We start from the raw sequence: 57,671 nt of genomic DNA, 5'->3' as shown, positions 1-57,671 counted from the left end.
GCAGAAATCACCATCACTTTCTGAGTCAAGGGGCTTTGTACAAGAAGGACAGAAGGGGACGAAAAACAAAGAAATATTTCTATATGAATATGAGGCAGGATCATTCTGTGCAGCATCAATTAAGGTCGATCATAGCACCAAAAATAGGATCGGAGCTTGAGCAAATTAATGAAAATATAGGCATTAATCCTATAGGTAGTGGTGGTGTTAGTGAGTGCCAAAGATATGAAGTTAAGTGGGCTGTATATCATTTCAAATACCAGTACCGAGATTGGAAGAATATTTGTACCGCGTGGAGTGAAGTATGGTATGAGCATTGCAGGTTAAAGAATTAGGTAATGATGAAATATAGCATAATGATTAAACAATTACTTTATATCTTTTTTGCTGGATATTTAATTACATCTACGGCATGTGTGGCTAATGACAGCTTTAAATCAAATTACCCATGTCGAGACATCCAAAAAGAATGCATATCAAGTGGTACAAGGACAATTGATGGATATGAAGTATATAGGGATTGCTGGGAGTATTCAGTTGAGAAAGTGTGTGATTATCCAAGCAAGGATGATTGTAGTAAATATTCGCATTGCTATTTCGTCTCTACTTTGGAGTGTTTACTTACTGATTCTCTAGGTAATTGCGTTAATAGGAAAGAGGAATATTCCTGTAAAAGATGGACCCCGATAGTTAAAGAAAGCACAAAAGCAAGAGTAAGACTGCAGGAGAAAGAAAGGCAGGAAGGGATAATTTGCGAAGGGATTCCGTGTATTGACGGTAACTGCGTAGATCATAGGTTCTTAACCAATGGCGAGATGATGGATTCTATATCTAAATTATATGCGGTAAGTCAGATGAAAGCAGGGGATGGTGTAAATATTAGTCTTTTTAAAGGAAGTAGTGATCATTGCAGTAAAAAAGCGACAAGTTACACCAATTGCTGCTCGGCTAGTTTAAAAGGTTGGGGCAGTAATGTCGGGGCAAAATGCAGTAAAAACGAGCTGCTACTTATAGAGAAGCGAAAAAAGAATTTATGTGTTTATGTAGGCAAGGAAAGCAATAAAAAGGTCGGCGTCACAACTCTTGTAAAACACCATTATTGTTGCTTTGGCAATCTGCTTGACAAGGTGGTGCAAGTGCAAGCAAGAAAGCAGTTAGGTCTTAGTTTTGGTAGCGGGAAAAATCCGGATTGTCGGGGGTTAACGCTTGAAGAGATAGAAAGAATTAACTGGGATGAGATTGATTTTACGGAATTCATTGAGGATTTAAAGGTTAAATTCTTTAGCAAATATAAAATGCCAGGAGGCGATGATTTAAAAGAGAGAATTAATAATAGTTTACCTGATATCAGGGAATTTGATGGCAATACACAAAATCAAGATAACAATGCAAGCGGGTGGAGAGTAGGAGAAGAGTAATGAAATGCAGCATAATTAAGAATTTAGTAGTTGTTTTTCTCATTTGCACGCAGGCGAGCGTTGCTGCAGCTAATGGATTTTTTCATCAAAGATATAGAGGCTGGTTATGGTTCGAAGAACGTGAACAACAAAGAATAAATGAGGAACAACAGCAAGAATTAGAGAAAATACAAAAACAAGAACAAGAAAGAGCTAAAGCAAGGTCGGAGGTAGAGGCGTTTAGCAAAGAGTTAGATGACCTAAAATATATGATGATTAGATATCCTGAAAATCTTGATCATGTATATGCCTATAAAAAGAAAGAAGCTGAGATGTTAGATAGTGCATTAAAATTAGATCATTCATATAGGCTTGTGAATTTACTACATCCAAACGACGTAAATCACAAAGAAAATCCAGTAAATTTATACGGTCGCAAAATCCATCAGCAAGAAGAGCAAAAGGCAAAAGAAGAGAAAATAGCTGTGCTTGCACACAATATAGAATTGTTTTTTGTCTTTAGTAGCGATTGTCCTTATAGCACGCAGGCAGCACCTGTTGTTCACGGGTTTGCACAAAAATACAAAATAGAGACAGAGGCACTTAGTACTAATGGTGAGAAATCACAATATTTTAAAACACATTTTAATCAGGAGCTAATAAATATGCTTGGAATAGAGTCAGTACCTAGTTTGATTTTGGTCACCAAAGACGGCAAGACTAGATTTGAGATCGCAAGAGGAGCGGTATCTTTCAGTGAGCTTGAAGAAAAAATGCTTCTTGCTCATGAAATATTAGAAGATCAAGAGCTAAAGTCGCAGCGTGCAGTAGAGCAAGAAGAAAATAGCAGAGTGAGGTTTAAGAATGATTAGCAATAGTTCATACAAAATGAATCTAATACGTAAAACAGTAAGGAAAGCAAATATCTTACTACATGCTTTACTGATTCTTGCACTGCTGCAGTCAACTTCAGCATATGCCGGCATTGAAACCTTAATGAAAAGCGTAATGCCATCAGGGACATTATCAAATAATAGTAGAGCTGCTCTAATTAAGGATCAGTTGGGAGGGCATCTAGTAGGCGGCTCTATGATTGTAAAAACGCCCGGTATTGATGATATATCACTAGGGCACTTTACTCCGCCAACTTGCAAATTAGGAGGTCTTCCTTGTAATGCTCATTTTGACTTAAGAATGGGAGCATTCTCATATATCAGTAGCAAGGAGATGATGGAGAGTATGAAGCAAATGGCACAGAATGCTTCAGTATATGGCGGTATTATGCTCGTTAAAACTATGTGTCTGCAATGTGAGAATTTAATGACATGGATGGAAGGGGTAGGACACAATGTTAGTGACATATTAAATGTAAATTGCGAGCGTATGATGGCACCAATCACCGGTACTATGGATAAGCTTGCTAAATCTGCTGAGGCAAAGCGTCAGGCAGATTTATACTTAAGCGGCAACTCTAAAGATTCTGCAGAAATAGTACAAAGAGCCAAAAAAGATAGCGATACTGACCCAGCAGAAAATAACCCGGAGCTTAGAACTCAGTTAGGCGAGAATTTCAATTTAGTTTGGAAGGCTTTGAGCAAAACGACATCTCAAACTGGCACTACTGAGCTTAAAGAGTTGCTGATGAGTATATCCGGCACAATCGTCATCCAAAAAAAGGCTTGCCGCCCAAAGTATATAGCTCTCTTGCCGAGCAAGAACTGATAGAGCAATATATGGGAGTAAGTGGCAAGAGCTCAGGTCAGATTACTTTATACGCCTGCGATGAGACAAAATACTGCTTAAATCCAACTAAGCAGCAAAAAACCTTTGCAAGTAGTGATACGCTGCATTCCAAATTATCCAAACTAATCGAATCAATCACGATAAAAATCGAGCAAGATAAAGAAAATCCAGGTCTCACTGAAGAAGAAATGGATTTAATCGATCTCTCGAGTTTGCCGCTGATCTCTAAAATAGAGATGGATCTAGCGATCTATAAGTCTAGTCAGAATATCAGTGTTAAGAGTCATGATTTCATAACGCATTTATGCTACGACGTTGTGACCTCACATCTTGCTAAATTACTAAAAAAAACCTCGGACGCAGTAGAGGAATTATCATATGTACAAATCTCTGATACGGGGATATTTGAGCAATTTGCAAATAATACAAGGGAGATTATGCGAAGTATTTCGCGTGCCAAATCAGACGCTTATAAGCGATATGATTTAATTGGTCAAATGAAAGCACGACTTCGTCAAGATGAGAGTTATTTTCAAACTCAGTTTGAAGAATATGACCAAGATAGCAAATTAGCGGAATAATAAAATAAATAAAGATTAATTATTGAGATAAGAGGCAGTCATGAATTTAACTATCCATACATACGGCTATATTGATGCGATGTATAACACATTACAAGCTATCGCAATGTTTCATCAAAGTGATGCTTACCTATATTTGGTGCAAGGAGTGTGGTTTTGCATGGGATGTTTTTACGCTGTGCATCTTGTGCAGGAAGTACGCATCTTGGGCAATTCAAGTCTCATATTTATAGAGTGCTTGGTATTTGCATCATTGTTAACGGATTGTTACTGCCATCAACGCATATGGTTATTAAAGATCATATTTCCAAAGATACCGCAAAAGTAGATCATATACCTCTTGCTTTTGCTGTCCCTGTTGGAATTCTAGAAGAGTTTGGCTACATCATAACAAGAGGCTTTGAGCAAGCTTTTAGACCATTTAGTAATCAAAAATTTGATTATTTTAATTATGGTCTGCTTTTTGGGCAGAGATTAAAGCAGGAAGTTAAAAACGTACGGATTAAAGATCCAGTAAACGTCAATAACATGCGTAGTGCTACCTGCAATGATTGGCTACAGCTTCACGAAAGAAGAATTATTTGCAACAGATAATATTTGGAAGTTATTGAAAGAAAAAGCAGGTGGCTTAAGAAGAGTCAAGTTATTCGAGCCAAAAACGCGTCAATATGAATCGATGACCTGCAAAGAGGCGGTAGCATATCTCAAGCGACATTTATTTCCGCAAGAGGAGGAAAGAATATTAGTAAAATTCGCAAGTAGAAGCTTTAATCAAGCAAATGACAGTGGAACGTATTTCAATTATGACGGGAAAGGACATTTAAAAAAACCTAATTTAGAAGCAAGTTTATACTTGAAACATTATTTTAAAAATAACATTAAGAAAGCTTATGGGGTCGGTAGTGCCGAAGATTTGTTAAAGCAGCAAATGATGATTAATACAATATCAAACTTCAGAAGTGGCTCATATGCAGTTGCAAGAGCTCGCATGCAGCATGAGAGCAGCAGCTTAATCGGGAGTGATATGGCAAGTATTTATCTGCCATTAATGCTTGTGGTATTTAAATGCATTGTCTATGGGGCGTTCATCTTTGTTGTTCCGATGATTTTAATGAGCGGCGGATTTACTAAATATATGACATATCTGGTAATTATTGTATCGCTGCAGCTATGGCCGGCGTTAAATGCAATCCTTAATATGATTATGGAAACTTATAGTGACTTTTCTGAAGGATCAAGGCAGGTAATGAGTTACGCAGCTGTTTCTACAATGTACAAAAAAATAGATACGATAGTTACTATTGCCGCGTCACTGTAGATGTTAGTACCATTTTTATCGTTTTGGTTAACAAAGCTTGGAGGTGACGGCATCATGCATTTAGCAGGTAATATAGTTGGAGGCGTGCAATCTGTATCAGGAGGCGTTGGATCAGAAGTCGCAACTAACAACAAAAACTTTGATAATTACAGTAGTGGTAATCAGCAATACGGCAACACAAGTGCCAATAAAGTAGATACCAGCATGCAGTACTTTGATGGTACTAATAGAGCTCAATATGCAGATGGCACAGGTGAGTTTATTACGCAATCAGGTGAGCAAGTATTCTCAGGTGGTAGTGGTCAACCTTCCTCTACTGGTGAAGCACGTTATATCGCGGGTGAAGGTATAATTGCAAGTCATGAGGCAGGCATCAGAAATGAGCAGCAATTAATGTCAGGAGAGCAAGCAAGCTTGTCGACAGTACAAGAACAATTGGTTGCTCAAGAAGCTTCGGCATTGCACTCTATTATGCAAAATACAAAAACTGATACTGGTTATAACATCGATACTTCTACTGACTACGGTAAGGAATTACAGAAAACATTACAAGAGATCGATAAGTTAGACAGCTCTAATAATTATGGTTGGGAGCAGAATGCTAAAGCCTACACACAAGCACAAGCAAGTGCTGGAATACCAAGTGCGTTAACAGCAGGGATACTTTCTGCTCAAGTAACAGCTGGTGGGGAACTATCAGCTAGCAACACCAGTTCTCAATCCGATATGCAATCTAGAAGTCTTTCGGAAGAAAATGCAACTCATGCAAAGCAAGGTATTTCCGAGCGTACTAATAATGCTGAGAGTTTCTTAGAAAGTTTAGGGGTTGATAAAAATACGCAAGATTCAATAAGAGAATCTTATCAACAAGCAGAAAGACTAGAAAATTCAATTAGCACTCATAAGAACAATATAGATAGTCATAATCAAGGTATTAATCATACACGCAGTAACTCTGCGAATTTTGATAAAGATATGTATCAAGATGTATTAAATGCTTATCAAAATAGGTATGGGGGAACAGCAATAGAAGCACAAAGAGAGGTAGCAGCAGGAACGTATAGGGCAAGAGCAGTCTTTAGAGATATAAGCGGTTCTGCAGCACAAAGAAATTTACAAGAGATACAAGGAGTAGGCAGTAATATAGCAAGTTCTAATAATGTAGATAATTTTGTTCAAAATCACCAGCTAGATAATAATATTGGCAGCAAAAGAGATGAATTTGCAAGAGATCATGGTATTAGAACAGATGCAGAAGTGATAAGCGGAGAAATCACAACTAAAGGAGATAATCTTAAAGCCCAACATGATACAAGATACAATGATAACCTTAGTCAATATGACGATTCTCATCAACACATAAGTGATCAACAATATGCAAAACAGCTACAAATTAATCAATATAAAGAGGATAGAATTGGTAAAGGAAAATTTGGAACTGTTTTTGGTGCTACGGATGGAGTAGGTAGACCATCAAGTCATAATCCAGACAGTCATAATAAAAAGCAGCATGAACCTAAGAAACAACAAGTAGTCGCTCAATATACGGATCCACATAAACCATTTGATAAAGATGAAGCACAAGCTTTGATGGATTCCGTTAGTAAGAACAAGGATCAAGGGTGAGGACGTCGAGTGAGTGCAACATTAACGATCGCGATAATAAATATTACCGGGACGGTAAGAATATAATGTGCTGTTACGCCAACCAATATCAGTGTTGTTCAACGTAGAACTATGTAAATGGTTAAAGTTATTAGCACTTTCTTTAACATTTGCCATGACAGACCAAACTTTACGGTTAAATAAAATAGAAATAGGACAGTTTTTAAATATGAAGAATAAAGTAGGAATAGCGAACAATGATGGAATAGCAATAAGAGCTGAAATAGGATCAGACACCTTATATTTATCTAACAGAAGACATATTAAAGCAAATGATCCGATGGTACTAACAATAACAAAAAAAGCCATAGGTAGATCTTTTGGTACCTTTAACTCCCGACCTTCACTATTTACAAAAATATTTTCCTTAACAAAGGTAACCTTGGAACGGGACCATACTACTAGTGGAACTCCAATTAATGTAATTAAGAACACTGCAAGTGCCAAGTATGAGAAACCTTGTTCTGAGTTAGCTTTAGGAGCAAGTAAGAAAGATACTAAAGTGCCAGCAGACATACCAAACCAAAAGATAAGATTCCAAAAATTATCCTTGCTGATAGGTTTTTTAAAAATACTATATTGTTTTTTACTACTGCTCATATCATACCTAAAAGTTAAACATCATACATATATCTTACCTTGTTTAGTGCGACCGTGCAAATTAATACGGTACTTTTTAGCATATTTTTTAATTACTTTAGGCACTCATGCTTGTTTTGCATCTGATATGCCACAGCTAATACAGAAAATAGAAAAGGAGCATGAAATTCCAAGTGGTTTACTTGCTGCTATTGCAAGCGTTGAGTCAGGTTTAAAACCTTATGCAATCGGTGTGTCCGGTAAATCTGTTAAAGCGAGTTCTAAAGAAGAAGCAAAACAAATCATCAAGCAGTATTTAGCCAAAGGCATCACTAATATTGATATAGGCATCATGCAGATTAACTGGCGATGGCATGCTAAAGAGTTTGATCAAGATTTAGATGATATGCTCAATCCCTTGCAAAATATCATGTACGCAGCACAACTACTTAAATCATTACACGAAAAGCATCAAAGTTGGCAGAAGGCAGTAAGATACTATCATTCTGCAAAGGATGAACATCACCGTAAATACTCAAAAGCGGTATTAGTATCATGGTTAAAACAAAATTAAAAATAAATTAGTAACATATAAATTGCTTTTTTCATAAAAAAGTGTAATAAATAAATTACACTAAAAGTAAGGTTAATATGAAATGGAAATGGTCATTTAGAAAATTAATGTGTGAGCAACTAAAACAACAACTAAAACCTTTTGATAATATCACCATACCGGCGGAAGGGTGGATTAAAACAATAAGGCAAGCAATGGGGATGACAGCGTTACAATTAGCAAAAAGAAGTAATCTTAGCAGACCAAGAATTTTACGTATAGAAAAAGATGAAACGTTAAAACATGTGACATTAAGCACTTTAGAGAAGGTAGCAGAAGGGCTCGGTTGTAGAGTAGTATATGCTTTAGTCCCGCAAAAAGACTTATTAACTGCAATAGATCAGCAAGCAGAACAATATATTACAAATCAATTGCACTCTATATCTCATTCTATGTTACTCGAAGATCAGAAAGTACTTGATAATATGCAGAAAAAGCAAAAAGAAATTCTTAAAGAAGAAGTACTAAAAAATAATATAAAAGACATTTGGCAATGAAATTTGATTACCCAGAGGGGGCGACTCCTTTAAATGCTGATGAGGTTCATAACCTAATACCTAGACATTTAACAACTCAACATGAATTAAATGAATGGGAACAATTTAATATTGTACAGGCAGAACAGTGGCTTTTTAGACGAAAAAGGAAGGATATATATTCATTAGAATTTGCCCAAAAGCTTCATCACAAGATGTTTGATCAAACTTGGAAATGGGCAGGTGAATTCAGGAAAACACAGACAAATATAGGTGTACATAGTGTATATATCGCACAGGAATTAAAAAAGCTGTTTGGAGATGTTTGTTATTGGAAAGATCACAATGTGTATTCCATACGCGAGATCGCTGTAAGATTACATCATAGGTTAGTGTTCATTCATCCTTTTCCCAATGGTAACGGAAGGTTCTCGAGGTTATTTGCAGATTTTGTAGCAATTAGCAATAATCAACCGCGATTTGGTTGGGGTAAGGGTTCACTAACGCAAGATGGTGTAGTTAGAAAACTATATATAGAAGCACTAAAAGAAGCTGATAATTTTGATTATAAAAAACTTATAGAATTTGCAGATAGTTAGGAAAATAGGTACTAAAATGTTAGATGATTACACCAGAGGCGGACAAATATTCATCCATAAAGTAAGGATGTTTAGGCAGGTTATTGGAGTGTCAACATTTTGGTCTTTTGTCATTGCAGCTTTGTTAGTCGTTTTCTTAACTCTGCCACAATATAAAGCAATTAATATATTTGCTGCTAAAACATATATGCGAGCATCTTTTGTAGATTTTATTTGGGATATTACACCTAAAATATCTGAAGATTCAAAGAGACGTAAGCCAAGGATCGATATATATGATCTATCTATAGATAAGGCATCAAGGAGTGTTAAAGTCACAACTATCTTAAATACGCCAAAATACAAGCAAGCCTATATGATGCTTAAAGATTATATAGCAAGTATCCTTTTCCTTGCTGCAGGTAGTACAGTCTTTTTAGTGTTTCTAGTGTTTATGATATGGAGCAAGTTTGGTAAGACTGCAAGGGCAACAAAGCATATCAGCGGCAGCACAATTAAAACCGCCTCAGAAGTAAGAAAATATCTCAAAAAACATAATTTAATAGGTAAGTTTCACATCGGTGACATGCCTTTAATCAAGAACACAGAAACTAGACATTTCTTAGTTACAGGTAGTACTGGTAGCGGTAAAACGAATCTCATTAATACATTACTGCCCCAAGTAAGAGATGCAAAACATCCAGCTATCGTAGTAGATCAGACCGGCGAGATGATAGAGCAATATTATGATCCAAATAGAGGCGATATCATATTTAATCCATTAGATGCTCGTTCTCATTCATGGGACTTTTGGCAAGATGCAACATCTAATAACGTAGCAATAGGCGAGGTAGATCCAAGACTTGAGAAATTTGCTAAAGTTCTTTTTTCTTTCGATAAACGGAGTACTGGAGGTGGCAATGATCAGTTTTGGCAAAATAGTAGTGAGATACTATTTACCTCATGTGTTGAGAGTTTAATCAAGAAAGATTGCCGTACTATTACTGCTCTTAAAAAGATACTTACTAAAGTAAATAGGCAGGATTTAGCAAATTTACTACAAGGGACAAGAGCAGCTAGATATTTTTCCAAAAATAATACTACTACTGCAGAATCTATTTTGTCTGTCATGACTACCTCGGTAAGACCAATTTGTCTGCTGCAAGATAGCAAGCAGCAATTTTCTTTAAAGCAGTATTTTCAAAATATTGAAAAAGGTAGTAATAGCTGGCTTTTCTTATCGAGTAGTCCGTCGCAACGGGAAGTGACTTTACCGCTGCTTGCCTGCATCTTAGAACTTGCAGTCTCTTATTTAATCGAGTCAGGCATTAACGAGCAAAGACGTATATGGTTTGTAATAGATGAGCTGGCAAGTCTTGGTCGGCTTAATTCTCTTTCAACATTACTTGCAGAATCACGTAAATATGGTGGTTGCGTGATGGCAGCCACCCAGTCTTTAAACCAACTCTTTGACAAATATGGTCATTATGCAGGCAGTACTTTGTTTGATCAGTTTGCTACTAAATTCATGTTTAGAAGTACCGATCCAAGTACTGCTCGTTTAATTACTGATATATTTGGCAATATGGAGTATGCATCGCAGCAAAAAAAATACCTCATATGGAGCTCACGAACATAGAGACGGCGTCTCATATACAGAGCAAGAAAAAAGAAAATCCTTAATCACAACAAATGATATAGCAAGCCTTAAGGATCTAGAATGTTTTGTAGGTCTTCCTGAACCCCAAATACGGATAACAAAGCTACAACTTACACCAGCACAAGTAGAACGCAAAAACAAAGGCTATATTCCTTTGTCGTTGTCTGAAGAAGCGGCATTAGAGCAAGCATTAAAAGAAAAAGTACCAAGCCATGATAGCGATACTGAAAATACCCCACTAGGTTCTATGGCAAGTACAGATCACGATATTAATGATGATATTAATGAAATATCTGATGCAGAGTCAGAAGCAGAACTAGAGGATACACGCCCAAGAAAAATCGTTTTCAAATTAACCTGAAACTTCAATATTAACACTAAAAATGAGGAATCAATATGAAAAAAGAATCAAATAATCAAAACCAAGATTTAGAAGAAAAACAAAATATATTAGAGATATCGGAAAATACTAGCAATGCAACCAATAGTGCAGAATCATCACAATTAGCCACTCCTCTCAATGTAGAACCGAGTATTGATGACGACGCAGTGAACAAATTAAAGAATCAATTGAGTTTTTCTACTAAAGCACTGGAAAAGCAGCAGCAAGAATTGAGCAAAGTGTTATCTAGTAGCGCAGAACAACTTAATGATGCAGTCAAAACGTTTGACAAAACTATTACTGCCCAAAAAAATCAGTATGAGATACTACAAAATGAAGTTGGAGTTTTAACTGTATTACCGGAAAAAACAAAAGAAGCAGTAACAAATATCATACCGGATGTTGCAAAAGAACTGGATAAAATCCAAAAAGAATATACAAAATCATTGCATGACTCATATAGTACTATCATCAGTGGCTACGCAGAGGAAATACAGAAATACAAAACAGAAATAGATCAAGTAAGTCACGGTTTAACATCTCATATCACAAAACATATAAGTTCAGTAGATCAAAAACTAGATGAATATAGTAAAAAACTATCTGCTAGTGCTGCTTATGTTGTCGAGTGCAGTAATTATTCTTTTTTAAAGAATATGTGCCTAGTGGTGTTATTTTCGGCAATAGTAGCAGGAGGTACTGCATATTTAGTAACTACTAAATTTCCAAGATATTTGACTGTCACAGGAGCAAATAACGTTACAATACAAGATTGTGATGTCAGTGTTTTGGGAAAAGCTAAAGATCCTGACAATCTGATGGATAAAATGACAAAAAAGAAATAGATTTAAAAGACTCGCAAAACTGATATAATGGTTATTAATTTAGGATTAAAATATATTATGAAACATAAATTATATAAAACTTTTCTTACGGTAGCATTTGTATTATTTTCATTCCAAACAATTGCTGGTAAGAATCAAGCTGCTCTAGAAAAGCAGGGTGATTCCTCATACATTAATATATCTGTTACTGAACAAATGGATGTACAGGAAGATTTACTAATATCCAGTATACGTATAGAAGAGGAGGGCGTAGATCCAAAATCTGTACAAAATGCGGTTAATCTTTCAATGGCGGCAGCAATAAAAATAGCCAAACAACCGGATATTAACGTCTCTACAGGACAATATAATATATATCAATATGATGAAGAACAAAATACCAGTAATAAAGAGAAACGGTTAAAGAAAAAGAAGTGGCGTGGCAGTCAAGTATTATCATTACAAAGTAGAACACCTGAAGCATTATTATCAGTAATCGGACAATTACAAAATGAAGGCTTATTAATACAAAATCTGAATTATACATTATCTAATGATAAGAGAGATGCTATAAGAAACTCTATGATTGAATCTGCTATTGCAAAACTAAAGCAACAAGCTACGAGAGTTGCAAAAGCTCTTGGTCAAGAATATAGTAGATTTACTATGATAAATATTGATACTAGATTAGGTGCGCGACCTCCAATAGCGATGTACAGAAATGCAGCACCTGCTTTAGGTATGATGTCTGACGCCGCTGTGATACCATCTGCAGAGCCGGGTACAAGCACAGTATCGATCACTGTATCCGCAACTGCATTGCTTAAATAGAGTAATGCAATTTATCTAATACTAAATTAGAATACATTGTAGAATATTAAATAAATCAAGAAGAACATGCGTCAAATTAGTTTCATTTTGCTCACAAGCATTTTATGCATATCATGCAATACCACAAGAATTGTTAAAATCCTTGAAATTAATAAATCTGCATTTCAATATGAATCTATAGATTATCAATGTGAAAATGGCAGAAATTTAAATGTACAGTATTTGAATAATGATATTAATAATATTGCATTAATAAACTTAGATAATAATGTCATTATATTCAGCAATGTTGTTGCAGGTAGTGGCGTACGTTATGCTGCACAACAATATATATGGCATACAAAAATTGATTATGGTATTCTAAGTGATGAGATATCTAATACTAATTTAGTATGTCATCAACAGAAGTTAAAAACTAATAAGTAGATATAACCATTAGTGAAACAGCGATAATAGTGCATTAATACACCATTGCATATATCTTGCAATAATATTATCTCCTGTTAAAGGTAAAAACACTATAATATACAATAATATACCAGAACAAAACCAAGTGAGTTTCTGTGCAAACTCTTGATTCTTATGAATAATACTGCTCATATAGAGGATGCTACCATCTAATGGAGGTATAGGGATTAAGTTAAAGAAACACAGTACTAAGTTCACTACTAATATATATCCCAGTATATTATTGAAATAAGTTATAGAGTAAACCTGAAATATTCTAAGAATCAAAAAGATTAATGCAGCTAATAAGAAATTAGATAAAGGTCCAGCAAGACCTACAAGTATCATATCGCGTTTAGGTTTTTTGAAATATACAGGATTGTAAAGGACTGGTTTTGCAAATCCGAACATCGGCATACCAGTCAGGTATAGTCCTATTGGTAGTAATATACCGATTAATGAGATGTGTTTTAATGGGTTAGGAGAGAATCTACCCATATTTTTAGCTGTTGGATCACCAAGGTAATAAGCAGTGTGTGCATGAGCTATTTCATGTATTACCAACGAAAACACAAAAATAGCAACATAAACAAAAAAATTTAAGATATTCATAGTTATATAGTAGTTCAGACTTGCTTAAGTCATTCTGAAGTCTCGAATGTAAAAGCAAGTAGTAATATTAGTTACAAGAAAAGACGTGAGGAATTAAATGAGCTAGTAAAGCGTCATATAGAAGTGAAGAAGCAAGCTCACAAGAACAAAGGATAACGTTTATAGGATCTAAACGGATTATTGAGAGCCTGAAAGCTTATTAATTTCCTGAATCGATATCCCTGTAACTTTAGAGATAAAAGCGATATCGGAGCCAGCATTAAGCATATTTTTAGCTACTTCATATTTCCCTTTAGCTTCTCCAATCTGCATGCCTTGAGCAATACCTTCATCAATATATTTATCAGCAATAGTTCTCATAAGTCCCTCTTGTTCTTCCTTTTTTAAGTGTTTTGCTATGATCTTAGCTAACTCTACTTGTTTATCTTCAGATACCTTAGCATCACTATACCATAATAACCACTTAATGTAAATGTAGCCATTTTCCTTATCTATTTCAATACTACTTTCAAACTTCTCAAGTAGACTTTGCCATAGATTTAAGATATCACGAGCCTTGATATGTTTAAGCATATACTCCATCATACCAAGATGCTTATTTTGTTCTATCTCATTATCACTTTGTTTTTGTAAGTCTACAAGTAAATACTCGCCGCCCATCATTTCCTTAGCAGTCTTGCAATCTTCAAATAACTCCCAAAAGCTCCTTGGAGCATTATAAGGCTTATCATTTGCATATACTACTATAGGACATATTAGCGGGAGCTTATTATCTTTTTCTTCTGCACTATTACTTTTATTTTTATTGGTGTCCTTATGCCTTTCGCATAACAGCAGCATATATTGCCAAAGTCTAAAGGCAATCCAGTAATCGCTACTAGATTGATGCTCTATAAGCACGTATACGTACGCTTTGTCATTATTAGCGCTTTCAGCAGTACTATCTTTAATATTATCATTTTTTAAAGAAACAGAGTACACGACATCGCTGAGTCTCTTTCTTAAAGTCTTCAGTAACAAAACTTTCCTTTTCTATTTTGACACTATTTAAGTTAATTTTATTCTTAAATGTCACTGGCAAATAATGCTCTAGAAACTCACGAGCAGCTACAGGCTCGCTCATGACCTTTTTAAATAGCTCATTTAGTAATACATCCTAATACTACAGTATTATTACCATATTTATTATTAATTTTATCTAAACATTCTGTCAGAGATGTATTTCTTTTTTTCTGTTTATCCTCCATCATATCTCCAAAACTTAACTGATTATCAAGCTCTGTTAAACTTGTAAGAGCAATAGATATTTATGCGGTAATAATTTATTATTATTTTCTATATAAGGATTTATTAGATCCTGCCATCCTTGAACAAATATTTTAGAAATCGATATATTATCCGATAACTTTGCTACCTTAATACTTTTCTTTAACGTTTGCCTATCTGTAGTTTGAATAGTTATTATAATTCGTGACGCTTGAAGCTTTTTTGCTCTTAATCTATAAGTCGCTTTCTGTAATAAACTTAAAGCCACTATTCGGGCTGATTCAACATTACGTAAGTTTGGAGCAAGTACCTGACTATGACCTATTGTATTACTTGCTGTACTCTCATTAGATAAATCATAACCACGCAATAAATACCATAGCTTTGCACCAACAATACTACCCCATTTTTTCTTGAGTTCTTGTTGTGAGCACTTGTATAACTGCCCAATTGTTTGGATTCCATAACCTCGAAGTCTACTATATGTACTTTTGCCTACTCCTGGTAGATCATTCAGATGTAACCCCAACAATCTCTCCGGTATATCTTCGGGACATATTACTACTAAACCATTTGGTTTTTGCATATTAGACGCTATTTTTGCTAAATAGCGGTTAGGAGCTATACCTATCGAACATCCTATACATTCACCAACATTACTTCTGATCGATTGTTTTATCAGGTTTGCTATATTAATAGCATTACCCTGATTACATAACTCTCCTGTAAGTCTGCATGCTGCCTCATCGATTGATAATATCTTATCTACATGTAAATGTTTCTCTACCTCTGCAAATATGGCTTTATGATATTTTGTATATTCCTCATGTTTAGATACAACGCACACTAGCTCAGGATATATCCTTTTTGCCTCAAATATTTTAGTGCCAGTACTAATACCAAGTTTCTTTGCTTCATAACTGACAGCAATAGCACTGGTACTATCAGACAGATTAGCTACTACTGCTATGGGCTTACCTCTAAGCGTATGATCTAATTGTTGCTCTATTGTTGCAAAATAACTATTCATATCTATATAGAGCCAATTTAATCGCTCCACTTTAGGTAAATTAATCATATTAAGTACATACTTAATTTTATACTACACTTCACAAAAACTGATGGTACCGCAAATCCTTAAAATCTCATCGTCATTGTATGTTCTAACTCTCTTTCTAGACGTAGCTCTTTAACTTCTGCCTTTACCTTTGCAAAGGTGGTAGCTATTTGCTTCTCATCTACAAAGCTAGGCATATTATTTTGCATCTCATGCTTCATATATTTAAGCGGGCATGTATATTTCTTAGTGCCTACCATTACATGCTCATCATCTAATAGCTGTTTAATATTCTCATTATGATGATTCATATAATGTTTCTCACATGTTTTACTTAAATTCTTAAGCGCGTTTCGACTATCATTAGAGTTAAATTGATTGAGTATATCTTGATCATTTAATATACCATGTTTCTTAGCATATACTACCATATTATGCATATTTGTAATTAGCGTGTCTTGCTCTATAGTCTTAGCATTTGAGATCGCAGATAATATACTACTATCATACTTCTCTGCATATTTAAGCTTGCCATCAAGAGACTTAAAGAACTCATGCTCACGGCTAATTGCAGTTAACATTTCATCGGTAGTTTTGGCATCTACTTTATCTTGTCTGATCTGCTGATGCTGAGTTTCTAACTGATGACGCTCTAAACTGCTATCAAAATGCTTATAAGTCTCTTCTAAGTCCTTACTATCTTTCAGCTCTGCTAATATGTCTTGCGTACTAAGCACACCATGCTGTTCTACTGCTGCTACTACATCTTTTAATTTAGGTAAAAGTTCTTGTTCCTTGTATTCAAGAGCTTGTCCCACTAGATCCACAAATTTATAATTAAATGTTGTATATTTAATATTGCCATTTTGTGCTATAAAGAACTTTTGATCCTTCTCTAAAGCTACAAATATTTCGGCTACTGTTTTTGCTGCCAATATCTCATGTTTGATTTGCTCCGTATGTGTTACTAAGGTCTTGCGTTCTGTTTCCTTTCAATATCGGCGAGTCTTGTCTGTTCTAGGCGTTTTTGACGCTCCGCATAAACCTTATGGCTAGTAGCAACTTGCTCGTATGATCTTTGCTCCCAAGCTTTAAGCGTGCAATGTTCTTCATATACTGAATTTGCAATCTTGTTTTTGTCAGTAGCATCTAGTGCGTATCTATTACTATACTCTGAGATAGTGCTATACAAATCTCGTGCTATCTCTTTGTGGTGACTATAAGGTAAATCATTGATATTCATGCCAAGCTGAGCTGAATGTAGGATAGATACATCACGCACTATATTTTTGTATAACGTTACTTTTTCGTGTGATTTGCCAAAGTTTTTTACCATCAGTTCCAAATAATCTCTGTATACTGCATTTGTACCTGCGATACCGCTATATTCTAGTGCTTTTTTCTCATATAGATTTTGTGTATCATCTATTAACTTAGCTCTTCGCTCTATAGTTTCAATATCAGGAGTATTATTGCTACTTAAACCCTTGATACTGCCACTTAAACGCTCGTCACGCATCGCAAGACTAGTTAATATATCTTGATACATTGGTGAGTCATATTTTAAATAGTCATGTGCAACTCCTCCCTTGCCTGTTGCCTCTAAATATTTAACATCATTACTTGATTCTTCTGAACTAAAGAAAGTAGCAGCTTTAAACTCATTAGCACTTAAGCTTGTGATTTTCTTAAGCTTAACTATCTTGCCTTTAAATACTTCCTGCCAAATATTACGCTCAACTAACTGCTGCGAAGCATCTGAAGCATTAGTACTCTGTAGTACGTTCTGTATTTGCTGAATATCTAAATGAGCAGCTCTTACATTTTCAATTGCCTCTTTAACATTTGCAATTGTCATACCATCAGGCAATTTGTCTGCTAAATCCCATTTCTCAGGCAATAAGTCTTTGTGTATGCTACCATTAAACTTCAATTGAGCCGGATCAACAATACTGACAAAACCTATATGATCATTTGCTTTGTTTAGCTTATCTTTAATCACCTCTGCAGCTTTAAAGCCTGGCTGATCATTTTATCGGGCCATATTATTACATCCCGCCACTGAAGCTGACTCCAATTGACTCTATCTGCAGCGTTACTGCCGCCCATCCACGATACTACAGCGTAATCAGGAAGTATTTTAGATGCAGCTAAAGCGGCTTTTTCCCCCTCTACTATCAATATAGGTTTACTGCAGGTAGCAGCTTTCTCTATGCCAAAGATAGGTTTATCACCTTTATCAGTAAATCCTTTACAACGCCAACTATACTCTTCTTTTGCAGCATTGTAGCAGTAGGTGACAGGTAGCGTTTGTTTCTTTCCGTCTTCTTTGCCTACAAAACGCACTACATAGCCAAGTAACTTGTCATCAGCATCTTTGTAAGCGTATACCGCCTCTAATGTGTTATGCTGCATCATGCCTTTTAGATGCTTATTTGGATCAAAGATATCCGCATTATTGATTTTGTCTTGAGCAACTATCCACTGATTTGCCATTTGGAGCTTGTCTTGCTCTACCCCTTGTTCTTTATTGGCTCTACTAGATGCAAGATGAGCACGGTAATCATAACTATTTGATTCTGTCCTTAGCTGTGCAAGTTCAGCAACAATCTCAAGTGATTGACGTTTGCTAACGCTTGCTCCTTCTTGTACAAAACCAAAGATATTACCGCCCTTCCCGCTGCTGTGACGTATCCACGTACCTTTGCTTAGATTCATGCTAAGACTTCCCATACTAATCTCAGAGCCGCTTCTCTTTATAGCTCCTACACCGCCTCTAATAGATGCCGCATATTGCCTAAATATTCTCTCTATATCGCTACTGGTCAGAGCGTTCTGTACCTTGTCAAAACGAAGTACCGGCTCTTTTGTGCGAGTAGGCTCTCTTCTACGACTCGTACCTTCGCCAGTATTTGACAGGGTATTAGTTTTAGAATTAGTGATTACGGATTGTACATCCTCTTGTTCTACTACTGCTCTATCCGGTTCATTAATCCTTGTATATTGCTCATTTTGGTTATTATAGTACTCGCAAAGCAAATCCTGTACTTCATCACTCTCAATTAAAGACTTGAAGCTGTTAATATTTAAGCCGCTACCTGCCTGCATTGTCTTTAAACTACCTAAGAACTTCTCTTCTGCTTTACTTGCTTTTAAAGAGGCAAGAACATTTAACTCTTCTTGCAGAACTACGATTTTCTGCTCTTGCTCTTTTATTAAATCATTATCCTTAATTTCACTGAGCCTTGCCATACTATCCTCATATTTTAGAAGCTGCTGCCCTAGTTTACCTACCTGCTCTATAGATTTACGACGGCTAGAGCTTACTCCAAATATCATGCCAATACCGATGCCAGCGAGCTTGCCAAGCATTGATGGATTAGACTGAACACGTGAGATTAATTCTTTTACATCTATATTAGAGTTAGCTGCTTTAACTGCCTCCCACTTCGCGATGATTTCTTCTCCTTCCTGCTCGTAAATACGTCCTAAATAATGAGGAAATAATGTTTGAACAAAATTACCGGTAACTTGTTCCTCTTGCTTAAGATCACTTAAAACCTTCTGACCTTCAGCTAAACCACATCTTTTAAGCTCTATTAATTCTTTATTATCCCAATTATAGTTATCAATACCGGCAATATAGCTATTTACTAAGCTCATTAGCTTGCTATTTGTTAAGGCACTAGAATCATGCTGGTCATTACTTATTACATCCCTTGCAAGCTTAATAAGACTTATGTATGAACTACAGCTATTTAAACTACTATGCGTAGATATGTCCTTTAGATAATATTTATATGTGTCATAGCCGGCATGTTTGCGTAGCGTCTCATAGTTAATATTTAATTGGATAGTCCTCTCGCCCATTAATACAGAGCTACTGTTCAGATTAATATTTTCTTGAATTAGTGCAAGCCTAGTTGATATTCTTCCGGCTATTTCCTCTAATTTCTCTTCGTGCTTTACCGATTGCTCTTGTACTATCGCAATCTGCTCTTCTAACTGAGTTTTCCGCTCCTCTAACTTGCTAAAATTCTTCTCTCTTATTAAGGATCTAGCTTCTACTTTGTTCTCAGCTATTAATTTGCTGATATCTCTCTTTTCAAGAATTAAACGCTTAAATTCATCTGCATTCTCAGTATCAATTACGCTAGAGTAGCTATCACAAATAACTGAAGCATAATCTCTTAAAACATCTTTTTCTAATTTTAGTTCCTCAAAAATCTCTTTAAGATTTTCGTAAGGCTGCTCGTTTAAACAAATAGCGATGATTTTGCTTTGATGTTTGCTATCAAGCTCCTTGAAGTTAATGCACGCCTTACCATCAATATATGTGATACCTTTTGTTGCTTTTGGCTCTAGGCTATCTTGTTTACTGCTGTGTACATTCTCTGATTTTTCCTCTTTTGCTTCTTTTAAAATATTTTCAATAACGTATTTAAAGCTATCCTCGCTAGTGCTAAGAGCAATACTGTATGGATCAATCTTTAAATCTTTGATGTTTAAATCTAATTCAAAATCAATAGCAGCACTTGTATCGTCTAATTTGATACTCTTTAAATTAGTAGCCTGACTTAGAATTTTGCTATGTAATCTTGTAATATTACCAGTAGCCTCGATATCTCTCTTCCATTCACGCATCTTACCGTGGCACTCAAAGACTCGTGATCTTGCTTCTAAATACTCCTTGATGATTACCTTATTACCATCTAATGTGCCACCCTTGCCATAGTCTATTGCAAAGCTATTATTTGCTCTTCTGCTAACTGCAAGCGTTAAGCCAATTAGCCAGTTAGGTATTTCTTCCTTTACTTGAACTGTATATTCTTTCCCTGCAGAATTAATACGCGTCTCATCTCGCATCTTATAGCTGTTAATCTTAAACTGATTCCTAACTTTCTCTACGTCACTATCAAGACGCTGATACACTATATTTTCTAACTCTTTAGCGGACGCATGAAGCTTAACTTCCTGTCTATGATGTGACATTAATACTAAAAATGCCTCATAACCAATAGAGCGGTCAAAATATACATGCATGCGGTCCACCGTCTCGCCTTGCAATTTGTAACCAGTTAATGCGTATCCGTGATTTAGCTTAATCCTTCGCTTATTATTTGCAGCGTCACAATATTTATTATATCCTTTGATCCATCTGCCTTATTTACTAATATTTTAAGTAATCCGTCGCCATCACTCTCGCCTTTACTACTCGCACCACCACTAAACGATTTAACCGAAGGCTTGATTGACAATATTGTTCCAACTTCTCCATTACTAATACCGTATCTCAAACTATTCTCTTCAAATACAACCTGATCGCCTTTCATCAGCGGTAGCATTCTGCCACCACTGTTAATTAATACTTCAGCTCCCTTTAACACTCCGCTATGCTTGAGCTCCGATCTTACACTGCTGTTAAATTCAGCTACCTTCTCATTCGTATACGCTCCAATTGCTATACTTCTAATAGCTATTAAATCATCTCGTTTAAGACTCTCCATCTGCTCAGTATATTCTTTAGCAAATGATGCAACTAAGCTAGTTTTAGCCTCTTCTTCGTTATCCTTGATGTTAAAGACATCTAGTTTTCTATATATCTCGATAGCTTCCTGCATTGCAAAGCGTCCCATAGCTCTCGTCGCCTGCCTATACTCTTCTCTTTCCTGTCTTCTAACTTCGGTGAGCTTAACTCCTCCTGCAATTTTACGAGCTTTGTTGAACGCTCCAGTCATGCCAACAGCTGTAAACTGGTTATTATCTCCAACAAGTACTAGCTTTGCCTTAGCCCTTAGAGCCTCATGGGCTAAATAGTCCATATTAGCAAGCTCTATCATGCTTGCCTCATCAACGATCAATACAGTTTTACTATCAAGCACATCAGAACGTAAAAAGTTCAATACAGAGTCACAACCAATAGATTTTAAATATTCCTCCTCCTCATAATATTTACTGCTTAAATCTATTTTAAAGTCTCCTCCTCTTGATTCTTCTATTTTCTTACGAAGCAAACTCGTATTATCGGCGATGATGCCAGCATTACGACTTAAGACCTTAGCAGATACACTGCTTGGACCAGTACCTACTACCTTAAAGCCAGCTACTTTGTACTGACGCACTATCTCTCTCATCACGAAAGTCTTACCAGCTCCAGGATTTCCTTCAAGTACGCTAATATCAGAGCCATTACAGACCGATAAGATCGCTTCTATCTGCTCAGTCTTGAAACCTAAACCACTTCCTATCTTATCATTAAATTTATTTTGTAGGTTTGCTCCTACTACATTTACTAAGTCACCTATTTGTTCTTTAAGACTGTTTCTCTCTCCAATAGTGCTATCTAAAATATTCAGCTTATGTTCGCCCCGAACATTTAACTCCTCTATAGCAGACACATAACGACGTTCTAAATTTACTCTTGATTTTAAGGAATACAGGGTTCTTCCCATCAAATCTTTCTGATCCATCAACTCTATCTTGTCAGATACAAGTAGCTGATTGTAAAGTCTTAAAAACTCCTCTCCATATTCCTTGTTTAAGTGTTCGATGGCTGGGTTATTAGTGCTACTAGCTACTGGATTATTACTTACGCTTTTTGATGCATTTTCACTACTGTCTTGCTCCTGAATGAGCCCTTTACCAAACTCTCTAATAGCCTCGTGCTCCTTCGCAATATCACTGCTTTTTGATACTAAATGCACCATTAAAGCATCTGATAATGCTATAGCAATATCCTCTTTAGTAAACACTGGCTTTGTATATGAAATACGACCAAATACTATTTCAGGATTCTCATATATCTTCTTTGCATTCTCAGCTATGATCTCTTTGTTTTTTGCCTCAAGCTCCGTAGCCTTCATATAATGAGCAGGCCCTTTATGACGCATCGGTTTTTGATCTATGCCAAGTGTCTTATATGACTTAGCAGTTATCCTAAAAGGCAAACCTGCTTCCTCATATACTTTGTTAATTTCGACCTCGCATTGATTTCTAAAATCATACATTGCCTTAATAGTAAATAGATCTCTTGCTTTAACCTTACTAAGTATTACTTTGCCATTCTCTAAACGCTCCAATCTTCTTGTTAAATGCTGTAAATGCATATGTGGATTATTCAAATTATCGTAGTGAATATTAACATCGCATACTATACCTCGTGCTACTAAATTCTTGTTTACATATTCTTCTACTAATTTAATATTTTCTTCCCTACTAACTTCACGCGGCAAAGCAAAACAAATTTTTCAGCAGTTCTAGAATCATCCCTTGTTTCTCTTGCTTCTGCCGTGTTCCATAGTGTGCTACTAAAGGGTTTTAAGGGGGGCTGACTGCCCCATTAAATGATCCCCCGTAATATCTGTAAAAGAAATGTGTTTAATACTTGTTTTTGTTTGACTGTATACCTTTTTTGTTGGTATACTGATTTAGTATTAAATATCAAAGATTGGATTAAATTTTTAAAGTATGAGGAATAATGGCAACTAAGGCTTTAGGTACAGCTACCAAACTTGCTAATTTACAGCAACTTAAAAAAGAACGTATTGCTAAAATAGAAGCACAACTAGCAAACCAACAAACTCAGTTGCTTCAGAAGCGTAAGGAAGAATTGTTCAACATCTTTAAAGCATGTAATGCTCTGACCATTGACGATAGATTGCTAATAGGATTTCTAAAGTTTGTAAAAAATGTTGATAATAAAAATCATCCTTTTTTAAATGAATTAAAAGAGGTGCATAAGAAATCTAAGATGCCCAGTAAACCACAATCAGGAAACGTCAAAACTGATTAAATTAATTACAAAAAAATTATGGTATACTCGTATGCAATTACAAAAAGCAATTACTTTTGATCGTAAATCTGACGCTAGAAAAAAGATTATGCTAGGCGGATTATTTGTTAAAGCAGGTCTTGATTATTTACACCCTGATAATGCTCATATTCTTTACGGAATGCTGCTTGATTGTAAAGAACAATTAATTATTAATCCGAAGATTATAGATAAGTGGAAAAGTAAAGGTAGAGAATTGTTAATCTCGAAATATTAAATTATAATTGATGGAGCTTTAGTATAAAATATTTAAATACAATAATGAAGGGTTTTAGTGTATGTACATAAGATATTATCAATATTATTGTTATTATTCGCATGTAATAACACTGAAAATAACATGCAAGTTAATACTCCTTTCCAAGTAGCAATTGATGCGATGGGTAAGGATTTTCAAATTGAAATTAGCAATCTGAATATATCGCAAGAATTATCCGCTATTGGATCCCCTAATTCAGCAAAAGTAACTATAGAACAATTTAGCTTATTGGATGATTCAATCAGTGCAATAAAAGACATTTTTGTTCTTTCTTTTGATCATGGTCAATGGATAATACAAGAGAGAAATACTTTATATAAATGTTATCATGGTAGGGAGCTTAATGCATTTTCTTCTGCACTTTGTAAATAGTAAGTTATAGGAACAATATTATGTTTACTCAAAATAATTTATACTAAATATATTATTAATATTTAACCTTATGTACTGGCTTCTTTTAATATTAGCAGTACTTTTTGAAGTGGCTCTTGCTATTTCATTAAAATATTCTGATGGCTTTACAAAACTTAAACCAACTCTCCTGTTTATTTTCTTTGGAGCATTAAGTTTTATGTGCCTTTCAAAAACTCTAAATAAAATCCCTATAGGTACAGCATATGCTGTGTGGACTGGTATTGGTGCTGCTGGTACTGCAATATTGGGTATATTTATCTTTAATGAACCAATATCTATATTACGATTATTCTTCATTACAATTTTAATAATATCAATAATTGGACTTAAATTCTCTTAAGGTTACTATCATTATGACTATTAATAATACTGATATACTGCATAATCAGAAATCTAATACAAGCAATTATTATGAATATTATATTATGATTGTAGGTATACTTGGACAATCTATGCATTATATACAAGCATATAAAATATTCTCAACTCAATCTGCTGAGGATATTTCATTACCAGCATATCTTATTTGCTTATTTTTGCTTATTAACTGGTTAATTTATGGTGTGCTTAAAAAAGCAAAAGCTCTTATTTACGCTGAAATACTAGGTATGGTTGGATGCTCTGCTATTATTATAGGTACTTATCTTTATAACTAATTGACATGGCTTATTATTGGATTAAAGACCATAAATATTATAGATTAACTACTCAAGACAATCTCTTTGGTACTACTGATCTTATATGTAACTGGGGCACTTTGTACTCTAATCAAGGCAATTATAAGGTGATTCATTGCACTACCCAGCATGAAATAGATACGCATATTAAACGTATCGTTAGGATAAGGAAATCAAGAGGTTATATCCTCATACATACAAATATATTATAAATACTTAGTAATAGATAAGAATGCACTATAGAAAAAAATACCTCACTTTGATCACCTGGATTGTAGCACTCGTAGCGATTGGATCGATTATTGGTTCTTTAACTATAGCAGAAATTAGCACTTGGTACAGTACCTTAAATCGTTCACCTCTGACACCGCCAAATTATGTATTTCCAGTCGTGTGGAATATTTTGTACAGTGCCATTGGGGCTTGCGGGTGGGTAATTTGGCGTACTACGACGTTTCCAGTACTGAATACTATCAAAACTTTGTATGTAACGCAGCTTGTTTTAAACTGGAGCTGGACCCCTTTGTTTTTTTACTTTCACCTGATCAAAACTTCTCTTCTGATTTTGATTTCCATGGATATTATAGTTGGTATGCTAATTTTGCTAGCTTATCCAAAAATAAAAACAGTATCTCTTCTTATGATTCCATACTTACTATGGATTCTAATAGCCACATATTTAAATTTGTATATATGGCAGTATAATTGATTCATATATGGCTCTGTTGTCTTCTATTGCCAAGTGGAGTGAATATAAATAGCATAAGGAGCAAAAATTAGCAGTATGACTATACCACAAAAACTTTTGAGACATTTTAAGGTTTTTAATAAAACTATATGAATAAACAGGATGTTAATGAATATATATCCGGCATCATAGAACGTATTACTTATCATAACCCTGATAATGGATTTTGTGTATTACGTATTAAGGTAAAAGGTCATAGGGATTTAATCACCGTTACAGGTAACATACCATCTGTACTAGTAGGAGAATATATAAAATGTAGTGGTATTTGGTATAACGATAGAAATCATGGTAAACAATTTAAGGCACATTTTATTAAATCATTGCCGCCTGATACACTAGAAGGTATAGAAAAATATCTTGGCTCTGGGTTGATTAAAGGCATAGGACCATATTTTGCTAAGAAATTAGTATTAGCATTTAAAGATAGAGTGCTTGAAGTTATTGAACACGAGCCTCATCTTTTATCTACTGTTGAGGGGATAGGTAAGGTAAGAGCTAACTGTATTTGCAACAACTGGCAGGCACAAAAAGTCATTCGTGAAATAATGGTGTTTTTACAATCGCATGGCGTGGGTACTACTAGAGCCACTAGAATCTACAAAACATATGGTGATAGAGCGATTGAAATAGTGTCAAATAACCCTTATCAATTAGCTAAAGATATAAGAGGTATTGGATTTATTTCAGCAGATACCATAGCTCGTAATTTAGGTATTGATAAGAATTCTTTAATCAGAGCCAAAGCGGGGTTAACGCATACATTACTTGAAGCGACGTCAGATGGTCATTGCGGCTTGCCTAAAAAAATATTACTACAAAATATTCAAAAATTACTTGAGATAGAGTACGATATCATTGAGCAGGCTATAATAGAAGAAGTAGCGTCAAATGTATTAATAATTGATACTATTGATAACGTTGAATCTATTTTCTTAACTAGTTATTACATATATGAGAAAAACATTGCTAAAATACTAGTCAATTTAACAAAAGCTCCTGTTACTTGGGGCAAAATAGATACCGTTTCCGTTCTGCCATCAATAGAGCAAGAGTTAGGTATTACGCTTGCAACAAGTCAAAAAACGGCTATAGAAAAAGCACTGCAGCATAAGTTGATGGTTATTACGGGTGGACCAGGAACAGGGAAAACTACCTTGGTTAACTCATTACTTAGAACATTATCTACGCAGCATTTAAATATTAAACTATGTGCACCCACTGGTAGAGCAGCTAAACGCTTAAGTGAAAGTACAGGGCTCGAGGCCACCACTATACATAGATTGCTTGAAATAGACCCTGCTTACGGAGGGTTTAAACGTAATGAGGATTTACCATTACTGTGCGATTATCTAGTAATAGATGAAGCTTCAATGGTTGATATATCACTATTTCATGCATTATTAAAAGCCCTTCCACACACTTCAGCATTACTAATAGTTGGCGATGTAGATCAACTGCCTTCTATAGGTTCTGGGCAAGTATTAAAAGATATTATCAATTCTAGAGTTATACCGACGGTCAAGTTAACTGAAATATTTAGACAAGCAGCAACAAGCAATATTATTATTAATGCTCATCGCGTGAATAATGGCATCTTACCTGATCTTACGTCTCAAAAAAAAGAATCAGACTTTTATTTTATAGAGGCAGAACATGGAGAAGATATCATTAATAAAATTATTATGATGATAAGAGAGCGTATTCCAAATAAATTTAATCTTAACCCTATAAATGATATTCAATTATTATGTCCTATGCAAAGAGGAGGCGTAGGTGCTAGATCATTAAATATTGAGTTACAGAAAATACTAAATCCAAACTATAGCAATGGCATAACTAAATTTGGTCAAACCTTTGCCATTGGAGACAAGGTTATGCAGACGGAAAATAATTATGACAAGGAAGTCTATAATGGGGATATAGGGGTTATTAATAATATAAATGAGCAGGACCAAGAAGTTACAATAAACTTTTATAATCGTGATGTGGTTTATGATTATAGTGATCTTGATCAAATTACTCTAGCCTATGCTACTACGATACACAAATCTCAAGGTTCGGAATATCCAGCAGTAATAATTCCGCTAACCATGCAAAGTTATATGATGCTCAAACGCAATTTAATTTACACAGCTATTACTCGCGGCAAGAAGCTAGTTATAATAATTGGACAGAAAAAAGCATTGGCTATAGCTATTAAAGATAATAAAACTTCTTTACGTTATTCAAAGCTACAGGAATGGTTAACAACTTATTAAGTGTAGAAGTCAAGATTTAATACTTAAAGAAACTATACAGTGTCTTGGGCAAGAAGCGATAAATCGAGGCTTTTGATAATTGATAATATATTAAGATTTTTGTGCTATTGAATTTCTCCCTTCCACTACTTATATTTTTAGTGTGAAAACTTACTTAAGTGAGTTCACAAATCTTATGTATTATATAAATCCTAAAGAGGTATATATGCTATATAACAATATCAAATCATATTTGTTCTCTTGTATTACTGTCATTTTATTGGCTAATCCGGTTATTGCCGCTGATAACTATAGTAAACCTGATAATAAGGCTCAGACTGTTTACTTGCGACATCCTCCCGACTTACGTCCTTTTTCTGCTTTGGATTACTACTGGGATAGTATATTCGATGATAAACTCTCTACCTATAGCTCAAGTTCTTTAAAAAGTAGATTTATTACTAAAGATAAGCAATATATCCTAGTATTAGAAGTACCAGGGTATGATAAAAGCCAAATCAAAGTTAAGGTAGGCAGTAATAAATTATTTGTTACAGGAAATATAGAAAAAGATAATAAATCTGATGCTTCAGATGATTATAAAAATAGAAATTTTAATTATGTCATATCTTTATATGAAGATATAGATCAAAATAATATCTCTTCAAACTTAAAGAATGGTATCCTGACTATTACTCTACCTCGTATGGAGGTTAAAGAAAAAGATGCAAAAGAAATACCGATTCAATAGTTGATAATATTTTTAAATTTTGCTAAGTTAATACTAAATCAATATTTATTAAACGGAGGTACTGATGTCTTTTAATTTACCACGTATTAGAAATAAATCAGAATTACAAACTAACGCTAATAAACGAAGTTATGTTGATGATATTTTGAATAACTTCTTTAATGAAATAGCTTCATTTTCTTATTCTTACCCTATCTCTTACAATGACAGAATGTTATCACCTCGAACTGATATTACTGAAAATGAATCTGAATATCATTTAGAACTTGAATTACCAGGTGTCACGCAAGATAATATTGATCTTAAAATAGATAGTAATATTTTAATTATTGAGGGCAAAAAGGAACAATCCTCTGAGAAAAAAGATCATAATTATCATATGCAGGAACGATATTATGGTTCCTTCTCGCGATCTATTAGTTTACCATCTAATATCGATGAAGAACATGTAGAAGCAGACTTTAAGGACGGTATATTGTCTATAAAAATACCTAAAAAAGAACAAAGTAAGGCTAAGAAAATCAAAATATCATAATAAATATCATAATATGTAATAGTGACAACTTAACCTACATTGGTGCCGTGCTGCTTTTCTTCTTTTAGAATTTTATAAACAGCAGCACGGCTTATTTTCATTTCTTTAGCTAGTGTTACCCCTTTAATTCCTTCTGCATTTAATTGTAACAATTTATTCCTGTCTATAATGCGGTTGCGACCAAACTTAATACCTTTAGTTTTCGCCTCTAACCTGCCTTCATTAGTTCTTTCAAGTATCCTGACTCTCTCGGCTTCTGCTATTGCACTAAGAATTGTAATAACCATTTTTCCTGTGCTACCTTCTGTACTAATACCATCATCAAGAAAACGCATGGCTACACCTATTTTGGCAAACTGACTAACTAGGTTAATCATATCGGCAGTATCTCTGCCTAAACGATCTAACTTGGTAATCAATATTACATCCCCTTCTTCTACCTTATGTAATAAGTTATTTAATCCCGCTCTGTCTAAGTTACGACCTGTTGCTTTGTCATAGAATATTCTTGATTCTTTTACTCCGGCATCTTTTAAACGTTTTATCTGTATGTCTAAAAGTTGCTGATTAGTTGATACCCTAGCATAGCCAAATAATCTCATATTGCTTTTAATATATTGTCCATTATATCGATTAGTAGACATCTCTGTCTACTAATAACGTTTTTACGATTTAATATACAGTATATTTAGTACTTTTTCTTATGTCTACTAAATTATAACTTCGTAGACACCATGAAAATCAAAAATGTTCCAAAACAAAAAATAATGCGTTCTACTTCTATCCTGAGACACAAGATTTTTTTAGTCGTTTACAACTCAAATTTTAAGTTGTTAATACTTTGATATATGAGATGACTATTCAAGACTTTTTAAAGTACGAAGAGCACCGTCAAGTTAAGTAAATTAGGGTACCGTCAAGTTAAGCAAGGTATAAATCATTCATTGCAATTGCTCAATATAGCTGATAAAAACAGTTATGGTTTTAGACCAAAACGATCTGTGGCGGATGCAATTGAACAATGCTGTAATTGCTTGTGCAGGAAAAATTCAGCCTCGTGGATATTTGATGGTGATATTAAATCCTTCTTTGATCAAGTGAGTTTCAACTGGCTAGAAAAGACGGTCAGAAGTTAAAATTTCTTACGAAGCCTACAAAGGCTTCTGTAAAGTCTTTTCTTGCTGATATCAAAGCTACAATCAGAGCCAACTTTGGATCAACGACAGAGGACTTAATCCGACTGTTAAACCCAAAGATAATTGGTTGGAGTAACTACTATAGACACTCAACTGCTTCAAACATCTTTTCTTATATTGATAATCGAATTTATAAGATGCTCTATAGATGGACACGAAAAAGACACTACAATAAAGGATTCCATTGGATTTATCAAAGATACTTCCAACGTATGGATTCCTTAAGAAGGTGGCATTTTCATGCTAAAATTAAGAATAATGATAAGAAAAATATTACTACTTCTTACCTAAACTTGAAATTAGCCGGTGATACCAAAATTAGACGTCATACTAAGATACTTGCAGATGCTCAACCTTATGATCCTAGCTATTTTGAATATTTTCGAAAACGCGAAGAATATAAAAGATCTTTACCATCTGTTACGAATTGTAGCTGGGTCTATCAATGCCTTATAAATGCTCGAGCCTAGTACGGTGAAAGTCGTATGCTGGGTTCCTCGGAGAGTGGAGTGCAGTAATGTGCTCTGCTTATCCTACCTAAGAGATTAAATGAATTATACGTTGTTACATTTGAGCTAAATTATTTTGTCCAAAGTCCAATTCTGATTGATAAGTAACATTTATCCTATAGTAAGTGAAGAATTTTGATACCATGGTTTAAATCTTGTATAAAAATCATCGACACAACAGAATAAACTATCGTAATCTATATTCATTAGGGTAATGTTTTTTGGTTAAAAAACTCTAAAATACCCTATAATTAACGTAAGTTTTGTATTAATTTGCCTAAATTATAGTTAATCTCTTCAGCGTACTGTCTTATACACAGTTGGGGATAAATATTTCAAAACTTGAGTCATTGCATGAATAAAATATTGATAACAGGAGCAGCTGGTTTAATTGGATCAACTTTAGTAGAGAGATTAGAAAAGCATAATTATGAAATAATTGCCTGTGATATAAGGTTAAGGGATAATCCACTAAGTTTTTATTCTGAACAGATAATACCACTGCTTAATGAATGCAGTGGTATTATCCATCTTGCAGCAATTTCAAGAGTTATTCATGGAGAGCAATATCCAGATTTATGTAATAAGGTTAATGTTGAAGAAACAATAAAATTTTTAGAACTATACAAGGTCATGCCTCATAAACCTTGGTTTATTTATGGAAGTAGCAGAGAAGTATATGGAGAACAAAGCAAATTACCAGTAACAGAATCTGCTCCTTTAAACCCAGTAAATAATTATGCTAATGGCAAAGTATTAATAGAAGAGTTTATAGCAGATTTAGAAAATACTGGTTCTAATGTAGCAGTTTTAAGATTTTCAAATGTATATGGTGGTTTATTAGATCATTATAGTAGAGTAGTTCCTGCATTTTGTATTAATGCATTAAAAAACGAACCTATAAGAATAGAGGGTAAGGGATGCGTGTTTGATTTTACTTATTTAGAAGATGTAGTAGATGGCATATCTTTAGCTGTGAATCATTTGCAAAATGTAAAGTCTTCATTACCACCAATGCATTTTACTGCTAATAGACCTTGTAGTTTAGGAGAATTAGCAAACATAATATTAAAACTAACTAATAGTAATTCCAAAATTGATATTTATCCTTCAAGAAATTTTGATGTAAGCTGTTTTTATGGTGATTTTAGTAGAGCCAAAGAATTACTTAATTGGTTACCAAAACATTCTTTAGAAAAAGGCTTAAACAAATTCATAGAAAAGCTTAAGAATGGTAAGAAAGAATGTCCTAAGAATTTAGATATGGTAATATATGAAAATATTGAAAGTTATTCATGGCTACCCGCCCTATTATAGGGCTGGTTCTGAAGTATATAGTCAAACTCTTGCTCGCAAACTATCTGACAACCATGAGATACAAGTTTTTGCTAGGCATGAAAATAGCTTTTTACCCAGCTTTCACTACAGTACAGTCTTAGATTATGGAGATCCTAGAATTTTATTACATTTGATTAATATACCTATAACTAAATACCGTTATAAATTTATTAATGAAGAAGTAAATATAAGATTTGAAAAAATAATAGATGATTCCAGACCTGACCTTATTCATTTTGGTCATCTAAACCATTTATCGTTAAGTTTACCTGAAATTGCCACAAAAAGAGGTATACCAATAGTATATACTTTACATGACTTTTGGTTAATGTGTCCAAGAGGAAGATTCATTCAACGAAATTCTAAGGAATTACTACAACTTTGTGATGGCCAGGAAGATAAAAAATGTGCAACAGAGTGTTATAAAGGATATTATACAGGAGATGAAGGATTGTTAAATACAGAGATAACTTATTGGCAACAATGGGTTTCTACTAGAATGAAACAAACCAAAAAAATAGTTGAGTATGTTGATCATTTTGTTGCTCCATCAAAATTCTTGATGAATAAGTTTGTTAAAGAATTTAATGTCCCGCATACAAAAATTTCCTATCTTGATTATGGTTTTGATTTAAATCGTCTAAAGGACAAAAATAGAATACCAGAAGAAGATTTTATTTTTGGTTATATTGGCACTCATACTCCAGAAAAAGGTATAGATTTATTGCTTAGAGCTTTTTCCAGTTTATCAGCAAAGGCTAAGCTTAGAATTTGGGGAGCGTTAAGCCAAGAAACTGCTGGACTTAAAGCTATAGCTAATCACTTTCCACAAAAGGTCAAAGATAAAATAGAATGGATGGGAAATTACGAGAACGAAAATATAGTTACAGAAGTATTTAATAAGGTTGATGCTATTGTTGTTCCATCAATCTGGGGAGAAAATTCTCCGTTAGTGATTCATGAGGCTGAGCAATTAAGAATACCTGTCATTACTGCTGATTATGGTGGTATGGCAGAATATATCCAAGATGGAATAAACGGATTATTATTTAAGCACAGAGACACAGAAAGTTTATCAGAGAAGATGGAAAATTTAAGTATAGATAAAAATCTATATACTAAACTTACCAAAAAAGGTTACCTTTACTCCAATGATGGTAACGTACCTTCTATAAGTGAACATACTATAGAACTTGAAAAAATCTATTTTAATACCATTGCAAACAAGAATAAATCAGTATCTACAAAGCCTGGGCCTTGGAGGATTACTTTTGACACTAATCCAGATTATTGTAATTATGCTTGTATAATGTGTGAATGTTTTTCCCCTTATAGTAAAGTCAAAGAAAACAAAAAAGCCGAAGGAATTAAACCTAAAATAATGCCAATTGCAACTATTAGGAAGGTAATACAAGAAGCGGTTGGGACGCCTTTAAGAGAGATCATCCCTTCTACTATGGGAGAGCCTCTAATGTATAAACACTTTAATGAAATAATAAACATATGTCATGAATATGGATTAAAATTGAATCTAACAACTAATGGATCCTTTCCTGCTAAGGGAGCTCAAAAATGGGCAGAGTTATTAGTACCCATTTTATCAGATATTAAAATTTCCTGGAATGGGGCTAGTAAAGAAGTAAATGAGAAGATTATGATTGGCTCAAAATGGGAAGCTGTAACAAAAAATTTAAAAACCTTTCTTGACGTGCGAGATGAGTATTTTTCTAAAACAAAAAAACGGTGTAGTGTTACTTTGCAATTAACATTTTTAGAAAGTAACCTACTAGAGTTGTATGATATAGTGAAAATGGCTATAGAGTTAGGCATTGATAGAGTTAAAGGGCATCACTTATGGGCACATTTTGAAGAAATTAAAGATTTATCAATGAGAAGAGATGAAGCATCAATAAATAGATGGAATACTGAAGTAAAAAGATTATATGAATTAAGGGATGCTATGTTATTGCCAAATGGCAAGAAGATAATATTAGAAAATTTTACTATCCTTGCTAAAGAAGGAGTAGAAGATTTAGCTCCAGGTGGCCCATGTCCATTTTTAGGTAAGGAAGCGTGGGTTAATCCTGAAGGAAAATTTAGCCCTTGTTGTGCTCCTGATGAGTTACGAAAAACGCTAGGAAATTTTGGTAATGTAAATGAAGTAAAATTAGAAGATATATGGCAGAGTAACCAATATAAAGACTTACAAAAAAACTATTTTAATCATGAGTTATGCAAGACATGCAATATGAGAAAACCGTTGATCAGTTAACAGAGAGTAATAATCTTAATAGTCTAAAGCTTATTAAAATTTCACCTTGCAAGCAATTCCACACATTGGAGGGAAAACCATTATATACAACAAAATTTCTTCATGTAGAGAAATTTCATGAACCAGGACTTGCTCCTGTGTATGATAAAACAGGAGCTTATCATATTAATTTAAAAGGAGAAGCAGCTTATACTAAGAGGTTTAGTAAGACCCATGGATTTTATTGTGAAAGAGCGGCGGTAGAAGATAAAGCTAGGTGCTATCATATAGATTCTCATGCTAACAGAGTATACAAGCAATCATACCAATGGGTTGGAAACTACCAAGAAAATATTTGTGTAGTAAGAAGATCTGATAAATTTTACCATATTGATCTACATGGTAATAAACTTTACCAGGAAGTATATGATTATGTTGGAGATTTTAAAGATGATATTGCTGTAGTTTATAAGGATGGTAAGGCTACTCATATTAATCCTCAAGGAAAATTAATACATAATAAGTGGTATAAACAGCTAGGTATTTTTCATAAAGGATTTGCTATAGCAGAAGATAATAATGGTTGGTTTCATGTAGATATAGTAGGTAATGCAATTTACCTACAAAGATATAAAACAATTGAGCCATTTTATAATGGACTTGCTATTGTTAAGGCTTACGACGGTACTTTAGGACAAATTGATACCACAGGCATAAAATATATTATTGCTAAACCAAAGCCAGAAGCTCACTTACATAAGATTTCTGCAGAGCTTGTCGGTTTTTGGAAAACCTATTTAATGAATGTTGCCATTGAGCTTGATTTATTAAATAGCTTGCCAGCCACTACGGAATTATTATCTAAGCAATTAGGTATTATTGAACCAAATTTACAAAGATTACTTAGAGCTTTGTGGGAAATAAAGTTGATAGTATATAACCCAAATAAAAATTTGTGGCAAGTTTTACCAAAAGGAGAATTGCTAAAAAATAGTTCATTTTTGCCTCAGGCAACAAAAATGTGGGTAAGAGTTGCTACTGAAAAAAATTGGCTAAAAATAACAGACTTATTAAAACAAAAAACTATATATTCATTTGCGTCTTTTAAGGAACAAGAAACTTCTTTAAAAATAAAAACAGAATTTTATCAAGCCTTGATAGGTTACACTAAACTTGATACTAGGGAATTTAATAACAAAATAAATATAGCAGGCAATACAAATATATTACTATTTGGCATACATTCTTTGGCTTTAATTGAAGTCCTAAGAAATAAAGATAATAACTCTACAAATTTAAATTATTATAATGATCAAGAAATTCCAGAAGAGTTGGTAAAAGACTATAATGTTAATCTTATTACTCAAGGTAATTTAGCAAAAAATTATGATTTAAGTATATTTTGTCGTTTCTTGCAAAATTATGATGATGAAAAAATACTATCTTATTTTAAACTCGCAAAAGATAAGAAAATAATGCGTATTTTGCTAATTGAAACTATTTTAACTGATAATTCACCAATTGGGGGTACTGTAGATATCAATATAATGGTTGAAACAGGTGGAAAATTAAGAAAATTGGATGATTGGGAAGCAATATTAACACAAGTAGGTAGTTTTAAAATATTTGATGTTTTGTCTTTAACTGATTATTTATCAGTTATTGATATCAGGTATCAATAATATGAAAAAATTGCAAGATGATGGTTTTTTTATTATAAAAAATCTTATTTCTTTAGACTTGATTACTTGGAACTTAAACAATATTAAAAGCAAAATCGCTGGATCAGCAGAAGAACTTGGTATATCTGTTTCAGATTATCTAAATTGTACTGGCAGATGGGTTGCTCCATCACAAATTACTAGAACTATTTCAGATTCATTAAATGATATCATTAAAGATAAGCTTGAAAAATTATTGCAATGTCAAATAGTAAATAAAAAATCAAATGTTATATGTAAAACTGCTGATCTAGTTGATGCTGTGCCTTTCCACCAAGATATTTCTTACAATCCTGATAATCCTTATCACTTTTCCGTGTGGCTTGCGTTAAATGATGTATATGAAGCTTCAGGTGCTTTGCAAATTATAAAAAATAGCCATAATTGGAAGATAAAGCCAGCTATTGATTTTTGGTCACCATATTTTATCGATAAATATTCAAATAAACTAACTAATCAACAAACTATAACATTACCTATTTCAGCAGGGGCGGCTATAGTTTTTAATTCAAAATTATGGCATGGTAGTGGAGAAAATTTAGATGCTAAAGATAGGTTTGCTTATGTTACACGATGGGTTATAAAGGATAAAGAATTTTCTGTCATCCCAAAAACTAATGGCTTAGGTTTTGGGATGTTTAATTGTGGTTCATTAACAGAAGAGATTCTTAAAAAGTCTTTATTATATTTTAATAAGTACCCTGATATAAAGGAAAATAGCAAAGAAAAACTTATAAAAACTTGGTTATCTTATCTAGAAAATAATTCTGATATTTCTGAAATTGATATTATTAAAGCTAGTAAAGATTTATCAAAATTACTTATTCTGAATCAAGCTGCTACACTGCATAATGCTGGAGATATTTCTGGAAAAATACATAGAAATCTATGGTTTTCTTTGCTCAATTTTCTAAATGCAAAGGTCCAAGTAGTAAAAATCTGAAATTATGATGAATAACACTACATTGCATAATTTTAAGAAAGTTCTCTTATTTATCTTAAATATATTATCTCAATTCAAGGTAAATATAGCAATAATGTTTTTGGTAACTTTAATGTGGGCTATTGATTTATCTTTGAGAAAGTACGTGGTAAAAGATATTTTAGATACAGCGATAAAATATCAAGACAATAATGTTGTTGAACATCTTTTTTTACCTATAAGTATTTATATTTTTATGGCGTTGTTTATTACTACTATTTTTAGGCTTTATGGTTATTTTGTAGATATCAGAATGGTTCCTTTACTTAAAGCAAAAATAGCTTATAGAGCTTTTTATGCGTTATTAAACAGAAGCCATTCTTACTTCATAAATAATTTCCCAGGCGATCTAACGCATAAAGTAAATAATCTAGTTGATAGTACAATAGAATTAATTAAACTATCTATAGATCGTTTTTTTGCTTATAGTTTAGCATTAATTTTTGCTATTTATATTTTATCGTTAGCCAACATAAAGTTTGCTATAGCTACTTTAATTTGGGTAAGTATTTTTATATTAGTTTCAATTTTATATTTTCAAAAACTAAGTAATTTAGCTAGTCACTATTCAAGTAGCACTACTAAAACTACTGCAAATCTAGCTGATAGTTTATCAAATATAACAACAATACGTCTATTTGCTAAACAAACTTATCAGAGGTTTAAATTTTCGCAGATTTACCGGAAAAAAATAGACGCAGAAAAAAGAATGCAATGGGCGTATTTCTGGATTTGGCTCATATATGGTTATTCATTTGAATTATTACAAGCTATAAGCCTGTACTTGTTAATTTATGGCTATCAATCAGGAGAGATAGGAATTGGAGATATAGCCCTTGTACTTGGTATTAATATAGCAATAGTAGAGTTTTTAAACCAACTTACTAGAGATTTGACTCAATTTTCAACTCATTTTGCTAGAGTTTCGGATGCCTTGTCTTCTATAAATACTAAATTGGAAATTATAAATAAAGAAAATGCAACAGAACTTGAAGTCAACAAGGGAGAAATAAAATTTCAGCAAGTTTTATTTTTTTACCCTGATAAAAAACCTTTATTTAAAGATTTTTCAGTTACTATTAATCCTAAGGAAAAAGTAGGTATAGTAGGTTACTCTGGTAGTGGTAAATCTACCTTTATAAATTTAATCTTAAGATTATTTGAGATTAAAGCAGGAATTATACAAATTGATAATCAATCTATAGTTGATGTTACTCAAAGTTCTTTAAGGCAAAAAATAGCTGTTGTACCTCAAGATTTGATTTTATTTCATGACACTATTTTAGAAAATATTCGCTATGGCAATAATGAAGCAACTGAGCAAGAAGTAGTGCAAGCTGCTAAATTTGCAGGCATGCATAAGTTTATCAATAGTTTGCTTAAAGGTTATCATACTATAGTAGGCGAAAAAGGTGTGAAATTGTCAGGAGGTGAGAAGCAAAGAATAATAATTGCTAGGGCTTTTCTTAAAAATGCTCCAATATTACTTCTTGATGAGGCAACAAATCAGTTAGATTCAATAACAGAAAAAGAAATCCAAGAAAGTTTATTTAAGTTAATGCAACATAAAACTGCAATTGTTATAGCTCATCGCCTTTCTACTCTTCTGTATATGAATCGTATTTTAGTATTTGATAATGGTACGATAGTTCAAGATGGTAGTCATTCTGAGTTGGTTGTACAGAAGGGATTTTATCAGGATCTATGGAATACGCAAACAGATGATATATTACGTTATTAACTAATAATAATTATAGTAATCATGCAAAAAGTAAAAATCATAGATTTAAGGAGTGACACCGTAACTTTACAAACCCCAGAAGTTATAAAAGCAATGAATACAGCCGTTGCAGGAGATTTTGCTTATGGTGAAGATAAAAGTTGCAACGATTTAACTGAATATTGCAAACACTTATTTAAAGTAGAAGATGCATTATTTGTTACGAGCGGTATGCTTGCAAATAGATTAGCCATTGCCAGTCAAACAAATCCTGGAGATGAGATAATTACTCATTATAATTATCATATAAATTTTTTTGATAGTGCTGGTAATGCAAAAGTAAGCAATATTGTATTTAATTGTATAAATAATACTAGTGGGGTTTTGGAAAACAAGGACATAGAATATGCTATTAATTCCAAGCCAAGGTATAAAATTTTTGCTCAAGTTAAACTAGTTACCATAGAAAATAGCATTAATGGTTTTAATGGCAAAATTTATCCATTTGAAAAACAAGTAGAGTTATATAAATATTTAAAGTCTCATAACATAAATCTTCATTTAGATGGGGCTAGGTTATTTAATAGCCACGTTGAAACAAATATTGCTCTAGCAGATTATGCAAAATATACAGATACATTAAGTGTTTGTTTTTCTAAAGGATTAGGAGCTCCATTTGGATCAATGCTATTAGGAAAAAATGAAATTATTGAGAAAGCTAGAAAATTACAAGTTTGGCTAGGTAGCGGATATCACCAAATTGGCTATTATGCTAATGCAGCAAAATATGTTCTGCAGCATAATATATTCCGGCTTAAAGATGATAATAAGCTTGCTACATTATTTGCCGATGGCATCACAGAAATTCAATATATAAAATTAATCTCTCCATATCCTGAAACCAATATAGTCACCTTTAGCATAAAAGAATTGAATATTACCAATGATGTGTTTCTAAATGCATGTCAAACTTATGGCTTGTTATTATTTCCTTGGCTCCAGTATCATATTAGAGCGGTGATTCATCTAGGTATAACGAGATCAGACATTGTCTATGCTATTGATAGCATCCAAAAAGTAGTATCGTTTTATAATCACAACAAAAAATAATATGCAAATACAAATTGATTTCTTCAGCGATACAAATACTAATCCTTCTGTTGAAATGAGGAGGGCTATGGCAAGAGCCGAAGTTGGTAATGAAGTCGCAGGCGAAGATCCAACTGTAAATGCATTAATCAAAGAAACCTGTAAAATATTAGGCAAACCTGCTGGAATATTTTTAGTTTCAGGTACAATGTGTAATGTAATTGCATATAAAACTCATATTAAAAACCCAGGAGACTATTTAATACTTGATGAAACATCACATCCATTATTAGTACAATCTGGTCTCATTGCCGGTCAAGCACATGCCACTCCATTACCAATAAAAGGCAATAGAGGTATATTTACGATAAATCAAATTAGAGAGTTTATTGTTTGTCCTAACTTAAGAAACATACCAAAGGCTAGATTAGTATCAATTGAACAAACCACAAACTTTGGTGGTGGTGCTATATGGTCTTTAGAAGACATTAAAGATATTTCCAAATTATGTAGAGCAAATAATGTATTAACTCATTTAGATGGAGCTAGATTATTTAATGCTTGTGCTTATACTAAAATTGCTCCAAAGGAATATGCAGATTATTTTGATTCTGTGTTTATTGATTTTAGTAAGGGACTTGGAGCCCCTATGGGTGCTGTACTAGTTGGTAGTGAGAAATTTATAGAGCAAGCTTGGTACTATAAATTTCAAATTGGTGGTGGAATGCATCAAGCTGGTATTATTGCAGCTGGGTGCTTGTATGGCTTAGAGAATAATATAACTTCCTTAAAGGAAGACCATAAAAAAACACATTACCTCGTAGAATGTCTAAATAATATAGAACAAATTGCTATAGATCCAAATTTGTACAAAACAAATATAGCATATTTTACATTAGTCAATACCTCTATATCTGATAAGCAATTAGTCGATATATTAATAACAAAATATGGAATACGGATGCCTATCGTATTAGATAAGATCAGAGTTATAACTCATAATGATATAAGTTATAAGAATATTGATACCACTGTATTGGCTATCAAAAAGATTTTAGATGAGGACGTCAGAAAGTTTGTGTAGAGCCTTTTATAATCTGACAGCACTTTTGCTGCTTAATTGTAGAAATCAAGATTTGATCTTACAGAACTACTTAATTTTGTAAAGAATATTCTGAAGTAGTAACGAGCCGTATCTTTTTACGTATACTTCTATTTGCAATAGATTCATTCTTGATTGGCTTTTCTTAAAAAACCAAGTTTATTACCAGAATCTACTGCAAATTTTTCTGCTGATTTACGAGCATTTCTAATAGCCTCTTCAAGCATTGCCGGTTTTATATCGTTAAACTTTGTAAAAATATATGATGGACCATTGTAATCTGATGGATTATAGCCTTCAGAACCTAGTGCTATACCTCTTTGCACTAATAGATTTTGTAATTTTGTGACTTTTTGAGCTAATGCAACATTAGAAGTTTTTAAAATAGTGGTAGAAGTTATTATATAACGATATTCTTCAGAATTATTATTACGATAAGACTGTGCTAACAAATCAGTCACAGCATAATTACCAAAATCGATCTCTTCTTTTTTAAATCCTTGTTCTATCAAAAAACTAACTAGCATATTATGATCTGATTCAATCTTTTTATTAACTTCGGTCAGATTATTACCAGTTGCTTTAATAGTAATGGGCCATATAGCAAGATTGGATATCACCTCTTTCTCTGAAAGACCTTTTACTGTTATATTCCTATCAAGAGATTTTGATTTTAAAAAAGCATTTCCTACAAAATAACCAGAGAAAGCAATGCCAATTGCCAGTATAGCTGCAGCTATAACACGTTCAATCTTACATTTGACACGACAAGTACCTACAAGATTATTATCGCAAGATGAGTCTTGTCCATTTTGTTCTTGCATTTATTCCTCAGATAATACTTTCTGTATATGCTTAAATGATTTACTATAAATTTGATAAATATCTTCATCTTTCATTTTCTCAGAGTTTCTAACTCTGTTATCACTAACTTAGTATGGCAAGTAGCGTTACGGAATACTCTGAACCTTGGCAAGATCCTGATACCCCGATAGGTGAAGCATTTGAAACTGAATTTAGTATGGAGCAGCAAATTGAGCCGACAGCACCACCGCTATCAGTGTTTAGTAGTTTAGAAGACTTACATATTTCAGCAGATGCTTCATTAGGCGAGGAAGAACGAGTAATGAAGATGCTAGATGAGGCAATAGAAGATAGCGGTTATAGCGGTTCTAGTTGTGGGGGCGTTGATGATTGGAGTGGTGAGGATAGTATTTCAGATACTGGTGGATATGACACTGTATATACAAGTAGTGGTAGTGAATATTCTGAGGATAGCAGCGATGAGGACTGGATACCATTTCCTCCGCCTCCAACAGCGGAAGAGCTAGTAGAGTTAGAGCAACTTTCTGAAGTATCAAATCCTGAGCAAACACTTACGGCATCTATATCATCCGAGATGCAAGAAGAAAGCGAGTATCATGTAGATAGTGATATCTTGACCCAAGAAACAGTAGCAAAGGACGACCTCCAAAACTCTATTACTGAAGCAGATGATGCTGCACCTAGCAACGAACCTTGCGTACAATCTACCTCTATGAGTCAGGAAGAGTTACGTAAGAAAGCCGAGGCAACATCTGCAATGCATAACCAAGCACGGAAGATGAGCAAAATATCTAGTAAACAGATCAGACACCGTATATTTGCTAGAGATATAGTAACTGCTGCTGTAGCTAGCGGTGATGATGACGCCGATGACGCAGCTGAAAAAACCCACGGCTATAGCATATGGAGTAGTGGCACGCTTGGCAGTAACAAACAAAAATCTAAAGCAGACTCGAATGGCTATAGTAGCAAAATAGCTGGCGGCACTATTGGAGCAAACATTAACCTTGAGAATGATTTGCTACTCGGTGCTAGTTTTAGCAGGTTTAATAGCCGTGTTAAATATCAAGATCAAGGCGGGTCAAGTGATTTACGAAGCAGCGGAACGAGTGCAAGAGCTAAATATGATACCTATATATTTAGTCTATATGGATCACGTCCAGTAAGCCGCAATATGAGCGTGGCGATCATAGGTTCAGCAGGACATAGCAAAGGTAAAAAAGTAAGATCAAAGTTAATGAGCTTTGAGCCTCATCTTAACTACAGAGTAGAGATGCCGCGAGAAGTAACGCTAATACCTCACATTGGATTAAGATACGAATATGAGAAAGTAAGTCGTCACAAAGCACAAATAGCAAGTAGCTGGTCTATAGAGTGTTCTAAAAAGAGTTACCAAGCCTTAAGCGGTGAGATAGGCAGCCGAGTAATATTTAAATCCATCAGACTAAACGAGGATGCTGTATCTAATGCCATATCTACAACATCAATAACACCAACGGTACCGTCAAGTTAAGCAAGGTATAAATTAAGTATTGAGCAATTGCAATGAATGATTTATAGAATAGCAGTAATAATTTATGCCTAAATTTTACCGTTATATATATTACTCACGCCCCGAAGAGACATCGTTTTCCAGCAAGCATTATCAGTCATGGAGTATGGTTATATCATCGGTTCAATAATAGTTACCGAGATGTTCAAGAACAGATGGCCTATCGAGGTATTATTTTAAGTCATGAGACTGTAAGATTTTGGTGTTGCAAGTTTGCAGTTTATTTTCAAGATGTCATTAGAAAGAGCGATCGGAAACCAACTGATAAATGGCATTTAGATGAGATGAATATTAAGATTAAAGGCGAAGTATTTATATTATGGAGAGCCGTTGACTCTGAGGGGCATGAATTAGAAGTATTACTGCAGAAGCGTCGTAACAAGAAATCAGCTATCCGCTTTTTATCAAAATTATTGGGTAATTATCCAGTTCCAAGAGTAATTGTTACCGATAAGCTCAGGAGTTACATTAAACCGGTTAAGCTTATGTGTCCTAAGACTAAGCATCGCACTCATAAGAGATTAAATAATCGTGTTGAAAATGCTCACCAGCCAACTTAGGTGAAAAGAAAAGATATTAATTAAATTCAAGCATCCTAATTCAGCACAATGTACATTATCACTGATGGGCAAAGTCAGAAATATATTTGCCATAAATGTTGGAAGATATACTAAAACAGCACCTGAGCGAAGAATTGCATTTGCATCCGCTAAATCCATTTGGGATGAAGCTACTAAAAAACTTCTTGCTGCCTGAAATCTAAAAATATAATACTTTTTGATACTATTTTACTTAACTTGACGGTGCCTAAAGATGACAGCTAAACTTGAGTCTTTAGGACTGCTGAAGGTCTTTAGAAGAAAAAGAAGCAATGGTATGGATTTAGCTAATAAGTTAGTTCCTGTGCTTCCTGATAGGGTGTACTCGGTAATTAAAGATTCACCTACTAACTTAAAAGTAAGTAATAGTTCTAAATTAGATCACGAGTCTAATTTGAAACATATTTTAAGAACTAAGTTATTCGTTCCTATTGAGCCTGAATTTATGAAAAGCTTATTTAAAAATAATTTACCATCTAAGTATAAACTATTCTTCTTAAACTGTATGATGTCTGCTTATAGGAATTTTATGCAAAACTCCAATGGCTCTAACATGCTTTCTTTTTCTGCCACATCTCATGAATTAATACAACAAAATAACATGAGTAAAAGAACTCTGTTTAATATATTCAAATATATCAAACAACAAGGTGATAGCTTTTTTTTAAAAGTGGAGCATAAATATACTAAATCTGATGATATGGATTGTAATAGATATGACAAATCTATTTTTAATATATCTATTAATCCTTTAGTATTTCCTATTTCTCAAATTAGGAAGTCTCAAACAGAAGAAATTACAGAATTTAATCATGAAGAGTTACAGGGTAATAACTCTCTTGCTTTTCCTGATACCTATAGGGATTTTAGAGAGGGAGTGCAAAAAAAGCAGCCCTTAATAATAAAGAATACGTATAGTAAAAATATAGATTATATAGATGCAAATTATATTCAATCAAAAGAAAGTCTTAAAAAAGAGTTTTTTGAAGACAAGCAAAGCTTGTCTTCATCTGAATCTTATAACAATTCTTCTTTTTTAAATGATTCTAGTAGTAGAAACAGCAAAAACATATCTGAGCAAAAAGAACAATGGGCAGAACTAAGATATTTCTACCCACTCTCAGAAAAAGATATAGATACACTTAACTTTAGAGCACATAGAGAATTCAGTAATAATTTTGTGAATCAGTTATTACTGAAGCTCTACATCAAATATCCTGAGAAAAGATTTAAGAACAAATTTACGTTTCTTAGCTATATGGTTCAGATACTAAAGAACGAGAAGCATCAAGGGCCTTTAGTAAATCATACAAGCTTTAGATTTAGCTGTAACATAGGAACGATCGAGCAAAACTTACTTAAATATGAGAAATACCTAAACAAAATAGAAAGCTTATTTGATACCAGCAAAGAAATGCAGGTAAGGAAGAAGATAGCAGGAAGATTTAATACTAATGTGGCATACGAGATACTAACACAGGTAGAATTCAAAACAAATCATAATAATAGCTTTATAACGGCAATAATCCCAAAACGACTAGATTTAGGGGGGATACAAACAGAAAGTTTAAGCGAGCGGCAAATAGAGATATTAAGCGAGCAATTAGAAGCAGTATATGGTATCAATGGGTATTATGTGACAGTGGTCGGAGATGTAGGATCTGCTGAAGATAGCAGTGGGAAAGGTGAAAGAAAAGAAGAGATAGAGAAGCAATATTCTAAAATCAAAGATATTGGAATTTTAGATATCGGTAAGGAATTAGATAAAATAGAAGAAAACACAGTATGGAATCAAATCAGAAAGGGATTGAGAGAAGAGTTAGGTGAGGCTATAGATGCGGTTTGGTTTTCTAAAGCAGAAGCTACTGAGGATAAGGAAAAGGGTATGCTAATCCTAACAATGCCAACAAGGTTTATGGCGGATTGGGTTAAAAATAATTATTCACATGTATTAAAAAGACTTAGTGTAGGATGTGGAATTAATAGGGTGGAGTGAACAAAGCAATAAACTATTATTAACATAAATTTTCTGTTAAACTAGATAAATAACATATGAGGTTTTTATGACAGATATCAAGAGTATGATTATACTTAAAGGTATTAACACTGATGATACCAGTGCAAAGAATATGATAATGATAAATGAGTTAAGGGATATAACGACAGATTGTCTTAAGAAGCTACAAGTAATTAGGAAAGATTTAACATCTGCGTACATAGTAAGTCAGCATATTATCATTAACGAGGATGATAAATATGAATTTAAGCCTGAAAAGGAAGTCAGGGCAGAAAATAAACAACACTTAGATCTTGATAAGGTGCAGAGGGAGGAAGAAAAAATATTAAAAGATATTCTTGATACCATATTTTCTCAGAAAACAGTTGAAAACAAGCAACAAAATAATAAGAAATCAGCTTTAAAAACCGATACATCAAATAGTACGAAAAATATTTTTGTTAAAATAAAGAATTTAATAAAAAAATTGATTAGTAGTTTATATCCTAAGGAAAAGGAAATAAATGTATCTTCAGAAACCAGTAATAACCACGTGGACCTAATGGAGCAGAACGTAAAAAATATTAAAATATATAATAAAGAGCTAGATAAAAGAGTAGAAGCACTAAAAAATATTGATTTATTACAAAAAAAGATAAGCCAATATAAAGAAAGGGCAGTAGATCCTAAAGAGTATAATAAGAAAAAAGATTTTGTGACTGAAGTTATACAGCGTAAACAACATGTTGGACAAAGTAAAATAAATACTAGGTAAGTAACAAATGTTAATATGTTCCAAAACATTGTTCTTATTAAAATGTTCCGCTAATATAACAAAAAATCGTTTTAGGAATAAGAAAATATGCTTATCGGATACGCAAGAGTCTCAACGTTAGATCAAAACCCTAATCATCAAATTGATGCTCTTAATGAGGCAGGATGTAAAAAAATATTTACAGAAAAAATATCAGGTGCAGGTAAGCAACGTACTCAATTGCAGGCAGCTCTTGATTATATGCGTGAAGGCGATACGTTTGTAGTTTGGAAATTATCTCGCCTTGCAAGATCGCTTACGCAAATAATCAGTACTTTAAAAATCCTTGAGGAGAAAAAAAATCGGCTTGCATGTAATTACCCAAAATATAGATACTTCAACAGCAGAAGGAAGACTTTTCTTTCATATGAATGCAGCATTCGATCAGTTTCAGCGAGAGATTATTGTAGAAAATACCAAAACCGGCTTAAAATCTGCCCGTAGAAACGGTAGAATTGGTGGGAGACCTAAGTTTATGAGTGACGAAAAAATGCGTACGGCAAAAGCTATGCTAAAAGATAATGAAAATTATCCGTTTATTTCTGATATTATAAAAACGCTAGATATAGGTAGGACAACCTTTTATAGATACTTTCCTCCAGAGTCTATAGAGCAACTTAGAACCCGCCAATAAAATCCTATTGGTAATTTCGTTCCTTTCTGAAGAAGATCCATTAAACATACGGGAAGATTGTACTAAAAAACCTAAGCCTTGAGGTGCAGCATTGTTGTAAAGAGCTGCAAGTACTTTAGGAGCATCAGAGCATTGGGAAATATGTATTTTCATGTTTAGGAATCCTTTTTATTAGTTAAATTTATGGTATTGAGTTCAGAAATAGAGAGTCCAGTAATACGTGAGACCTCAGGAATTGAAAGCATATTTTTAGCTACTTCCATAGTTCTTTTAGCTTCCCCGATTTGCATGCCTCGAGCTTCTCCAATCTGCATACCTTGTTGTATTCCTTCTTCTTTCCAATGATGAGCGAGGCTAGTCATAAGTTTTTCTCCTTGCTGGTTATTTAAACGGCTTTTAAGTATTTTTTCTAGTTCTATTTTATCAGATTTTTCAATTTTAATCAATGTATAGGTTAATATCAGCTCTAGGTAATCAATACCAATATTTAGTTTTTAGCCAGTTCAGGTAATAGATCAGCTACCTCATACCATCTTTTAAGTAGGTCTCTTTCATGAATATGCTTCATGAAGAATTGCAGTATCCCTGCCCAAGCTTTTTTCTTTAATTCCTCATCAGGAATATCATGCACATTAATTACTTGGTGGTCTTTAGTCCAAATATCTTGCATAAGTTCTTTATGCTGGCACAAATCCCAAAGATTCTTTGGAGCATTATATTTCTTTGTTCCATTGTAGAACACAATGGGGTAAACAAAAGGCAAATGTTTAGATTTAGGATTAAGAGTTAGATGTCTTGCTGCAATATCCGTCATATACTTAAAGAGTCTAAAAGCCATGAAATGATCAGGAGTACTCTGATGCTCTAACAGAATCCAAAGATATCCTGTATCATTTTTAAAGTTAGCAGAAAATAGAATATCAGATATAGAATGTTTGAGGTCGGCTTCAACAAAGCTTTCTTTTTCCATCTTAAGGGTATGGGAAGAGAACATAGCCTTAATTTCTTTCGGCAAATGCATCTCAAAGAACTCTTGGGCAACAATTGGATTTTCTAGAGCCTTACGAATAAGGGCGTCATGTTTTGGACGCTCAGCAGTCACATTATCGCTAGTATCACTAGCATCGCTATTTGTACTTAAGTCTTCTTCCTTGCTACTACTAATATCTTTTTCATTCATTGCTTTGGATCTATTTCGTTGCTAACAGTTTTTGCGGCATTAGCAACATTTTTAGGCTTCTTAACTATGACTGGCACTTCTTTTTCAGTAACTAAAGCTGCAGGAGAGCCATCAAGATTAAACCTCCTAGCTCCTTCTACCAGTTTTTCTTTATATTTAAAACTACCACAATATCTATGGAAAAATCTATTTAATTGATTATTCGGAAATTGTCCATTTAATATTTTCTTTAGTTCAAGATCTATACCGATGGCAAGAGGCTTAACCTCTTCAGAGAACACTTCCGGATAATCGGTTTGCAAATTAGTTAAGATACTAAAATATTCCTTTTTGCGTCTTTTCATCTTGTCTTTTAATATTTCTTTAGGCCTTACTACTACCTTTTGATTTGATGCTTTTTTGTTACTCGATACAGCCTCTTGTTTTTTACTCTTTTTTGTATCGTTGCTTTTGGCTTGAGTGGTACCTATAGACGCATCTTTTTTATCAGATGTGGCAGGTGAATTACCTGTATCTTTGACGTCGCTTTTAGGTTTTTCAAAGACTACAACTTTCTTAAGAGCAGGACCTTGCATTAAAGAATTAGCATTAAGAGTTAATGGTTTTGCTGTCAAATTAAGTTTCAGCTTAGATTTTCCAGTAGTTGCCATTGTGTTCATATGCATCTCTTGTTAGTTAGTATTTTTACGTAATTTAGACTTATTGGAGATATTTAATAACTCCTTATATCTTTATTAGTGACAAATTTTAGAAATCCGATTAGTAATTTATCGTCAATATCGACAGCAGAAAATTTATTAAAGATATTAAATATCTCTTCTTTTCTTTTAGTTAGGAGGGATGATAATTGTACATTTAACTCTGCTTCAATCTCCCATTGCTTAATTTATACCTCCCTTAACTTGACGATGCCAGCCTGAATTTTTCGAGAAATATAATTATTTGGAATATGATTCAGTCACTGAATTATAATAACATTTGTTTCTCTCAAGCTTAATTTTATAAGATGTCGGAAAACAAGTGTTTTCCGACATAATAGCTATCATCTATTTACAAATCCCCAAAAATAAGCTATTTATATACGACAAACACTGTCGTATTGCAGCACTGTACGACAATCAACTAAAAAGGGTTTTTCATACATGTTAGTCGGATATATGAGAGTTTCTAGTGAAAATGATCGCCAAGTGTTCGATCTTCAATATGACGCACTTATTAAAGCAGGGGTAGATCCAAGACATATTTTTCAAGATAAGGTAAGCGGAGCAAAAGATAATAGAAAAGGATTACAAGAAGCTCTTAATTATTTACAAGATGGCGACTGTCTCATTGTATGGAAATTAGATAGACTCGGACGGTCATTGTCTCATCTCATTACACTTATTGATAGCTTTAAACAGAAAAATATTGGCTTTAAATCCATAACCGAACAAATGGACACAACAACCCCTCACGGTGAGTTTTTATTCAGTGTGTTTGGGGCTCTTGCTCAATATGAACGAGCACTGACTAAAGAACGTATTATGGCAGGTTTAAAATCTGCTAAGCAACGGGGAAAAACAGGAGGAAGACCACGGGTTATCTCACCTGAAAAAATGCAAGCAATTAGTGAAACACTGAAATCCGGCACAAGCAAAGCTGCAATATGCCGGACATTCAATGTTAAAAGAACTACTCTCTATGATAATCTAGAAAAAATGCACCGTTGTCTGTAAGATTAAATTTGGAATCGCTGTTAAATACTATTTATTACCTTCTTTGTACGGTGGATTTACTATAATCTTGAATCCAAATAACTTATTATTAGGATAAGTGATGAAATCACAGAGCCTGATTTGCTTTTGTAATTGTGCCTCAACACGATTTATTTCTAAGGAAGGGGATATATCTACCAAACATCTAGCTATATTTTTAATAGCAGTTATTCTAGTATCTCTATCTATTTCGCTACCATGTAATTTCCTTACTAAATCCCAACCGGACAATTTTTCTTTTTCTACAAGAACAAGTGCAGTTGTAATAAGTAAGCTACCATGCCCCTACACATGGATCAAATATGCTCTCCATATTATAGTTATCTAATAATGAGAATGCTGCATAAAGGGCTACATCGGAGGGAGTAAAAAATTGGGCAAATTCCTTTTGAGCAAGGGTACAGTTTGGCACTGTATGGATGGCGGCTAAGATATGATCCCATTTTTCAAATATTGTCTTTTTTTTGTCTGAAATCTGTACCGCATCCGTAAACAACTCTTGGCATACCTTAGGGAGATTGTCAAACCAATTAAATATTCTGTGCCTACTTAATGTAAGCTCAGCTTCTTTTTTTGATTAATACTTGTTGGGTTACCATCATTTAAAAGCATCATACTATATGCATTATTTCATTTCTTACTTTCTCTTAGAGTTAACTATATGACATTTAACAGCGATGGTACAAGGTCAACAATTACATTGCTATTCATATTATGTACTCTTGCTGTATTTCTTCACGCCAAAATCTCATGATTTGAGACCTCGTCGTCTATCCCTTCAAATTCCATGGACTCTTGACTGGCTTCAATGCCGTAACTCATATAAGGTGCAAGTACACTCTCTGCCTCATGTAATTCCATTTCTTTCACTACCTTTTGCCATTCTGCAAAATCTAATATTAGTTTTTCTAATTCCTGATTGCTATAATCATTCATTGCAATCAAATACTGTTCAATATTTTCCTTTAAATCAGGATTCTCATTTGCAAATGACGTGAGATACTGCTTAATACCGTCAAGTATCTGCTCTCTATTGTCATTGGTGATAATAGGGTTACTTACAGTATCATCACTATCATGTCTATTAGCATCTTCATTACTATTTGCTATATCATCAGATGTAACTGTTATAGCTTCTTTATTTACAATAGTAGAATCATTACAACTATTATCTAAATCTAAACCGGCTTCTATTGCTACCATTGCATCTTCTGCTGCTTTTTCATGGGTCATAGCTTTAGTCTCGACCTCTACATATTTTACTAAATTATCACATAGCTTCTGTAATTGCTCTGTGTGATCCTCTATATACTTACAACCTACCGCCACTAATGCGTCTATGTTTTTAAGGCTACTATTATCTAAACTACTTGTCGCCTTTGTAATAGGTAGCTTTACTTCCACAAACTCATCTTCTCCTGGTAAATCGCCCCTTACTTCTGCTGTAGCACTATCTTCGCTGCTTTGCATTAAACGACTAACTAACTTTCCTTTAACAAGCCATCCTATTACTCCATCAAATCCTATCTTTGGTATTGAGCTACTACCTGATGTATCTTTATCAAAGTTAAGCGATAATACCATAGTAGCATCAAGTATCTTGGCACTCTCTTCCCTACTATGACCGCTCTTTAATATTTTCAGTGCCTCATATGCTGGTCTATTAGACCCAAGCCCCCCATCTGCATATGCATAAAGTGCATCCTCTTGGTTCTCATAACCTTTAATATGCTCTTTATTAGTCACAGGCTTAAAATATGTAGGTGCTGCAGTGGTCGCTAGTAATACGTCCTGAACTCTAATATGCGGACTATAAGAATCATGACTATCAAATATCTTACCTCCTTTATCTAGACTTGCTAAATCAGTAACAGGGATTATTAATCTAGATGTTGTATCATCTAATCTTAATCCTGCTAAATGCTGTTCTAATATTTCCTTTAATGGTCCTTGACTATGCTTATGCGTAAATATTTGTTTTATTCCATCGTACCAATAATGGTCAAATATCTTCGGTGCTGCGTCTATAAATATATCTAAAGCTTCCTTTGCACTGTATTTAGGTATGTTTGATCCAGGCTCTTTTGGAATAGTTAACAATGCTCCAATGAGACCACCAACACTAGTGCCGGTAATAATAGGGAACAATTCTGATATAGATTTGCCTGTACGCTCTTCTATCTCAGCAAGTACCACTAGCTCTGCTATCCCCTTCACTCCACCACCGGATAATGATAATATCCGGTTACTCTTTATAGATTCTGATGTACTATCATTCTCTGCAGCGGTATTTTTAATATTATCCTCGACTTCTTGTTTGATATGTTCAAATGTTTGTTGTGTGTGTATTTCTGTTGCCATATTTTACCTTCTTCTATCCTAAATCTAAATCATTATAATATTTTGTGATAATCTTATGGTTAGTGTTGGTGTGCTTAAAGCCGTTACCTTAATTGTCTTTATGCGGTTTGGATACTTGTCAGCTAATGTTCTAAAACCATTATGAATCTTCTTGTAATAATCTAAGTCTTTAATATCAAATCTATTATTTCTCAAATTACTGCCACTATAGTTATTACCATTACGGACTCTAACTCTCTCCATCGCTAATGCTGGCTCTACATCAATAAAAAACGTAATGTCCGGCATTATAGGTGGCATGAGCTGCTGATGCAAGCTGTATACTAAATCCATACCTCCATCAATCTCTAAACCTTGATAACATGCCGTTGAGTCAATGAATCTATCGCATATCACCGTATAGCCCGCTTCTATTGTGGGAAGAATCTTTTTTACAATATGATCATAGCGTGCTGCCATAACTTGTAATAACTCCGACATCGGCAGTAAATCTCTATGTACCAAGATACTTCGCATCTCTTCAGCAATTTCTGTGCCTCCAGGCTCCCTAGTTGACATAACAGGAATATTCCGAGATATGCAATATTCCTTTAACATGCGGCATTGTGTGGATTTACCACTGCCATCTACACCTTCTAATGTTATAAATCTGCCACGTTTAACTCTATTGGTGCTATTCATGATTATTACCGCTATTTAAATACAATCTACCTGATCTCACTTTTCTTCAAACTGCTTAAATATTCTAAAAACATTTAGATAACTGCTACCTGCTGCAAGTGACAAGGCAGTATCTCCTTGATGATCCCTAAAATATATATCAGCACCACGAAGCACAAGCTTTTGTACTGCTTCTATATCTCCTGTAGCTGCAGCTCTCATTAATTCTTGGTTAAGCTTCTGTCTTTCTACCTGTTTCATACTCACCACCTGTGATAAAAAACTTAAATATTTGTGTTTTAAACCTATGAAGATAGTGTGGTAGCTATATGCACTACCACACAGGCATTGGTTCTTAATACTCACCTAATAAATCTGTCTTAGTTACATCATCAGTCACAGCTTCATCATTTTCTGTATTAATCAGCAACACTGAATTATCAACACTCACAAATCCCGCCCTATCCTGTACTTTTTGCATAAACTCTTTAATCACTAATACGTGCTTGTCCATCAGTTCTTCTACTGCTTCCTTTAAACCTAACTCACCAGCGTAACGCGATATATGTCCTGATACCACTAGCTCTTTCATACGCTGGCTTAAGCTTTTGCCGCTTCCATTATCACTGATGTTTCTTTCTTCAATATTTTCAGATTGTTGAGATGAGTTATGGTTTATAATTGCACTTCTCAGATCCTTAAAATTATATCCCTGTCTCTTTAGTGCATTAAACTCGTCTGCAATATTGTAAGTAGCAACAGCATCATCTGCATACTCTTTCATCTCATGACTCCTAGTATCTACAACATTCTTTGGCTTAGCTGCTATCTCATCTGCAAATCTTGCATATATTAGTTTTCTAATCTCTGCTGAATCTAGTAATTGCGTAGACTTTAGATTTTCTAAATTCTGAAGATTTGGAGTGACAATACTGAATTTGTCTTGCATTAAAGCTGTGTTTGACTGACTCGATAATGTCTTTAAAAAGCTAAATTCTTCACTTGCATCCTCTACATATCCTTTGCTTTGTGTACTATACTTGAACACACTGTTAATACTTGCAGATGCTACCTGCTGTATATTTCTTGCCGCATTATATATTTGTTTTACTGTTCTTGCTATTTTAAACATCACGTTTCTCCTTTTTGCTGTTTGTTAATTTTTTATTTGCTGTGCCTTGCGTGTTCTTCAAACTTAATCCTTAAGTATTCTGCTCTTGAAACTAAAAGTATATGAGAGGGGCTATGCTAGCCCCCTCACACTCCCCCGCTATATCTGTAAAAGAAAAAAGAGAATGGGATGGAATAAGATGAAACATCAATAATATTGCCTCTGTCCAAATATTTGGCATGTATACTTATCTCATAAAGCCAAAGCTATAATTATCCCCTACTTTTAATCCTGCATATTGCCTATGATGACTACATAGCTTTATTGCTTTGTGAGTCACGACATTCAATTGCATCCCTTGATTCCCGTTTTCTTCCCTCTTAAAGCCCGCAAGCATATTATGTTTGTGGTATATTCCTTCTGAACTCACGTAAGCAGATACCGCTTTCTGTAAAGCCTCAAGTCCTTCAGTCCCATTTCCAAAAGCATAATAACTACTAGCAAGGCCATAGTAATATGCTCCCTCCCATGGCTTGAACCCTATTGCTACCTTAAAACTTTCTAATGCTTCCTCGTATCTCTTAAGCTTATGAAGTGTATTTCCTTTGTAATAATGAAGACTTGCATTTTTTGACTCTCCCATCAAAAGCACCCCAAATATCTTCAAAGCTTCTTCATACTTACCTTGATCTAAATAATTAATGCCTTTCTTAAAACATGTTTTTTGCTCCTCTTCGCTCAATCTCATACTGCTTCTTTGGATATAATTCTTATTTTTCATATATTACTCTCACTTTGTTCAATAATACTTTTGCTATTAATGAAAACGGGCTTTTGTTAGCTTCATGCACTCTCGCTTCCTTAATGTTACCGCATAGTCAAAATCATCCTTCTCAAAACAATATAAAATACATTCCTTCATAGTAGGTTCTAACGCTATTGCCTCATCTATCATTGCTATAGCCTCCTCATCTCGCCCTAATTCTTTTAATATTTGAGCGGCAAAAAAATAATAAATATTGTCTTTGGGACTTAGCTCAATTGCTTTCTTATACGCTTGCAAGGCTTCCTCATCTTTTTGATTTAATTCTTGTAAGAGAACCCAACCTTTGCTTGCATACAATTCTTCACCACACTGATTTTTCTTTATACCTATGTTAAAGCATTCTACCGCTTCCTCCAATCTCAGTTAAACACCATCCTTTGTCTAAATATACGTCCTGAAAATCAGGATTAAGTTCTATGACCTTATCATAGGCTTTGATTGCTTCTTCATATTGCTGAGATATGTGTAATATTATTTTTGCTTTTAGAGCGTAAGCTGCCGCAAAATCAGGTTTTAGCTCTATTGCCTTGTCACAAGCTTCAAGTGCTTCTTCTGTTCTAAGTATCTCTTTTAATACAACCGCTTTCTCAAAATATCCTTCTGCGTCACTATATGTCGATTCCAACAAATACTCAAAAACTGGAGATGCATATTTTAGTTCTCCAGCTCTAGAATAACTCCTGTACAATGCCAATAGTTGTCGACTTGTTAAGAGTTGGTATGCTTCTTGTTCATTTCTTTTTTTCATTGTCACTCCCTCCTCTATAATTGATTTCATAATTAAACTTACTGCTTATTTAAACCTTAGGTGGTTCACTGGTAATCTTCACTATATCCACTAAATCCTTTTCTATTCCAAATGCTCTAAATATATGTTCTTTCATATTCTGATACGCTATATCTTTAGGCGATAAGGCAATAGCCTTATCTATCATCTCTATTGCTTCTTGTGATTCTTCCAAATCCGTATAAACTTGCGATGCCATATAATAATAAAACCCCTCTTCAGGTCTTAATGATATTGCTCTTTTGTATGCCTCTAAGCTCTCATGGTATCTACCCTGCTTTTGCAATATCATTCCCACATAATAATTTGCTTGTTCATTCTTAGGGTTTAGCTGTAAACATCTTCTAAAATACATGAGTGACTTATGATCACCCTGCTCTCTTCCAAACCAATACATCCCTAGTTCAAAATATTTGCTCCAAGTCTCGTCTGCCTGCTCTTGTTCTTTAGCCATACTATTACCTACTGCTCCTTCTATTTTGCATCTTTGAAGCTTGTTGATGATTGCCATCTCTAACTTGTCTAGATTTTTATTAAATTTTATTAAATATTGAATTTCTGATATTTGATGAAGAATCTTGCTGCACAGCTGCATCACTATTACCAATACCATTTACACCCTCACATCCTGTAGCAAGCCTAATACCTTCCTTAATGCTTAACACCTCCGATAATGTATGCAGCAAAGCAGTAATTGTTTCTGTATTCTTACGAATACTAGACAAAAACATCCTGATTGCTTCCGCGTACCTTCCAAGAAGACACAATGTTATGCCGCTAAAATAATATGCTACGTAATTATCGGGATGAGCTTTGATTGATGATTTAAAGCAACATAATGCAGATCTATAGAATTTTTGTTTGTTTGGAGATTTTTTCAGTAACAATAATTGCTTGCCTAGCTTTAGCCACGCATCATCTTTACCGAGTTTTAAAAAACTTATTAATACTGTGATTGTTCTAGAGGTAAATGATTCTGATGAGGATTGGGTATTATAGTCATGAGATATACTAATTAATCTTGCTGCTTTAGATTCAGTTTTAGCTTTAGTTTTATATTTTGTACTTTTTTGTGAATGAGGTTTTTGTGGTGACTCGCAAGAGCTGCTAGCGTTCCGAGAGGTAGTACGAGCTAAAGTTTTGTAGGGGCTAGCAAAAGAAGTAGGTACTACCCTACTAT

61 protein-coding genes and 4 pseudogenes (1 of these 65 running past the window's edge) are annotated in these 57,671 nt (G+C 34.0%); 43 read left to right on the top strand and 22 right to left on the bottom strand.

Annotated elements, in window-relative coordinates; all coding sequences use genetic code 11:
- The 8 genes from GCO76_RS07395 to GCO76_RS07360 all read left to right on the top strand — a co-directional run.
- A protein-coding gene (locus GCO76_RS07395) for a hypothetical protein (RefSeq protein ID WP_410956721.1) crosses the window boundary here: on the top strand, window positions 1-335 show its final stretch. The gene continues 688 nt to the left of window position 1, outside the view; the window shows 335 of its 1,023 coding nt (coding positions 689-1,023); its start codon lies beyond the left edge, outside the window; its stop codon occupies window positions 333-335.
- 21 nt (window positions 336-356) lie between these two features.
- Entirely contained in the window at window positions 357-1,418 is a 1,062-nt protein-coding gene (traN, locus tag GCO76_RS07390) for a conjugal transfer protein TraN (protein ID WP_410956720.1), read from the top strand.
- On the top strand, window positions 1,418-2,269 hold the full coding sequence (gene traF, locus GCO76_RS07385; RefSeq protein WP_410956719.1) for a conjugal transfer protein TraF: 852 nt from the start codon (window positions 1,418-1,420) through the stop codon (window positions 2,267-2,269). The genes traN and traF overlap by 1 nt, the downstream gene beginning before the upstream one ends.
- The gene (locus GCO76_RS07380; protein ID WP_410956718.1) at window positions 2,262-3,119 is read left to right on the top strand and encodes a conjugal transfer protein TraH; all 858 of its coding nucleotides are present in this window, start codon (window positions 2,262-2,264) and stop codon (window positions 3,117-3,119) included. The genes traF and GCO76_RS07380 overlap by 8 nt, the downstream gene beginning before the upstream one ends.
- The gene (locus tag GCO76_RS07375; RefSeq protein ID WP_410956717.1) at window positions 3,077-3,721 is read left to right on the top strand and encodes a conjugal transfer protein TraH; all 645 of its coding nucleotides are present in this window, start codon (window positions 3,077-3,079) and stop codon (window positions 3,719-3,721) included. The genes GCO76_RS07380 and GCO76_RS07375 overlap by 43 nt, the downstream gene beginning before the upstream one ends.
- A 165-nt stretch (window positions 3,722-3,886) precedes the next feature.
- Window positions 3,887-4,315, top strand: a complete 429-nt coding sequence (locus GCO76_RS07370) for a conjugal transfer protein TraG N-terminal domain-containing protein (protein ID WP_410956729.1) — start codon at window positions 3,887-3,889, stop codon at window positions 4,313-4,315.
- Window positions 4,269-5,039 (top strand): conjugal transfer protein TraG N-terminal domain-containing protein, encoded by a 771-nt coding sequence (locus GCO76_RS07365; protein WP_410956716.1) that lies wholly within the window; start codon window positions 4,269-4,271, stop codon window positions 5,037-5,039. The genes GCO76_RS07370 and GCO76_RS07365 overlap by 47 nt, the downstream gene beginning before the upstream one ends.
- On the top strand, window positions 5,040-6,665 hold the full coding sequence (locus GCO76_RS07360) for a hypothetical protein (RefSeq protein WP_410956715.1): 1,626 nt from the start codon (window positions 5,040-5,042) through the stop codon (window positions 6,663-6,665). It begins immediately after the preceding gene.
- Window positions 6,666-6,686: 21 nt separating this feature from the next.
- On the opposite strand, the gene GCO76_RS07355 is transcribed toward GCO76_RS07360, so the two are convergent.
- Entirely contained in the window at window positions 6,687-7,304 is a 618-nt protein-coding gene (locus GCO76_RS07355; RefSeq protein ID WP_197734692.1) for a hypothetical protein, read from the bottom strand.
- Window positions 7,305-7,431: 127 nt separating this feature from the next.
- On the opposite strand from GCO76_RS07355, the gene GCO76_RS07350 reads away from it, so the two are divergent.
- The 8 genes from GCO76_RS07350 to GCO76_RS07315 all read left to right on the top strand — a co-directional run bounded on the left by GCO76_RS07350 (window position 7,432) and on the right by GCO76_RS07315 (window position 13,073).
- Window positions 7,432-7,857 carry a transglycosylase SLT domain-containing protein gene (locus GCO76_RS07350; RefSeq protein WP_084687042.1) on the top strand — a complete coding sequence of 142 codons (426 nt, stop codon included), beginning with the start codon at window positions 7,432-7,434 and terminating at the stop codon, window positions 7,855-7,857.
- A gap of 77 nt (window positions 7,858-7,934) precedes the next feature.
- The gene (locus GCO76_RS07345) at window positions 7,935-8,393 is read left to right on the top strand and encodes a mobile mystery protein A (protein WP_051965348.1); all 459 of its coding nucleotides are present in this window, start codon (window positions 7,935-7,937) and stop codon (window positions 8,391-8,393) included.
- The gene (locus tag GCO76_RS07340) at window positions 8,390-8,971 is read left to right on the top strand and encodes a mobile mystery protein B (protein ID WP_032139708.1); all 582 of its coding nucleotides are present in this window, start codon (window positions 8,390-8,392) and stop codon (window positions 8,969-8,971) included. Before GCO76_RS07345 ends, GCO76_RS07340 begins: the two co-directional genes overlap by 4 nt.
- Complete coding sequence (locus GCO76_RS07335) at window positions 8,958-10,589, top strand: type IV secretion system DNA-binding domain-containing protein (protein ID WP_410956714.1); 1,632 nt, start codon at window positions 8,958-8,960, stop codon at window positions 10,587-10,589. Before GCO76_RS07340 ends, GCO76_RS07335 begins: the two co-directional genes overlap by 14 nt.
- The gene (locus GCO76_RS07330) at window positions 10,543-10,971 is read left to right on the top strand and encodes a type IV secretion system DNA-binding domain-containing protein (protein ID WP_410956713.1); all 429 of its coding nucleotides are present in this window, start codon (window positions 10,543-10,545) and stop codon (window positions 10,969-10,971) included. Before GCO76_RS07335 ends, GCO76_RS07330 begins: the two co-directional genes overlap by 47 nt.
- Window positions 10,972-11,006: 35 nt before the next feature.
- The gene (locus GCO76_RS07325; protein WP_410956712.1) at window positions 11,007-11,837 is read left to right on the top strand and encodes a viral A-type inclusion protein; all 831 of its coding nucleotides are present in this window, start codon (window positions 11,007-11,009) and stop codon (window positions 11,835-11,837) included.
- Between the two features lie 57 nt (window positions 11,838-11,894).
- The gene (locus tag GCO76_RS07320; RefSeq protein ID WP_410956711.1) at window positions 11,895-12,647 is read left to right on the top strand and encodes an SIMPL domain-containing protein; all 753 of its coding nucleotides are present in this window, start codon (window positions 11,895-11,897) and stop codon (window positions 12,645-12,647) included.
- Between the two features lie 87 nt (window positions 12,648-12,734).
- On the top strand, window positions 12,735-13,073 hold the full coding sequence (locus GCO76_RS07315) for an MliC family protein (RefSeq protein ID WP_198005292.1): 339 nt from the start codon (window positions 12,735-12,737) through the stop codon (window positions 13,071-13,073).
- Between the two features lie 9 nt (window positions 13,074-13,082).
- On the opposite strand, the gene GCO76_RS07310 is transcribed toward GCO76_RS07315, so the two are convergent.
- The 7 genes and pseudogenes from GCO76_RS07310 to GCO76_RS07280 all read right to left on the bottom strand — a co-directional run bounded on the left by GCO76_RS07310 (window position 13,083) and on the right by GCO76_RS07280 (window position 23,261).
- The gene (locus tag GCO76_RS07310) at window positions 13,083-13,706 is read right to left on the bottom strand and encodes a site-2 protease family protein (protein ID WP_410956710.1); all 624 of its coding nucleotides are present in this window, start codon (window positions 13,704-13,706) and stop codon (window positions 13,083-13,085) included.
- 177 nt (window positions 13,707-13,883) lie between these two features.
- Window positions 13,884-14,829, bottom strand: a pseudogene (locus tag GCO76_RS07305) (Rpn family recombination-promoting nuclease/putative transposase).
- A 159-nt stretch (window positions 14,830-14,988) separates the two neighbouring features.
- On the bottom strand, window positions 14,989-16,050 hold the full coding sequence (locus tag GCO76_RS07300; RefSeq protein ID WP_010424140.1) for a DNA polymerase Y family protein: 1,062 nt from the start codon (window positions 16,048-16,050) through the stop codon (window positions 14,989-14,991).
- Window positions 16,051-16,109: 59 nt separating this feature from the next.
- Window positions 16,110-16,964 (bottom strand): hypothetical protein, encoded by an 855-nt coding sequence (locus GCO76_RS07295; protein ID WP_410956709.1) that lies wholly within the window; start codon window positions 16,962-16,964, stop codon window positions 16,110-16,112.
- A 32-nt stretch (window positions 16,965-16,996) separates the two neighbouring features.
- Entirely contained in the window at window positions 16,997-18,031 is a 1,035-nt protein-coding gene (locus GCO76_RS07290; protein ID WP_410956708.1) for a hypothetical protein, read from the bottom strand.
- On the bottom strand, window positions 18,028-21,072 hold the full coding sequence (locus GCO76_RS07285; protein WP_410956707.1) for a DUF6371 domain-containing protein: 3,045 nt from the start codon (window positions 21,070-21,072) through the stop codon (window positions 18,028-18,030). The genes GCO76_RS07290 and GCO76_RS07285 overlap by 4 nt, the downstream gene beginning before the upstream one ends.
- Window positions 21,073-21,125: 53 nt before the next feature.
- Window positions 21,126-23,261, bottom strand: a complete 2,136-nt coding sequence (locus tag GCO76_RS07280) for an AAA family ATPase (protein ID WP_410956706.1) — start codon at window positions 23,259-23,261, stop codon at window positions 21,126-21,128.
- A gap of 245 nt (window positions 23,262-23,506) precedes the next feature.
- Here GCO76_RS07280 and GCO76_RS07275 point away from each other — a divergent pair, with 245 nt between their 5' ends.
- From GCO76_RS07275 to GCO76_RS07230, 10 genes are all read left to right on the top strand, one after another.
- On the top strand, window positions 23,507-23,821 hold the full coding sequence (locus GCO76_RS07275; protein WP_410956705.1) for a hypothetical protein: 315 nt from the start codon (window positions 23,507-23,509) through the stop codon (window positions 23,819-23,821).
- A 31-nt stretch (window positions 23,822-23,852) separates the two neighbouring features.
- Window positions 23,853-24,077: a conjugal transfer protein TraD gene (locus tag GCO76_RS07270; protein WP_032139715.1), complete on the top strand. Its 225-nt coding sequence runs from the start codon at window positions 23,853-23,855 to the stop codon at window positions 24,075-24,077.
- A gap of 57 nt (window positions 24,078-24,134) precedes the next feature.
- Complete coding sequence (locus tag GCO76_RS07265) at window positions 24,135-24,491, top strand: hypothetical protein (protein WP_410956704.1); 357 nt, start codon at window positions 24,135-24,137, stop codon at window positions 24,489-24,491.
- Window positions 24,492-24,561: 70 nt separating this feature from the next.
- Window positions 24,562-24,873 (top strand): DMT family transporter, encoded by a 312-nt coding sequence (locus GCO76_RS07260; protein WP_410956703.1) that lies wholly within the window; start codon window positions 24,562-24,564, stop codon window positions 24,871-24,873.
- Window positions 24,874-24,886: 13 nt separating this feature from the next.
- The gene (locus tag GCO76_RS07255; protein ID WP_410956702.1) at window positions 24,887-25,189 is read left to right on the top strand and encodes a SemiSWEET family transporter; all 303 of its coding nucleotides are present in this window, start codon (window positions 24,887-24,889) and stop codon (window positions 25,187-25,189) included.
- A 5-nt stretch (window positions 25,190-25,194) separates the two neighbouring features.
- Window positions 25,195-25,422: a WGR domain-containing protein gene (locus GCO76_RS07250; protein WP_010424147.1), complete on the top strand. Its 228-nt coding sequence runs from the start codon at window positions 25,195-25,197 to the stop codon at window positions 25,420-25,422.
- Between the two features lie 20 nt (window positions 25,423-25,442).
- Window positions 25,443-25,919: a TspO/MBR family protein gene (locus GCO76_RS07245; protein ID WP_408634845.1), complete on the top strand. Its 477-nt coding sequence runs from the start codon at window positions 25,443-25,445 to the stop codon at window positions 25,917-25,919.
- Window positions 25,920-26,047: 128 nt separating this feature from the next.
- Window positions 26,048-28,219, top strand: a complete 2,172-nt coding sequence (gene recD2 / locus GCO76_RS07240) for an SF1B family DNA helicase RecD2 (RefSeq protein WP_410956701.1) — start codon at window positions 26,048-26,050, stop codon at window positions 28,217-28,219.
- A gap of 205 nt (window positions 28,220-28,424) precedes the next feature.
- Entirely contained in the window at window positions 28,425-28,949 is a 525-nt protein-coding gene (locus tag GCO76_RS07235; RefSeq protein WP_410956700.1) for an Hsp20/alpha crystallin family protein, read from the top strand.
- Between the two features lie 64 nt (window positions 28,950-29,013).
- Entirely contained in the window at window positions 29,014-29,484 is a 471-nt protein-coding gene (locus GCO76_RS07230; RefSeq protein ID WP_410956699.1) for an Hsp20/alpha crystallin family protein, read from the top strand.
- 29 nt (window positions 29,485-29,513) lie between these two features.
- On the opposite strand, the gene GCO76_RS07225 is transcribed toward GCO76_RS07230, so the two are convergent.
- Complete coding sequence (locus tag GCO76_RS07225) at window positions 29,514-30,128, bottom strand: recombinase family protein (RefSeq protein ID WP_010424152.1); 615 nt, start codon at window positions 30,126-30,128, stop codon at window positions 29,514-29,516.
- Between the two features lie 270 nt (window positions 30,129-30,398).
- Here GCO76_RS07225 and GCO76_RS07220 point away from each other — a divergent pair.
- From GCO76_RS07220 to GCO76_RS07180, 9 genes and pseudogenes are all read left to right on the top strand, one after another.
- Window positions 30,399-30,620 (top strand): annotated as a pseudogene (locus tag GCO76_RS07220) (reverse transcriptase domain-containing protein); the annotation flags it as partial.
- A complete protein-coding gene (locus GCO76_RS07215) occupies window positions 30,593-31,150 on the top strand; it encodes a group II intron maturase-specific domain-containing protein (RefSeq protein ID WP_410956728.1) in 558 nt (185 codons plus the stop codon). The pseudogene GCO76_RS07220 and the gene GCO76_RS07215, both read left to right, overlap by 28 nt.
- 393 nt (window positions 31,151-31,543) lie before the next feature.
- Window positions 31,544-32,506: an NAD-dependent epimerase/dehydratase family protein gene (locus GCO76_RS07210; protein WP_410956698.1), complete on the top strand. Its 963-nt coding sequence runs from the start codon at window positions 31,544-31,546 to the stop codon at window positions 32,504-32,506.
- Window positions 32,463-34,799 (top strand): glycosyltransferase, encoded by a 2,337-nt coding sequence (locus tag GCO76_RS07205; protein ID WP_410956697.1) that lies wholly within the window; start codon window positions 32,463-32,465, stop codon window positions 34,797-34,799. Before GCO76_RS07210 ends, GCO76_RS07205 begins: the two co-directional genes overlap by 44 nt.
- Complete coding sequence (locus tag GCO76_RS07200) at window positions 34,760-36,460, top strand: WG repeat-containing protein (RefSeq protein WP_410956696.1); 1,701 nt, start codon at window positions 34,760-34,762, stop codon at window positions 36,458-36,460. Before GCO76_RS07205 ends, GCO76_RS07200 begins: the two co-directional genes overlap by 40 nt.
- Window position 36,461: 1 nt before the next feature.
- Complete coding sequence (locus tag GCO76_RS07195) at window positions 36,462-37,442, top strand: phytanoyl-CoA dioxygenase family protein (protein ID WP_410956695.1); 981 nt, start codon at window positions 36,462-36,464, stop codon at window positions 37,440-37,442.
- A gap of 7 nt (window positions 37,443-37,449) precedes the next feature.
- Window positions 37,450-39,222 (top strand): ABC transporter ATP-binding protein, encoded by a 1,773-nt coding sequence (locus GCO76_RS07190; RefSeq protein ID WP_410956727.1) that lies wholly within the window; start codon window positions 37,450-37,452, stop codon window positions 39,220-39,222.
- 21 nt (window positions 39,223-39,243) lie between these two features.
- The gene (locus GCO76_RS07185; RefSeq protein WP_410956694.1) at window positions 39,244-40,311 is read left to right on the top strand and encodes a threonine aldolase family protein; all 1,068 of its coding nucleotides are present in this window, start codon (window positions 39,244-39,246) and stop codon (window positions 40,309-40,311) included.
- A 1-nt stretch (window position 40,312) separates the two neighbouring features.
- On the top strand, window positions 40,313-41,374 hold the full coding sequence (locus GCO76_RS07180) for a threonine aldolase family protein (RefSeq protein ID WP_410956693.1): 1,062 nt from the start codon (window positions 40,313-40,315) through the stop codon (window positions 41,372-41,374).
- A 143-nt stretch (window positions 41,375-41,517) separates the two neighbouring features.
- On the opposite strand, the gene GCO76_RS07175 is transcribed toward GCO76_RS07180, so the two are convergent.
- Window positions 41,518-42,216, bottom strand: a complete 699-nt coding sequence (locus GCO76_RS07175) for an SIMPL domain-containing protein (protein ID WP_147144198.1) — start codon at window positions 42,214-42,216, stop codon at window positions 41,518-41,520.
- A gap of 113 nt (window positions 42,217-42,329) precedes the next feature.
- Between GCO76_RS07175 and GCO76_RS07170 the strand changes: the two genes are divergently transcribed.
- The 7 genes and pseudogenes from GCO76_RS07170 to GCO76_RS07140 all read left to right on the top strand — a co-directional run bounded on the left by GCO76_RS07170 (window position 42,330) and on the right by GCO76_RS07140 (window position 47,812).
- Window positions 42,330-43,730, top strand: a complete 1,401-nt coding sequence (locus tag GCO76_RS07170) for an autotransporter outer membrane beta-barrel domain-containing protein (protein ID WP_410956692.1) — start codon at window positions 42,330-42,332, stop codon at window positions 43,728-43,730.
- A gap of 83 nt (window positions 43,731-43,813) precedes the next feature.
- Window positions 43,814-44,329 carry an IS6 family transposase gene (locus GCO76_RS07165; RefSeq protein WP_029374876.1) on the top strand — a complete coding sequence of 172 codons (516 nt, stop codon included), beginning with the start codon at window positions 43,814-43,816 and terminating at the stop codon, window positions 44,327-44,329.
- Between the two features lie 64 nt (window positions 44,330-44,393).
- The gene (locus tag GCO76_RS07160; RefSeq protein WP_256381729.1) at window positions 44,394-44,525 is read left to right on the top strand and encodes a hypothetical protein; all 132 of its coding nucleotides are present in this window, start codon (window positions 44,394-44,396) and stop codon (window positions 44,523-44,525) included.
- Between the two features lie 57 nt (window positions 44,526-44,582).
- Window positions 44,583-46,364 carry a DnaA N-terminal domain-containing protein gene (locus GCO76_RS07155; RefSeq protein ID WP_410956691.1) on the top strand — a complete coding sequence of 594 codons (1,782 nt, stop codon included), beginning with the start codon at window positions 44,583-44,585 and terminating at the stop codon, window positions 46,362-46,364.
- 67 nt (window positions 46,365-46,431) lie between these two features.
- Window positions 46,432-47,139, top strand: coding sequence for a hypothetical protein (locus tag GCO76_RS07150; protein WP_410956690.1), 708 nt, complete (start codon window positions 46,432-46,434; stop codon window positions 47,137-47,139).
- A gap of 87 nt (window positions 47,140-47,226) precedes the next feature.
- Window positions 47,227-47,430: pseudogene (locus tag GCO76_RS07145) on the top strand (recombinase family protein); the annotation flags it as partial.
- Between the two features lie 34 nt (window positions 47,431-47,464).
- Window positions 47,465-47,812, top strand: a complete 348-nt coding sequence (locus GCO76_RS07140; RefSeq protein ID WP_410956689.1) for a recombinase family protein — start codon at window positions 47,465-47,467, stop codon at window positions 47,810-47,812.
- Window positions 47,813-47,967: 155 nt separating this feature from the next.
- Here the strand turns inward: GCO76_RS07140 and GCO76_RS07135 are convergent.
- Window positions 47,968-48,992 (bottom strand): annotated as a pseudogene (locus tag GCO76_RS07135) (Rpn family recombination-promoting nuclease/putative transposase).
- On the bottom strand, window positions 48,989-49,651 hold the full coding sequence (locus GCO76_RS07130; protein WP_410956688.1) for a ProQ/FINO family protein: 663 nt from the start codon (window positions 49,649-49,651) through the stop codon (window positions 48,989-48,991). Before GCO76_RS07130 ends, GCO76_RS07135 begins: the two are co-directional and overlap by 4 nt.
- 498 nt (window positions 49,652-50,149) lie before the next feature.
- Here GCO76_RS07130 and GCO76_RS07125 point away from each other — a divergent pair, with 498 nt between their 5' ends.
- Entirely contained in the window at window positions 50,150-50,707 is a 558-nt protein-coding gene (locus GCO76_RS07125; RefSeq protein ID WP_479725313.1) for a recombinase family protein, read from the top strand.
- A gap of 27 nt (window positions 50,708-50,734) precedes the next feature.
- On the opposite strand, the gene GCO76_RS07120 is transcribed toward GCO76_RS07125, so the two are convergent.
- The 10 genes from GCO76_RS07120 to GCO76_RS07075 all read right to left on the bottom strand — a co-directional run.
- Entirely contained in the window at window positions 50,735-50,977 is a 243-nt protein-coding gene (locus GCO76_RS07120) for a hypothetical protein (protein ID WP_266234790.1), read from the bottom strand.
- A 504-nt stretch (window positions 50,978-51,481) separates the two neighbouring features.
- Window positions 51,482-53,107 (bottom strand): patatin-like phospholipase family protein, encoded by a 1,626-nt coding sequence (locus GCO76_RS07115; protein ID WP_410956687.1) that lies wholly within the window; start codon window positions 53,105-53,107, stop codon window positions 51,482-51,484.
- A 24-nt stretch (window positions 53,108-53,131) separates the two neighbouring features.
- A complete protein-coding gene (gene tmk / locus GCO76_RS07110; RefSeq protein ID WP_410956686.1) occupies window positions 53,132-53,788 on the bottom strand; it encodes a dTMP kinase in 657 nt (218 codons plus the stop codon).
- Window positions 53,789-53,824: 36 nt separating this feature from the next.
- Window positions 53,825-54,028 carry an ankyrin repeat domain-containing protein gene (locus GCO76_RS07105; RefSeq protein ID WP_410956685.1) on the bottom strand — a complete coding sequence of 68 codons (204 nt, stop codon included), beginning with the start codon at window positions 54,026-54,028 and terminating at the stop codon, window positions 53,825-53,827.
- A 94-nt stretch (window positions 54,029-54,122) separates the two neighbouring features.
- Window positions 54,123-54,899 carry a hypothetical protein gene (locus GCO76_RS07100; protein WP_032139675.1) on the bottom strand — a complete coding sequence of 259 codons (777 nt, stop codon included), beginning with the start codon at window positions 54,897-54,899 and terminating at the stop codon, window positions 54,123-54,125.
- A 226-nt stretch (window positions 54,900-55,125) separates the two neighbouring features.
- Window positions 55,126-55,659, bottom strand: a complete 534-nt coding sequence (locus GCO76_RS07095) for a tetratricopeptide repeat protein (RefSeq protein ID WP_410956684.1) — start codon at window positions 55,657-55,659, stop codon at window positions 55,126-55,128.
- 36 nt (window positions 55,660-55,695) lie between these two features.
- The gene (locus tag GCO76_RS07090; RefSeq protein WP_037203323.1) at window positions 55,696-56,061 is read right to left on the bottom strand and encodes a tetratricopeptide repeat protein; all 366 of its coding nucleotides are present in this window, start codon (window positions 56,059-56,061) and stop codon (window positions 55,696-55,698) included.
- Complete coding sequence (locus tag GCO76_RS07085) at window positions 56,036-56,452, bottom strand: tetratricopeptide repeat protein (protein WP_172616183.1); 417 nt, start codon at window positions 56,450-56,452, stop codon at window positions 56,036-56,038. Before GCO76_RS07085 ends, GCO76_RS07090 begins: the two co-directional genes overlap by 26 nt.
- Before the next feature lie 49 nt (window positions 56,453-56,501).
- Window positions 56,502-57,002 (bottom strand): tetratricopeptide repeat protein, encoded by a 501-nt coding sequence (locus GCO76_RS07080; protein WP_032139677.1) that lies wholly within the window; start codon window positions 57,000-57,002, stop codon window positions 56,502-56,504.
- 22 nt (window positions 57,003-57,024) lie between these two features.
- Window positions 57,025-57,671: tetratricopeptide repeat protein (locus tag GCO76_RS07075; RefSeq protein ID WP_410956683.1), on the bottom strand; the 647-nt coding region annotated here is incomplete at its 5' end.

It is taken from the genome of Rickettsia koreansis (assembly GCF_046532895.1).
Taxonomy (GTDB): domain Bacteria; phylum Pseudomonadota; class Alphaproteobacteria; order Rickettsiales; family Rickettsiaceae; genus Rickettsia; species Rickettsia rickettsii.
Note: the sequence above shows the minus strand (reverse complement) of the source record. Positions and strands in the feature narration are given on the sequence as shown.

Excerpts from the sequence above, each read along its gene's own strand:
- traN (WP_410956720.1), top strand. The coding sequence starts at position 357 with ATGATTAAACAATTACTTTATATCTTTTTTGCTGGATATTTAATTACA.
- traF (WP_410956719.1), top strand. The coding sequence starts at position 1,418 with ATGAAATGCAGCATAATTAAGAATTTAGTAGTTGTTTTTCTCATTTGC.
- GCO76_RS07380 (WP_410956718.1), top strand. The coding sequence starts at position 2,262 with ATGATTAGCAATAGTTCATACAAAATGAATCTAATACGTAAAACAGTA.
- GCO76_RS07370 (WP_410956729.1), top strand. The coding sequence starts at position 3,887 with ATGTTTTTACGCTGTGCATCTTGTGCAGGAAGTACGCATCTTGGGCAA.
- GCO76_RS07365 (WP_410956716.1), top strand. The coding sequence starts at position 4,269 with ATGATTGGCTACAGCTTCACGAAAGAAGAATTATTTGCAACAGATAAT.
- GCO76_RS07360 (WP_410956715.1), top strand. The coding sequence starts at position 5,040 with ATGTTAGTACCATTTTTATCGTTTTGGTTAACAAAGCTTGGAGGTGAC.
- GCO76_RS07355 (WP_197734692.1), bottom strand. The coding sequence starts at position 7,304 with ATGAGCAGTAGTAAAAAACAATATAGTATTTTTAAAAAACCTATCAGC.
- GCO76_RS07350 (WP_084687042.1), top strand. The coding sequence starts at position 7,432 with ATGCCACAGCTAATACAGAAAATAGAAAAGGAGCATGAAATTCCAAGT.
- GCO76_RS07345 (WP_051965348.1), top strand. The coding sequence starts at position 7,935 with ATGAAATGGAAATGGTCATTTAGAAAATTAATGTGTGAGCAACTAAAA.
- GCO76_RS07340 (WP_032139708.1), top strand. The coding sequence starts at position 8,390 with ATGAAATTTGATTACCCAGAGGGGGCGACTCCTTTAAATGCTGATGAG.
- GCO76_RS07330 (WP_410956713.1), top strand. The coding sequence starts at position 10,543 with ATGCATCGCAGCAAAAAAAATACCTCATATGGAGCTCACGAACATAGA.
- GCO76_RS07325 (WP_410956712.1), top strand. The coding sequence starts at position 11,007 with ATGAAAAAAGAATCAAATAATCAAAACCAAGATTTAGAAGAAAAACAA.
- GCO76_RS07320 (WP_410956711.1), top strand. The coding sequence starts at position 11,895 with ATGAAACATAAATTATATAAAACTTTTCTTACGGTAGCATTTGTATTA.
- GCO76_RS07310 (WP_410956710.1), bottom strand. The coding sequence starts at position 13,706 with ATGAATATCTTAAATTTTTTTGTTTATGTTGCTATTTTTGTGTTTTCG.
- GCO76_RS07300 (WP_010424140.1), bottom strand. The coding sequence starts at position 16,050 with ATGATTAATTTACCTAAAGTGGAGCGATTAAATTGGCTCTATATAGAT.
- GCO76_RS07285 (WP_410956707.1), bottom strand. The coding sequence starts at position 21,072 with ATGCATGTATATTTTGACCGCTCTATTGGTTATGAGGCATTTTTAGTA.
- GCO76_RS07275 (WP_410956705.1), top strand. The coding sequence starts at position 23,507 with ATGGCAACTAAGGCTTTAGGTACAGCTACCAAACTTGCTAATTTACAG.
- GCO76_RS07270 (WP_032139715.1), top strand. The coding sequence starts at position 23,853 with ATGCAATTACAAAAAGCAATTACTTTTGATCGTAAATCTGACGCTAGA.
- GCO76_RS07260 (WP_410956703.1), top strand. The coding sequence starts at position 24,562 with ATGTACTGGCTTCTTTTAATATTAGCAGTACTTTTTGAAGTGGCTCTT.
- GCO76_RS07255 (WP_410956702.1), top strand. The coding sequence starts at position 24,887 with ATGACTATTAATAATACTGATATACTGCATAATCAGAAATCTAATACA.
- GCO76_RS07250 (WP_010424147.1), top strand. The coding sequence starts at position 25,195 with ATGGCTTATTATTGGATTAAAGACCATAAATATTATAGATTAACTACT.
- GCO76_RS07245 (WP_408634845.1), top strand. The coding sequence starts at position 25,443 with ATGCACTATAGAAAAAAATACCTCACTTTGATCACCTGGATTGTAGCA.
- recD2 (WP_410956701.1), top strand. The coding sequence starts at position 26,048 with ATGAATAAACAGGATGTTAATGAATATATATCCGGCATCATAGAACGT.
- GCO76_RS07235 (WP_410956700.1), top strand. The coding sequence starts at position 28,425 with ATGCTATATAACAATATCAAATCATATTTGTTCTCTTGTATTACTGTC.
- GCO76_RS07230 (WP_410956699.1), top strand. The coding sequence starts at position 29,014 with ATGTCTTTTAATTTACCACGTATTAGAAATAAATCAGAATTACAAACT.
- GCO76_RS07225 (WP_010424152.1), bottom strand. The coding sequence starts at position 30,128 with ATGTCTACTAATCGATATAATGGACAATATATTAAAAGCAATATGAGA.
- GCO76_RS07210 (WP_410956698.1), top strand. The coding sequence starts at position 31,544 with ATGAATAAAATATTGATAACAGGAGCAGCTGGTTTAATTGGATCAACT.
- GCO76_RS07205 (WP_410956697.1), top strand. The coding sequence starts at position 32,463 with ATGAAAATATTGAAAGTTATTCATGGCTACCCGCCCTATTATAGGGCT.
- GCO76_RS07200 (WP_410956696.1), top strand. The coding sequence starts at position 34,760 with ATGCAAGACATGCAATATGAGAAAACCGTTGATCAGTTAACAGAGAGT.
- GCO76_RS07195 (WP_410956695.1), top strand. The coding sequence starts at position 36,462 with ATGAAAAAATTGCAAGATGATGGTTTTTTTATTATAAAAAATCTTATT.
- GCO76_RS07190 (WP_410956727.1), top strand. The coding sequence starts at position 37,450 with ATGAATAACACTACATTGCATAATTTTAAGAAAGTTCTCTTATTTATC.
- GCO76_RS07185 (WP_410956694.1), top strand. The coding sequence starts at position 39,244 with ATGCAAAAAGTAAAAATCATAGATTTAAGGAGTGACACCGTAACTTTA.
- GCO76_RS07180 (WP_410956693.1), top strand. The coding sequence starts at position 40,313 with ATGCAAATACAAATTGATTTCTTCAGCGATACAAATACTAATCCTTCT.
- GCO76_RS07175 (WP_147144198.1), bottom strand. The coding sequence starts at position 42,216 with ATGCAAGAACAAAATGGACAAGACTCATCTTGCGATAATAATCTTGTA.
- GCO76_RS07170 (WP_410956692.1), top strand. The coding sequence starts at position 42,330 with ATGGCAAGTAGCGTTACGGAATACTCTGAACCTTGGCAAGATCCTGAT.
- GCO76_RS07160 (WP_256381729.1), top strand. The coding sequence starts at position 44,394 with ATGGGCAAAGTCAGAAATATATTTGCCATAAATGTTGGAAGATATACT.
- GCO76_RS07155 (WP_410956691.1), top strand. The coding sequence starts at position 44,583 with ATGACAGCTAAACTTGAGTCTTTAGGACTGCTGAAGGTCTTTAGAAGA.
- GCO76_RS07150 (WP_410956690.1), top strand. The coding sequence starts at position 46,432 with ATGACAGATATCAAGAGTATGATTATACTTAAAGGTATTAACACTGAT.
- GCO76_RS07130 (WP_410956688.1), bottom strand. The coding sequence starts at position 49,651 with ATGAACACAATGGCAACTACTGGAAAATCTAAGCTGAAACTTAATTTG.
- GCO76_RS07125 (WP_479725313.1), top strand. The coding sequence starts at position 50,150 with ATGAGAGTTTCTAGTGAAAATGATCGCCAAGTGTTCGATCTTCAATAT.
- GCO76_RS07115 (WP_410956687.1), bottom strand. The coding sequence starts at position 53,107 with ATGGCAACAGAAATACACACACAACAAACATTTGAACATATCAAACAA.
- tmk (WP_410956686.1), bottom strand. The coding sequence starts at position 53,788 with ATGAATAGCACCAATAGAGTTAAACGTGGCAGATTTATAACATTAGAA.
- GCO76_RS07105 (WP_410956685.1), bottom strand. The coding sequence starts at position 54,028 with ATGAAACAGGTAGAAAGACAGAAGCTTAACCAAGAATTAATGAGAGCT.
- GCO76_RS07100 (WP_032139675.1), bottom strand. The coding sequence starts at position 54,899 with ATGTTTAAAATAGCAAGAACAGTAAAACAAATATATAATGCGGCAAGA.
- GCO76_RS07095 (WP_410956684.1), bottom strand. The coding sequence starts at position 55,659 with ATGAAAAATAAGAATTATATCCAAAGAAGCAGTATGAGATTGAGCGAA.
- GCO76_RS07085 (WP_172616183.1), bottom strand. The coding sequence starts at position 56,452 with ATGAAAAAAAGAAATGAACAAGAAGCATACCAACTCTTAACAAGTCGA.
- GCO76_RS07080 (WP_032139677.1), bottom strand. The coding sequence starts at position 57,002 with ATGGCAATCATCAACAAGCTTCAAAGATGCAAAATAGAAGGAGCAGTA.